Source organism: Melghirimyces thermohalophilus (assembly GCF_900102685.1).
Lineage (GTDB): Bacteria > Bacillota > Bacilli > Thermoactinomycetales > DSM-45169 > Melghirimyces > Melghirimyces thermohalophilus.
The window spans coordinates 1-57,671 of the sequence record NZ_FMZA01000007.1 but is presented as its reverse complement, the minus strand read 5'-3'; the positions used below and the strand labels follow the sequence as shown (position 1 = coordinate 57,671).

58 protein-coding genes and 2 pseudogenes (1 of these 60 running past the window's edge) are annotated in these 57,671 nt (G+C 53.7%); 21 read left to right on the top strand and 39 right to left on the bottom strand.

All coding sequences use genetic code 11. The annotated features are described in order from the left end of the window. The 3 genes from BLP91_RS06555 to BLP91_RS06545 all read right to left on the bottom strand — a co-directional run. Window positions 1–738, bottom strand: the 5' portion of a protein-coding gene (locus BLP91_RS06555) for an ABC transporter permease (protein WP_091567976.1). The gene continues 192 nt to the left of window position 1, outside the view; 738 of the gene's 930 nt are visible here — the first part of the coding sequence; it begins with the start codon at window positions 736–738; its stop codon lies off the left edge, out of view. A 127-nt stretch (window positions 739–865) separates the two neighbouring features. Then, complete coding sequence (locus BLP91_RS06550) at window positions 866–2,476, bottom strand: peptide ABC transporter substrate-binding protein (protein WP_091567973.1); 1,611 nt, start codon at window positions 2,474–2,476, stop codon at window positions 866–868. 370 nt (window positions 2,477–2,846) lie between these two features. Beyond that, on the bottom strand, window positions 2,847–4,487 hold the full coding sequence (locus BLP91_RS06545) for a peptide ABC transporter substrate-binding protein (RefSeq protein ID WP_245662162.1): 1,641 nt from the start codon (window positions 4,485–4,487) through the stop codon (window positions 2,847–2,849). A 198-nt stretch (window positions 4,488–4,685) separates the two neighbouring features. Here BLP91_RS06545 and BLP91_RS06540 point away from each other — a divergent pair, with 198 nt between their 5' ends. After that, on the top strand, window positions 4,686–5,048 hold the full coding sequence (locus tag BLP91_RS06540; RefSeq protein WP_091567971.1) for a DUF3899 domain-containing protein: 363 nt from the start codon (window positions 4,686–4,688) through the stop codon (window positions 5,046–5,048). A 47-nt stretch (window positions 5,049–5,095) separates the two neighbouring features. Here the strand turns inward: BLP91_RS06540 and BLP91_RS06535 are convergent, their stop codons facing one another. The 3 genes from BLP91_RS06535 to BLP91_RS06525 form a co-directional block, all read right to left on the bottom strand. Then, on the bottom strand, window positions 5,096–5,461 hold the full coding sequence (locus BLP91_RS06535) for a PqqD family protein (protein WP_245662161.1): 366 nt from the start codon (window positions 5,459–5,461) through the stop codon (window positions 5,096–5,098). Between the two features lie 235 nt (window positions 5,462–5,696). Then, entirely contained in the window at window positions 5,697–7,586 is a 1,890-nt protein-coding gene (locus tag BLP91_RS06530; RefSeq protein ID WP_091567968.1) for an OPT family oligopeptide transporter, read from the bottom strand. A 173-nt stretch (window positions 7,587–7,759) separates the two neighbouring features. Continuing rightward, on the bottom strand, window positions 7,760–8,179 hold the full coding sequence (locus BLP91_RS06525) for a hypothetical protein (protein ID WP_091567966.1): 420 nt from the start codon (window positions 8,177–8,179) through the stop codon (window positions 7,760–7,762). Between the two features lie 174 nt (window positions 8,180–8,353). Between BLP91_RS06525 and BLP91_RS06520 the strand changes: the two genes are divergently transcribed. Further along, complete coding sequence (locus tag BLP91_RS06520; RefSeq protein ID WP_091567964.1) at window positions 8,354–9,889, top strand: Na+/H+ antiporter NhaC family protein; 1,536 nt, start codon at window positions 8,354–8,356, stop codon at window positions 9,887–9,889. A 21-nt stretch (window positions 9,890–9,910) separates the two neighbouring features. Here the strand turns inward: BLP91_RS06520 and sfsA are convergent, their stop codons facing one another. Both sfsA and BLP91_RS06510 read right to left on the bottom strand, forming a co-directional pair. Continuing rightward, window positions 9,911–10,597 (bottom strand): DNA/RNA nuclease SfsA, encoded by a 687-nt coding sequence (sfsA, locus tag BLP91_RS06515; protein ID WP_091567962.1) that lies wholly within the window; start codon window positions 10,595–10,597, stop codon window positions 9,911–9,913. Between the two features lie 82 nt (window positions 10,598–10,679). Then, window positions 10,680–11,192, bottom strand: a complete 513-nt coding sequence (locus BLP91_RS06510) for a VOC family protein (RefSeq protein ID WP_091567960.1) — start codon at window positions 11,190–11,192, stop codon at window positions 10,680–10,682. Between the two features lie 159 nt (window positions 11,193–11,351). Here BLP91_RS06510 and fdhF point away from each other — a divergent pair, with 159 nt between their 5' ends. Genes fdhF through BLP91_RS06495 form a run of 3 tightly spaced genes read left to right on the top strand, consistent with a single transcriptional unit; the run spans window position 11,352 to window position 15,059 of the window. After that, the gene (fdhF, locus tag BLP91_RS06505) at window positions 11,352–14,342 is read left to right on the top strand and encodes a formate dehydrogenase subunit alpha (RefSeq protein WP_425412186.1); all 2,991 of its coding nucleotides are present in this window, start codon (window positions 11,352–11,354) and stop codon (window positions 14,340–14,342) included. Further along, complete coding sequence (locus BLP91_RS06500) at window positions 14,317–14,823, top strand: helical membrane plugin domain-containing protein (RefSeq protein WP_091567955.1); 507 nt, start codon at window positions 14,317–14,319, stop codon at window positions 14,821–14,823. Before fdhF ends, BLP91_RS06500 begins: the two co-directional genes overlap by 26 nt. Next, the gene (locus tag BLP91_RS06495; protein WP_091567952.1) at window positions 14,820–15,059 is read left to right on the top strand and encodes a heavy-metal-associated domain-containing protein; all 240 of its coding nucleotides are present in this window, start codon (window positions 14,820–14,822) and stop codon (window positions 15,057–15,059) included. The genes BLP91_RS06500 and BLP91_RS06495 overlap by 4 nt, the downstream gene beginning before the upstream one ends. A gap of 401 nt (window positions 15,060–15,460) precedes the next feature. Here BLP91_RS06495 and BLP91_RS06490 read toward each other — a convergent pair whose 3' ends face one another. The 6 genes from BLP91_RS06490 to BLP91_RS06475 form a co-directional block, all read right to left on the bottom strand. Continuing rightward, window positions 15,461–15,907: a hypothetical protein gene (locus BLP91_RS06490; protein ID WP_425412185.1), complete on the bottom strand. Its 447-nt coding sequence runs from the start codon at window positions 15,905–15,907 to the stop codon at window positions 15,461–15,463. Between the two features lie 4 nt (window positions 15,908–15,911). After that, the gene (locus tag BLP91_RS17510; protein WP_425412191.1) at window positions 15,912–15,995 is read right to left on the bottom strand and encodes a hypothetical protein; all 84 of its coding nucleotides are present in this window, start codon (window positions 15,993–15,995) and stop codon (window positions 15,912–15,914) included. A gap of 32 nt (window positions 15,996–16,027) precedes the next feature. Further along, complete coding sequence (locus BLP91_RS06485; protein WP_091567947.1) at window positions 16,028–16,219, bottom strand: hypothetical protein; 192 nt, start codon at window positions 16,217–16,219, stop codon at window positions 16,028–16,030. After that, on the bottom strand, window positions 16,197–16,559 hold the full coding sequence (locus BLP91_RS06480; RefSeq protein WP_091567944.1) for a hypothetical protein: 363 nt from the start codon (window positions 16,557–16,559) through the stop codon (window positions 16,197–16,199). Before BLP91_RS06480 ends, BLP91_RS06485 begins: the two co-directional genes overlap by 23 nt. Before the next feature lie 132 nt (window positions 16,560–16,691). Continuing rightward, window positions 16,692–17,147, bottom strand: coding sequence for a hypothetical protein (locus BLP91_RS17370; RefSeq protein WP_342670277.1), 456 nt, complete (start codon window positions 17,145–17,147; stop codon window positions 16,692–16,694). Beyond that, window positions 17,144–18,445 carry a Rieske (2Fe-2S) protein gene (locus BLP91_RS06475; protein WP_342670276.1) on the bottom strand — a complete coding sequence of 434 codons (1,302 nt, stop codon included), beginning with the start codon at window positions 18,443–18,445 and terminating at the stop codon, window positions 17,144–17,146. The genes BLP91_RS17370 and BLP91_RS06475 overlap by 4 nt, the downstream gene beginning before the upstream one ends. A 424-nt stretch (window positions 18,446–18,869) precedes the next feature. Here BLP91_RS06475 and recQ point away from each other — a divergent pair, with 424 nt between their 5' ends. Further along, a complete protein-coding gene (gene recQ, locus BLP91_RS06470) occupies window positions 18,870–20,999 on the top strand; it encodes a DNA helicase RecQ (RefSeq protein ID WP_091567942.1) in 2,130 nt (709 codons plus the stop codon). A 335-nt stretch (window positions 21,000–21,334) separates the two neighbouring features. On the opposite strand, the gene BLP91_RS06465 is transcribed toward recQ, so the two are convergent. Beyond that, entirely contained in the window at window positions 21,335–22,090 is a 756-nt protein-coding gene (locus tag BLP91_RS06465; protein WP_091567939.1) for a YheC/YheD family protein, read from the bottom strand. 141 nt (window positions 22,091–22,231) lie between these two features. Between BLP91_RS06465 and BLP91_RS17055 the strand changes: the two are divergent. Beyond that, a pseudogene (locus BLP91_RS17055) lies at window positions 22,232–23,557 on the top strand (YheC/YheD family endospore coat-associated protein); the annotation flags it as partial. A gap of 30 nt (window positions 23,558–23,587) precedes the next feature. Here the strand turns inward: BLP91_RS17055 and BLP91_RS06455 are convergent. The 4 genes and pseudogenes from BLP91_RS06455 to BLP91_RS06440 all read right to left on the bottom strand — a co-directional run bounded on the left by BLP91_RS06455 (window position 23,588) and on the right by BLP91_RS06440 (window position 27,147). Further along, complete coding sequence (locus tag BLP91_RS06455; protein ID WP_091567934.1) at window positions 23,588–24,919, bottom strand: purine/pyrimidine permease; 1,332 nt, start codon at window positions 24,917–24,919, stop codon at window positions 23,588–23,590. A gap of 13 nt (window positions 24,920–24,932) precedes the next feature. Next, window positions 24,933–25,049 (bottom strand): annotated as a pseudogene (locus BLP91_RS06450) (response regulator transcription factor); the annotation flags it as partial. A 174-nt stretch (window positions 25,050–25,223) separates the two neighbouring features. Beyond that, a complete protein-coding gene (locus BLP91_RS06445) occupies window positions 25,224–26,300 on the bottom strand; it encodes a phosphotransferase (protein ID WP_176757873.1) in 1,077 nt (358 codons plus the stop codon). A 79-nt stretch (window positions 26,301–26,379) separates the two neighbouring features. After that, on the bottom strand, window positions 26,380–27,147 hold the full coding sequence (locus BLP91_RS06440) for an SDR family oxidoreductase (protein WP_091567928.1): 768 nt from the start codon (window positions 27,145–27,147) through the stop codon (window positions 26,380–26,382). Between the two features lie 99 nt (window positions 27,148–27,246). On the opposite strand from BLP91_RS06440, the gene BLP91_RS06435 reads away from it, so the two are divergent. After that, window positions 27,247–27,774, top strand: a complete 528-nt coding sequence (locus tag BLP91_RS06435) for a phosphatidylglycerophosphatase A family protein (protein ID WP_091567925.1) — start codon at window positions 27,247–27,249, stop codon at window positions 27,772–27,774. A 32-nt stretch (window positions 27,775–27,806) separates the two neighbouring features. Here BLP91_RS06435 and BLP91_RS06430 read toward each other — a convergent pair whose 3' ends face one another. The 5 genes from BLP91_RS06430 to BLP91_RS06410 all read right to left on the bottom strand — a co-directional run bounded on the left by BLP91_RS06430 (window position 27,807) and on the right by BLP91_RS06410 (window position 31,439). After that, window positions 27,807–28,769 carry an MBL fold metallo-hydrolase gene (locus tag BLP91_RS06430; RefSeq protein ID WP_091567922.1) on the bottom strand — a complete coding sequence of 321 codons (963 nt, stop codon included), beginning with the start codon at window positions 28,767–28,769 and terminating at the stop codon, window positions 27,807–27,809. Window positions 28,770–28,780: 11 nt separating this feature from the next. Then, complete coding sequence (locus tag BLP91_RS06425) at window positions 28,781–29,548, bottom strand: TIGR01457 family HAD-type hydrolase (RefSeq protein WP_091567919.1); 768 nt, start codon at window positions 29,546–29,548, stop codon at window positions 28,781–28,783. Beyond that, complete coding sequence (locus tag BLP91_RS06420; RefSeq protein WP_091568263.1) at window positions 29,545–30,276, bottom strand: class I SAM-dependent methyltransferase; 732 nt, start codon at window positions 30,274–30,276, stop codon at window positions 29,545–29,547. The genes BLP91_RS06425 and BLP91_RS06420 overlap by 4 nt, the downstream gene beginning before the upstream one ends. 120 nt (window positions 30,277–30,396) lie before the next feature. Further along, window positions 30,397–30,984, bottom strand: a complete 588-nt coding sequence (locus BLP91_RS06415; protein ID WP_091567916.1) for a hypothetical protein — start codon at window positions 30,982–30,984, stop codon at window positions 30,397–30,399. Beyond that, window positions 30,981–31,439 (bottom strand): DUF86 domain-containing protein, encoded by a 459-nt coding sequence (locus BLP91_RS06410; protein WP_176757872.1) that lies wholly within the window; start codon window positions 31,437–31,439, stop codon window positions 30,981–30,983. The genes BLP91_RS06415 and BLP91_RS06410 overlap by 4 nt, the downstream gene beginning before the upstream one ends. 144 nt (window positions 31,440–31,583) lie before the next feature. Here BLP91_RS06410 and BLP91_RS06405 point away from each other — a divergent pair, with 144 nt between their 5' ends. From BLP91_RS06405 to BLP91_RS06375, 6 genes are all read left to right on the top strand, one after another. Beyond that, window positions 31,584–31,847, top strand: a complete 264-nt coding sequence (locus tag BLP91_RS06405) for a ferritin family protein (RefSeq protein ID WP_176757871.1) — start codon at window positions 31,584–31,586, stop codon at window positions 31,845–31,847. 15 nt (window positions 31,848–31,862) lie between these two features. Then, window positions 31,863–32,207, top strand: a complete 345-nt coding sequence (locus BLP91_RS06400; RefSeq protein ID WP_091567911.1) for a spore coat protein — start codon at window positions 31,863–31,865, stop codon at window positions 32,205–32,207. A gap of 210 nt (window positions 32,208–32,417) precedes the next feature. Then, complete coding sequence (locus BLP91_RS06390; protein ID WP_091567906.1) at window positions 32,418–33,488, top strand: acyltransferase family protein; 1,071 nt, start codon at window positions 32,418–32,420, stop codon at window positions 33,486–33,488. A gap of 326 nt (window positions 33,489–33,814) precedes the next feature. Next, on the top strand, window positions 33,815–34,471 hold the full coding sequence (locus BLP91_RS06385; RefSeq protein WP_091567903.1) for a MerR family transcriptional regulator: 657 nt from the start codon (window positions 33,815–33,817) through the stop codon (window positions 34,469–34,471). 75 nt (window positions 34,472–34,546) lie between these two features. Then, window positions 34,547–34,819 carry a DUF3055 domain-containing protein gene (locus tag BLP91_RS06380; RefSeq protein ID WP_091567900.1) on the top strand — a complete coding sequence of 91 codons (273 nt, stop codon included), beginning with the start codon at window positions 34,547–34,549 and terminating at the stop codon, window positions 34,817–34,819. Window positions 34,820–34,887: 68 nt separating this feature from the next. Next, window positions 34,888–35,151, top strand: a complete 264-nt coding sequence (locus tag BLP91_RS06375) for a hypothetical protein (RefSeq protein ID WP_176757870.1) — start codon at window positions 34,888–34,890, stop codon at window positions 35,149–35,151. 32 nt (window positions 35,152–35,183) lie between these two features. Here the strand turns inward: BLP91_RS06375 and BLP91_RS06370 are convergent, their stop codons facing one another. Then, complete coding sequence (locus BLP91_RS06370) at window positions 35,184–35,525, bottom strand: YutD family protein (protein WP_091567895.1); 342 nt, start codon at window positions 35,523–35,525, stop codon at window positions 35,184–35,186. A 154-nt stretch (window positions 35,526–35,679) separates the two neighbouring features. Between BLP91_RS06370 and BLP91_RS06365 the strand changes: the two genes are divergently transcribed. Continuing rightward, window positions 35,680–36,294 (top strand): YhcN/YlaJ family sporulation lipoprotein, encoded by a 615-nt coding sequence (locus tag BLP91_RS06365; protein WP_176757869.1) that lies wholly within the window; start codon window positions 35,680–35,682, stop codon window positions 36,292–36,294. A 50-nt stretch (window positions 36,295–36,344) separates the two neighbouring features. On the opposite strand, the gene lipA is transcribed toward BLP91_RS06365, so the two are convergent. After that, complete coding sequence (lipA, locus tag BLP91_RS06360; RefSeq protein WP_091567891.1) at window positions 36,345–37,241, bottom strand: lipoyl synthase; 897 nt, start codon at window positions 37,239–37,241, stop codon at window positions 36,345–36,347. Window positions 37,242–37,523: 282 nt separating this feature from the next. Between lipA and BLP91_RS06355 the strand changes: the two genes are divergently transcribed. Beyond that, window positions 37,524–38,537, top strand: a complete 1,014-nt coding sequence (locus BLP91_RS06355) for a M23 family metallopeptidase (protein ID WP_091568261.1) — start codon at window positions 37,524–37,526, stop codon at window positions 38,535–38,537. A 34-nt stretch (window positions 38,538–38,571) separates the two neighbouring features. Here BLP91_RS06355 and BLP91_RS16350 read toward each other — a convergent pair whose 3' ends face one another. From BLP91_RS16350 to BLP91_RS06335, 6 genes are all read right to left on the bottom strand, one after another. Then, the gene (locus BLP91_RS16350; RefSeq protein ID WP_143003485.1) at window positions 38,572–38,679 is read right to left on the bottom strand and encodes a MetS family NSS transporter small subunit; all 108 of its coding nucleotides are present in this window, start codon (window positions 38,677–38,679) and stop codon (window positions 38,572–38,574) included. Then, window positions 38,680–40,197 carry a sodium-dependent transporter gene (locus tag BLP91_RS06350; RefSeq protein WP_091567888.1) on the bottom strand — a complete coding sequence of 506 codons (1,518 nt, stop codon included), beginning with the start codon at window positions 40,195–40,197 and terminating at the stop codon, window positions 38,680–38,682. A 163-nt stretch (window positions 40,198–40,360) separates the two neighbouring features. Next, window positions 40,361–40,477: a MetS family NSS transporter small subunit gene (locus tag BLP91_RS16700; RefSeq protein ID WP_176757868.1), complete on the bottom strand. Its 117-nt coding sequence runs from the start codon at window positions 40,475–40,477 to the stop codon at window positions 40,361–40,363. After that, entirely contained in the window at window positions 40,477–41,976 is a 1,500-nt protein-coding gene (locus BLP91_RS06345) for a sodium-dependent transporter (protein WP_091567886.1), read from the bottom strand. Before BLP91_RS06345 ends, BLP91_RS16700 begins: the two co-directional genes overlap by 1 nt. A 373-nt stretch (window positions 41,977–42,349) precedes the next feature. Beyond that, entirely contained in the window at window positions 42,350–42,595 is a 246-nt protein-coding gene (locus BLP91_RS06340; protein ID WP_091567883.1) for a glutaredoxin family protein, read from the bottom strand. Between the two features lie 53 nt (window positions 42,596–42,648). Then, a complete protein-coding gene (locus BLP91_RS06335) occupies window positions 42,649–43,596 on the bottom strand; it encodes an MBL fold metallo-hydrolase (protein WP_091567881.1) in 948 nt (315 codons plus the stop codon). 198 nt (window positions 43,597–43,794) lie between these two features. Between BLP91_RS06335 and BLP91_RS06330 the strand changes: the two genes are divergently transcribed. Continuing rightward, window positions 43,795–44,325, top strand: a complete 531-nt coding sequence (locus BLP91_RS06330) for a copper resistance CopC family protein (RefSeq protein WP_091567878.1) — start codon at window positions 43,795–43,797, stop codon at window positions 44,323–44,325. Between the two features lie 2 nt (window positions 44,326–44,327). Further along, window positions 44,328–45,404, top strand: a complete 1,077-nt coding sequence (locus tag BLP91_RS06325; protein ID WP_091567874.1) for a copper resistance D family protein — start codon at window positions 44,328–44,330, stop codon at window positions 45,402–45,404. 60 nt (window positions 45,405–45,464) lie between these two features. Here BLP91_RS06325 and BLP91_RS06320 read toward each other — a convergent pair whose 3' ends face one another. Continuing rightward, a complete protein-coding gene (locus BLP91_RS06320) occupies window positions 45,465–47,570 on the bottom strand; it encodes a heavy metal translocating P-type ATPase (RefSeq protein ID WP_091567871.1) in 2,106 nt (701 codons plus the stop codon). Between the two features lie 360 nt (window positions 47,571–47,930). Between BLP91_RS06320 and BLP91_RS06315 the strand changes: the two genes are divergently transcribed. After that, the gene (locus BLP91_RS06315; protein WP_245662159.1) at window positions 47,931–49,571 is read left to right on the top strand and encodes an SLC13 family permease; all 1,641 of its coding nucleotides are present in this window, start codon (window positions 47,931–47,933) and stop codon (window positions 49,569–49,571) included. Between the two features lie 223 nt (window positions 49,572–49,794). Here BLP91_RS06315 and BLP91_RS06310 read toward each other — a convergent pair whose 3' ends face one another. The 6 genes from BLP91_RS06310 to BLP91_RS17255 all read right to left on the bottom strand — a co-directional run bounded on the left by BLP91_RS06310 (window position 49,795) and on the right by BLP91_RS17255 (window position 55,742). Continuing rightward, entirely contained in the window at window positions 49,795–50,637 is an 843-nt protein-coding gene (locus BLP91_RS06310; protein ID WP_281220466.1) for an ABC transporter permease, read from the bottom strand. A 68-nt stretch (window positions 50,638–50,705) separates the two neighbouring features. Then, window positions 50,706–51,716: an ABC transporter permease gene (locus BLP91_RS06305; protein WP_218119239.1), complete on the bottom strand. Its 1,011-nt coding sequence runs from the start codon at window positions 51,714–51,716 to the stop codon at window positions 50,706–50,708. Window positions 51,717–51,809: 93 nt separating this feature from the next. Further along, entirely contained in the window at window positions 51,810–53,411 is a 1,602-nt protein-coding gene (locus tag BLP91_RS06300; protein WP_425412190.1) for an ABC transporter substrate-binding protein, read from the bottom strand. Window positions 53,412–53,496: 85 nt separating this feature from the next. Then, window positions 53,497–54,480: an ABC transporter ATP-binding protein gene (locus BLP91_RS06295; protein WP_281220441.1), complete on the bottom strand. Its 984-nt coding sequence runs from the start codon at window positions 54,478–54,480 to the stop codon at window positions 53,497–53,499. After that, the gene (locus BLP91_RS06290; RefSeq protein WP_091567860.1) at window positions 54,455–55,465 is read right to left on the bottom strand and encodes an ABC transporter ATP-binding protein; all 1,011 of its coding nucleotides are present in this window, start codon (window positions 55,463–55,465) and stop codon (window positions 54,455–54,457) included. Before BLP91_RS06290 ends, BLP91_RS06295 begins: the two co-directional genes overlap by 26 nt. Before the next feature lie 145 nt (window positions 55,466–55,610). Further along, the gene (locus BLP91_RS17255) at window positions 55,611–55,742 is read right to left on the bottom strand and encodes a hypothetical protein (protein ID WP_281220439.1); all 132 of its coding nucleotides are present in this window, start codon (window positions 55,740–55,742) and stop codon (window positions 55,611–55,613) included. A gap of 65 nt (window positions 55,743–55,807) precedes the next feature. Here BLP91_RS17255 and BLP91_RS06285 point away from each other — a divergent pair, with 65 nt between their 5' ends. Beyond that, window positions 55,808–57,304, top strand: a complete 1,497-nt coding sequence (locus BLP91_RS06285; protein ID WP_091567858.1) for an FAD-dependent thymidylate synthase — start codon at window positions 55,808–55,810, stop codon at window positions 57,302–57,304. A 106-nt stretch (window positions 57,305–57,410) separates the two neighbouring features. Beyond that, window positions 57,411–57,671 (top strand): helix-turn-helix domain-containing protein (locus tag BLP91_RS06280; RefSeq protein ID WP_143003483.1); only part of this gene is annotated, 261 nt, incomplete at its 3' end.

Here is a 57,671-nt window from a genome sequence, read left to right as displayed (position 1 = left end):
CAGGGAACCGGTCAACAGCGCCACCGTCAGCGGACCCAAAATGGTGATCGCCGGAATCAAGGCGTTTCGTAGCCCGTGCCGGAAGATCACGGTCTTTCGGTTCAAACCTTTGGCCCGAGCCGTCTTCATATAATCCTGGCCGAGCACTTCCAGCATCTCCGTACGCACATAGCGGGTGATCTGAGCGATCACCAAAAAGGAGAGCGAGAGGGAGGGCAAAATACTGTGGGCGAAAGTTCCCCAGCCTGCTGTAGGCAAAACACCCCAAACAACACCGACATAATAGGAAAAGAGTGCGGCAAGGGTAAAGCTGGGAACGGCATAGCCCAACACGGACAAAACGGTAGACCCGTTATCCACCCAACTGCCCCGGCGGAGCGCCGACACCGTTCCAAGGGCGACACCGACCAAAACACCAAAAATCATCGCCTGCAATCCCAGCTGGGCCGAGGCGGGAAAGCCCTCCATGATCATGGCAGTAATGCTGCGCCCGTCATATTTAAAGGAATTTCCCAAGTCTCCTTGTACCAGATCTCCGAGAAACTTGACATATTGAACCGGCAGAGGGTCATTTAAGCCGTACTGCTCCAGGATCTGCTCCCTCAGCTCAGGAGGGATCCGATCTTCATTCTCCAAAGGGGAACCCGGCAGGCTGTGCATGAGAAAAAAAGTACCGGTAGCGATCACCCACAGTGTGATCACCATATAGATCAGCCGCTTGATCACAAAGCGCCCCATGGTTTCTCTCCCCTTTCCAAGCTAAATCAATCTTTTTTAAATTAGCGCACAGAAGGTATATGACCCGACCGGGCATATACCTTCTGTGCTCTTTTAAAGGCTGATGACACCTTGTTGCCTCTTCCCGTCACTCTTTTCCTTCGATGTACGCCTCTTTAAAGCTGTAATCCGCACCAAAGGGATGACGCCATACATTTTTGACATAGGGCTTTTGCAGCTGCAGGCGGGCACGGTGATATAAGGGCGCAACCCCCTGATCATCCATCAGAATTTTTTCCGCTTCGACCAGTTGCTCCGCCCGTTCTTTAAAGTCCGGGTTGCTCTGTGCTTTTTCGATCAGTTCATCATACTTTTTGTTGCTCCAGTCGCCGCGGTTAAAGCCGCCGCCGGTCATCCACATGTCCATAAAGGTCATCGGATCGTTGTAGTCAGCCCCCCAACCGGCGTAGGACAGCTGGAAGTCACCGTTGCTTTCCCGCTCTAACTTCTGTTTAAACGGCAGGATCTGGATCTGTACATCCACACCCAACACCTTTTTAAACTGCTCTTTCATGTACTCTTGCTCCGGTTTGGCCGTGTCGGTATCATAGCCGAGCAGTTCGATCTTCGGGGCTTTTTCGATCCCCTCTTCCTTCATTCCTTCCTGCAACAGCTCCTTCGCCTTTTCCGGATCATACTTCAGATGCTCACCGGAGAGATCGCGGAAACTCTTCCCATCCACTTCCACGTTGGGCGGAACAAGGCCCTTGGCCGGATCCCCGATCTTAGAGATCTTGTCGGTGATGATGCTGCGATCGATCGCCATGGAGAAGGCCTTGCGGATTTTCTCATTGGAGAAGAACTTCTCATTGGTGTTGAACTGGAGGTAGAAGGTGGTCGTTTCATGGAACGTCACGGTGTCTTCATGATCCTTGTACTTGTCCACAAAGCCGGCGCTCAGATTGACGAAATCGGACTTGCCGGTGTTGTAGTAGTTGACCCCGGTCGAGGTTTCCTTGGTGATTTTAAAGTTGATCGTATCCAGCTTGACGTTTTCCTTGTCCCAGTATTTGTCATTTTTCTTCAATTGGAAACTCTTGTTGTGTTTCCAATCGGACATGACAAAGGGACCGTTGTAAAGCATTTTGTCCGGATCTTGGGCATAATCGCCGCCGTACTTCTCCACGATATCTTCCCGCTGCGGGAGGTAGGTGGCGAAGCTGGTCATCATCAGGAAGTACGGAATCGGATCTTTCAATTCCACCTTGAGGGTTTTATCATCGACGGCCTTCACGCCGACATCCTCGGCATCACCTTTGTCCTCGTTGTACGCCTGAGCCCCTTTGATCGGATACAAGATGTAAGCATATTCCGACTTGGTTTTCGGATTGAGCGCCCGTTTCCAGGCGTATTCAAAATCGTGGGCCGTCACGGGTTTGCCGTCGGACCACTTGGCGTCGCGAAGTGTGAAGGTGTAAGTCTTCTTATCGTCGCTGATCTTCACATCTTTGGCCATAGCGGGTTCCGGTTGATTCTCTTTATTCAGACGATAAAGCCCTTCCCGCACGTTGTTAAGAATGTTGAAAGAGACCACATCAGTGGAGATGGAACTGTCCAGCCCCGGCGGTTCCTGACTCTCCAACCAATTGAGCACCTGCTTGTCCCCTGCTCCAGCCCCTTGCTTGACGCCACCACAGCCGGCTAACACTGTGCTGGCAGCCAGTAAGAAAGCTAGAGCCAATCTCCATCTCTTTCCCATTCAGGTTCCCCCCTTGAGGTATTCTCTTTATCTTTGTTATGGTCCAGAGGACCGATAACACGAAGCAACATATTATTTCGAGAGACCTCTCCAACTTCTGTCTATTCCGTGACCGGAAATTGAACCTTCTATGAATGTATCAGAAATCATCTGACTCTTGCCACCGTTCGTCTGGAATGGAAAAAGGGCTCAAGGTTCTCACAATTTCGTTTAGTGAAACCGATTATTTCTATAATAACCATAAACCTTACAGAAATCAAAGAAGAATATACCTGGAAAATAACGGATCCCAACTGTCTATCCAAGAAATACAAGCATTTTAAAAAGGCACCTGCAAGAATGCAGGTGCCTCACTTTTTTCCGGATCCTATTATTGATCTTCTTTCCCGTCCAAGTACGCCCATTTCAGACTGATCTCGGCGCCCACCGGATGACGGACAAGATCTTTTACATACTTTTTCTGGAGGAAAACCTTGCCGGCATAATACAGAGGGGCGATCGGCACTTCATCATGAAGGATTTTTTCCGCTTCTACCAGCTGTTTCGCTCGCTTTTTATAATCGCTGTTTTTCTTCGCCTTCTCGATCAGCTCATCGTAATCCTTGTTGCTCCAATCCCCACGGTTGAAGGGGTTGTCGCTCAGGAACATATCCAGATAGCTCATCGGGTCGTTATAATCGGCCATCCAACCGGCGAAGGTCATCTCAAACTCCCCGTTGCTCTCCCGATCCAATTTTTGTTCAAAGGGTTGCGGGTCAATTTTAATATCCAGACCGAGGTTGGTTTTCAACTGTTCCTTGATCACCACCGCCGCCTCTTTCCGGTGGTCTTCATAACTTAACAATGTCAGATCGGAGGGCGGTTCGCTAACACCAAGCTCTTTCATTCCTTTTTTAAACAGCCGTTTCGCCTCAGCGGGATTGTATTGATGGCCATCACCCACCTGTTTGCGGAAATTTTCGTTGTCGCTGTTCATGATCGTCGGCGGAACCAGTCCGTAAGCTGCTTTGGAACCGTTGCTCAGGGCTTTGATCAAGGGTTCCCGGTCGATGGCATAGCTGACCGCTTTACGAATGTTTTCATTAGAGAAAAATTCGCTGTCTGTATTAAACTGAATGTATTGCACAGCGGATCCGGTCACCGGGAGATATTCCGGAACCTTTCGAAAGGCTTGCGCCAAGGCGGAATTCAGCTCAGCCACATCCACTTTCTCTGTATTGTACAGGTTTACTCCGGTGGAGTTATCTTTCACGATATGGAGATGGACTGTCTCAAGCCGCACGCTGTTCCGGTCCCAGTAGGTGTCACTCTTCTGCAAGGTTAAACGCTGCTCGTGTTTCCACTCTTCCAGATTGAAAGGACCGTTGTAGACCATTTTGTCCGGATCACTGGCGTATTGTTTCCCATGCTTTTCCACGATATCTTTACGCTGGGGCATATACGTGGCAAAGGCGGTCATACTGAGAAAATAGGGGATCGGCCCGTTTAATTCCACCTTGAGCGTCTTGTCGTCAACCGCTTCCACACCTACTTCCTCAGCTGAAGCTTCTCCCTTGTTATAAGCCTCGGCGTTTTTAATCGGGAAAAGAATATGGGCATATTCTCCTTTGGTTTCGGGTTTGAGCGCTCGTTTCCAGGCATATTCAAAATCATGGGCAGTCACCGGCTTGCCGTCACTCCATTTGGCATCCCGCAGATGGAAAGTGTAGGTGGTTTTATCTTCGGATATATCCACACTACTGGCGATCGCCGGCTGGGGTCGGTTGTCCTGATCGAGACGGTACAAGCCTTCCATCACATTGTTCAGCACATTGAAAGATGTGACATCCGTGCTATCCGCGCTATCCAAGGTGGGAGGTTCCGCCCGGAAGGTCATATTCAAGACCTGCTTCTCATCGGCTGTAGGTCCGCCGGCAGCACCGCCAGGGTTGGTCAGCCCCCCGCAGGCAGTCATCAAGAGACTCACCACAGTCACCAGAGCTGTCAGCGTAACCAAACGCTTCCTCGCCAACGTCCTTACCTCCTTAAGATCAAATCGAAAAAACCCGCTCCCTTGAAATAAGTCCCCACATGACGAGCTAAACCTTGTCCAATTATAAATGAATTCTTCATTTTGGAAAAGAGTTGCGGAAAAATAGCAAAATTTGATTTTCGTTCTGTTCTGCTATACTTTGATCATCGACGGAATGATAGAAAGGAGACAGACGCCATGTGGGGAAACCGACTGGTGTGGACCGTGATTCTGACTCTGATCAGCGCGCTCGGCTGTTGGATCTACGCAGGGGGGCATTTGGTTCAGACCATCAATGGGCTGTTTATGACAGGATTGGTCCTGTTGATGGTTGCCGGCATTTTTTATGTGATCAACGCGGGATTCTTTGATGCTTTTCTTCGAGGTTTTCAATATTTGAAGAAAAAGTCGGATGTCGCCTTTGAAGATCCTTTGGACGGATCGGGGAGCGAGGGTGCTGAGCAACGGAGACATCAGATCCGCAGCTGGGTAGGCGTCCTCTGCCTCAGTGTCGGATTGATAGACACCGCTCTCTCCTTCCTCCTCCTCACCTTGATGTAAATCAAGCCCCCCTCCAAGCCATTACTCTTTGGAGGGGGGCTTCCTATCTACTTGGATTCCATCCGAATCCAGCCGTTGGCTTCCACGATTTGAAGGTATTTGACCAAACGCGGCAGCACGGGATCCGCCTCTTCGCCGAAGGTTTCGCTCAGCAAATCAGCCAGTTCCTCCACGGTTCGCTTCCCTTGGCAGCGACATAGAACAAAACTGCCTAACCGATCCAATTTCACCTTGAGTTCGGCTGGCTGTTTCAAATACCGGACCGACAGCCGCTCCAGCCAGCTGTCCCGGGGAACCAGGATTTGGTATAGAGGGATGCCGCCATCCTCCCTTCCCAAGGGTTCCAACCGGTAGCGTTCCTTCAACACCGGTTTCATCTGCAACAGATTTTCCCGTTTTTTATTCCGTAGCACAGTGAATCTCCCTTCGCTCACCCAAAGTACGGGGATTGGATGGCAAGTTCATTAGCGGGGGACCGTTTCCGAAAGAGGACTTTGCATCTCACCACAACACGGAATGCCTGGTTGAAGCCCAAAGCAGATGAAGCCAATCGAAGCAGCGGTGAAGCGAAATGCAAAGACAGCTTGACCCCTGCCTGACAGAACGTTCGCTTCTTCATCAACTAGCTAAAAATGCTCTTCGCTTTCATCAAAGATCCGCTTTGGCCCGACGGGAAACCATCCAGAGCGTTACGGTCACCACCGTGAAGACGGCCAATGAGACCCAACTGCTGTCCATTATCACCGGCGCATCTCCGTTCGTCACACCTATGAAAATCAGAGCTGCGATGATCACCCCGACGAGAGATTCACCGGCGATCAGACCAGAGGCAAACAGCGTCCCGGTACTTTGACGCGCCTTGCGCAAAGCATCTTCCTTGGTGAAGGTGTCGATCAACCAGCGGATCACTCCCCCGATCATCACTGGCGCAGTGATGTGTATGGGAAGATAAAGTCCCACCGCCACCACCAGGGAATTCAATCCGAGAAATTCAAACACGATAGCCGTCGCAGCCCCGAAGAAAATCAAATCCCAGGGCAAATTCCCTGCCATCAGTCCCTCGATGATAATTTTCATCAAGACCCCCTTCGGTGCAGGCAGTTCTCTGGAACCCATACCAAAGGAAGCATCCAGCACCACCAGGACAAATCCGATCAATAGTCCGGATGCGACAACACCGATCATCATCGCCACCTGCTGCTTCCACGGTGTTCCGCCAACGAGGTAACCGGTTTTCAGATCTTGAGAGATATCACCGGCCACAGCCAAGGCGGTACATACGATGGCACCTACAGTGAGAGCGGCGATCATCCCCGCCTCCCCGGTCATGCCGGTCCATTTGAAAAGAACAGTCACGATCAGGATCGTCGCGATGGTCATCCCCGACACCGGGGAAGAAGAACTGCCGACGATACCTACGATCCGGGAAGCAACGGCGACGAATAGGAAACCGAACACCGCGATGGCAACAGCACCGATCATGCCAACATTGGTCAAGGGAGCGAAGGCGATCAAAAGGACAATCGCCAGGGTCCCTAGCAACACCCATTTAAAGGGGATATCGCGATCGGTTCGCTCCAATCCTGCCGCCAACCGCCCGTTGCGCAGGCCATCGGCGGTATCCATGATGGATCTCACCAAGGTGGGTAACGTTTTAAGCAGCGTGATCAAGCCGGCCACGGCCACTGCACCGGCACCAATATAGGTAATGTAGCCATCCCAGATACCCCAGGCATCCAGCTGAGAGATGGGCTTTTCCGCTGGAAAGATGGACTGATCCGTCCCAGCACCAAAAAACCCAATCATGGGAATAAAGACGATCCAGGCCAGCAGGCCGCCGGCGATCATCTGGCCGGCGATACGAGGTCCGATGATATACCCAACCCCGAGCAGGGAGGGCAGAATATCCATGCCGACCACGGCATTTTTAAATTTGCCGATCCCGGTTTCCACTTCCGTTTTAAACAGCATCCAACCGTCTCCGAGGGCTTTCACCAGCCCGCCCATAAGAAATCCGGAAAAGACGAGGCGGGCATTGCGACCGCCAGTTTCACCGGATTTCAATACCTCGGCACAGGCTGTTCCCTCCGGATAGGGCAAGGTATGATGTTCCTTGACGACCAAGAGGCGTCGCAGGGGCACCATCATGAACACACCCAGAAAGCCACCGGTCAGCACAATAAAGGCGATCATCGCCTGACTCGGCTGAAGATCCCACAGGAACAGCGCCGGCAGGGTAAACACCGCACCGGCACCAATCGCCTCACCGGCGGTCGTCATCGTCTGTACGATGTTATTTTCCAGGATGGACTCCCTGCGGAAAATCCCCCGCAAGATCGCCATCGAAATCACCGCCGCCGGAATGGATGCGGTCACCGTCAGCCCCACCTTGAGGCCGAGGTACGCGTTGGCAGCTCCAAAGACCACAGCCAGTACAATCCCCAGCAATACGGCCAGCGCCGTCATCTCCGGCAAGGATTTCGATGCGGAAACATAGGGGACAAACCCTGTCGATGATCGATTCTCTTCCTTGCTCATTTTATACCCCTTCTTCTACAAAATTTTCCATAAAATATAAAACCATAACAACACTAATTATGATACCATGGTTGTCAAATAACGAAACATTACCAAGTTCTCGCGATGCTGCTTCAGTTGCGAACGGCATAAACGAAAAACGACGGCGATCCACTCTGGACCGCCGTCGTTTTTTACTTTAAACGAAGGACTGGAATGCGCAAGCGATCTGTTTTTTCCACCGGACGGAAACGGACCGCTATCCAAATGTCTGAGATGGAAACCCGCTCGACTGGACTCAAGCCGGCCTCTCTCATCACCTTCCAGTTTTTCTCTCCTTTGATATCTGTTGTAACCCCGGAGGTTTTTTTGGGATAGGTCACCCAAAAGAGCCCGTCATGTTTGAGCACCCGGATCGCCCGGGGAACCCACCGGTTGATATCGTCCAAGCTCTTGACAAAAACCTGGACAAAATCGGCCATTCCTTCGCCGGCGTCAGAGATATATTTCGCTCCCTCAGGCAGAGGCCTCAGCCGTTCGCGGTATGTTTCGGGTTCATTCATGATAAGGAGGCTTTGTCCTTCTTTGATGTTCAGTTTACTGGCCAGGTTCACGGGTCCCACCTCCGTATAGAAAGTCAGGGTATATTGTAGACCATTTTGCCGTGCAGAAACACCCGTTATTTTCATCATTCAGGGTTCCCATATCTTGCCCATTTTACAGACTGTATGTCTTCGGAGATGGCGTGAGAGATTATAGGTGAATTTTCCCGTGAAAGGATGCTGATCATGCAACCATCCTTCTGGTCCTTGGTACCTTTTTTGCTCGTGATCCCCATGGCGATGCTCACGCGTCAGGTTTTGCCTGGACTGGTCGTCGGCCTGATCGCGGGCGCATACATGATGATCCCCGATCCGCTGGGCGGATTGGAAGCGGCCATCGATTATCTTTTGCGGGAATTGGCCTCTCCGGACAATCTGCGACTGCTCGTCTTTTTATACGGATTCGGCTCCTTTGTCGGATTGGTTCGGGTGACCGGCGGGGTGTCCGGGTTTGCCCGCTGGATGAACCGAACGGTTCGCTCGGCGCGGGGAGCATTCGGCTTGACCTGGCTTTCCTCGGCCGGTACCTTTATGGCTCCGGACTTCCGCATCATCACCATCGGCCCAGTGATGAAAAAAGTGTTTCAACGCTTCAACGTTCCCACCTGGAAAGTGGCCTTTGTGATCGACGCCACTTCTACCCCTTTGATCGCCTTGATCCCTATCGGCACCGCATTTGTGGGTTATATGGTCGGCTTGATCAACGATTCCGCCGGCCACCAGGGCTTGCCGATGCCCGCCTATAAGCTGCTACTGGCCAGCCTTCCTTTTAACTTTTTTTCGATCCTGATGTTGATCTATGCCTTGTATCGCAGCTTTTTCACCGGAAAGGTGGAAGCGGATGACGCCGATAAAAACGATTGCCCTCCCGGTATCCGGACTCCCTTCCGCACCTCCCCCCAGGTGGCGTATCTGGAAGAGGCTTGCAAACCGGACCGGCAGAAGAGAAAGGCGAAGGAGAAGAGCTCCGGGGACGGGAGTGAACACGAAGCGGACAGTGATTTTCCCGATCCGGTGGAAAAAGTGTCCGAATCAGCCACCCCCCGTGCCATCCATCTGATCCTGCCGATTCTCGTGCTGGTGGGCCTCACCTTTCTCTTCACTTGGCTGGACGGGATCCAACATGCCTCCAGCCCGCTCGGGGCCTTGGCTGAAGCGGACGCCTCTAAGGCCATGCTTTGGGCCGTCTTGGTCACCTTGGTACTCTCCATCATTTGGTACCGCCTGCGGGGCCAGCCCTTGCAACGGCTGCTGTTCGGGTTTCTCCAGGGTGGAAACGAAATGATGGGGGTCAATGTCCTGCTCGCCCTGGTTTGGGCGTTAACCGCCGTGTCCGAGGACTTGGGGTTTATCCAATACACCAAACAATTGATCGGCGATTCCATCCCCCCACTGTGGGTGGCTCCCATCATTTTTTTGTTGGGCTGCCTCATTTCCTATGTGATCGGATCCTCCTTCGGCGCCTGGGCCATCCTGATGCCCTTGGGATTTTCCATCGCTTCCGGGACGGAGACTCCCCTCCCGCTGGTGGCAGGTGCCGTTTTTGCCAGCGGAAGTTTCGGTGGTTTTGCCTCGCCATTGAGTGACAACACTGTCGCGATGGCAACGATGATGAAGCTACCCTTGATGAAATATGCACACCGGAAACTGAAAGCCTCCGTCTTCGTCGTCATCGCCAGCGCCGTGCTTTACGCCGTGGCCGGCTGGCTTTTGGGAAGTTAAAAAGCTGCGAGTCGCGGCTTTTTACAAGAAGACGGGTAATTCCCGGTCGATTCGGATGTTATTCCAGTCCAGCCGACAGATATATGCTTTCATGTCTACCCCATGTAGCCGCGCCCTTCTCAGCTTCTCACCAAAAACTGGATCGATGCGGTCATGGGGCTGAAAGCGATGGACAAAATCCATAAAGACGACAAAGACAATCGTTGCCCGGTATCCTTCTTCTGTCGCGCGGATCAGTTCATCCACATGTTTTTGACCGCGCTGGGTGGGGGCGTCGGGAAACATGGCCACCCCTTTCTCTTCATAAGTGACACATTTCACTTCTACCAATGTCGACGGCCTCCCGTCGACCTGAAAATCGACCCGGCTGTCGCCGAACCGCACTTCGCGCCTCAACTCCCCATCGACCCAGTCGATCTCTCCCGACCGGGCCGCCTCTTCAAACACCCGGTTCGCCAGGGCGGAATGGATACAGATCCAGTGACCTTTTTTGTTGACGAACTTCAAGCTGTACCGATGCTTTCGATTCGGGTTATCGGACTTTTCCAGCCAAACCGGCGTACCGGGAAACAACATCTCATCCATCCGCCCTGTATTGGGGACGTGAACGAGCTCCTTTCGCCCCTCCACCTCAACGATCGCCTGGAACCGGTTGGGACGCTCTAAAAACCGCCCCTCAACCGGTGACCCCTGCATACGAATGGTCATTCATCTCACTTTCCTCTATTGACTGACAACAAATGTTCACAAATACTAACATACCACGGTCGACCCGCCGTCGTCCTCGCCTTTAGCCCTCTTCTGTCACCGAACGCCATTTTCGCCAACTCATTACCGGCTGACCGGGACGGGGAGAATCCGGGAGCAGGGACAAGAACTCCAACGCGTGCCCATCAGGGTCAAAAAAGTAAACGGAGACCACCGGGACCCAAGGATGAACCGATCCCTCTTCCGTCGGTTGACCGAAGAAATCAACCACCTCGACGCCCACTTCCTTGAGTTGCCTCACTTTTTCCGGCAACTGGTTTAGCGGGATTTGAAAGGCGAGATGCTGCCGGAGGATGTTCCCTGTATCCGGGGCAAAGGCGTTGTGAGAGCCTCCCTGTTGCCACAACCCCAACATGGAGCGGCGGTCCGCATCGACCCAATAAAAACGGACCTCCTTCGTGTCCAGCCCTAAGGTACAGCCCAACACCTGCTCATAAAATTGGGCGGAGCGGTTCAGATCCGAGACGACCAAGTGCTGTTCAAACAGACGCATCGCCATCTCTCCCTTTTTCCTTTCATCATAAAAGGAAGCCATCCGAACTGTCCTCCGACCTTGGGAGAAAAACCGCCTCCGTCATGAGGCTTACGTTCTTCCGCCCAAAGTCCGATTGCCTTCCCCAGTCGGATGTGAAGAAAAAGTGGTATAACCTTGGCCAGATAGGACACTCCAATAATAGGAGAGTACGGAAAAGGAGTGAAGGACGTGAGAGACGAACAGATTCGAATCGATGAGCAGACGATATCGATTCGACCGGGACAATCGATCCTGGAGGCGGCACAGTCCGGGGATCAGTATATACCCAGTATCTGTCACCACCCTCAACTGGGCGGATTGCAAACCTGTGACACCTGCATCATCGACGTCGACGGGCAGCTACGACGTGCTTGTGTCACTGAAGCCCAACCGGGGATGCAGGTGCAAACGCAGACCGACCGGGTGAAAGAAGCCCAGCTGGAAGCGATGTCACGTATTTTAAAAAACCACGAACTGTACTGCACGGTTTGCGACAATAACAACGGCAACTGCGAAGTACACAATACCGCCGTCTACCTGCAGTTGGACCACCAAAAATACGATTTTCAAGCCAAACCCGATCCGCCGGACAACTCCCATCCCTTTTACCGGTACGAGCCGGATCAGTGCATTCTCTGCGGCCGGTGTGTGGAGGCGTGTCAGGACCTACAGGTGAACGAAACCCTCACCATCGATTGGAACCGAGAAGTTCCCCGTGTGATCTGGGATGATGATGTCCCAATCGACCAGTCCTCCTGTGTCTCCTGCGGCCATTGCGTTACGGTCTGTCCCTGCAACGCACTAATGGAAAAATCGATGCTCGGGGAAGCCGGTTATCTGACGGGCATCCCACCTAAGGTGTTAAAACCGATGATCGATTTGACCAAGGAGGTGGAGCCGGGGTACCGAGAAATTTTTGCCGTATCGGAAATCGAGGAGTCGATGCGCAAAACCCGCATCCAACGGACCAAAACGGTCTGCACCTACTGCGGTGTGGGGTGCAGTTTTGAGATTTGGTCGAAAGGCCGGGACATCCTCAAGGTGGAACCGCAACCAGAAGCCCCGGTTAATGGAGTATCCACCTGTGTCAAAGGTAAGTGGGGATGGGACTTTGTCAACAGTGAGGAGCGGCTGACCCACCCCCTGATCCGTAGGGGAGATCGATTTGTGGAGGCCACCTGGGAAGAGGCCCTCGACCTTGTCGCCGAAAAACTACAGGGGATGAAGGAGACTTACGGTGCTGACGCCCTCGGCTATATCGCCTCCTCCAAATGCTCCAACGAAGAAAATTTCCTGTTTCAAAAGTTTGCCCGGGCCATCATGGGCACCAACAACGTCGATAACTGCTCCCGCTACTGCCAATCCCCAGCAACCGCCGGCTTGTTGCGGACTGTTGGAATTGGCGGGGATGCTGGAACCATCCATGATATCGCCGGCGCCGATCTGGTTCTGGTGGTGGGTGCCAACCCCGCGGAATCCCACCCGGTGCTGGCTACCCGGGTGAAGCGAGCCCACAAATTGCATGGTCAGAAGCTGATCGTCGCCGACCTACGAGAAAACGAGTTGGCACAACGGGCAGATCTGCACCTCCATCCCCGTCCAGGGACCGATCTGGTATGGCTGGCGGCGGTAACCAAATACATCTTGGACCAAGGCTGGGAGGATCGAGAATTTCTTCAACAGCGGGTTAACGGTGTCGATGAGTACATCGAATCTCTCCAAGAATACACTCTGGATTACGCTGAAAAGGTGACGGGGATCCCCAAAGAGGAACTGATCCGGACAGCCACGATGATCCACGAGGCGAAGAATGTCTGTATCCTGTGGGCCATGGGCGTCACCCAGCATCTAGGCGGCACTGATACCAGCACCAGCATCGCCAATCTGTTGCTCGTTACCGGCAACTTTGGCCGTCCCTACACAGGAGCTTACCCCCTCCGGGGACATAACAATGTCCAGGGCGCCAGTGACTTTGGAACGATGCCGGCCTGGTTCCCCGGTTATGAACCGGTGCAGGATGAAGAAGTACGAAGTCGCTACGAGAAGGCTTGGGGCGTCTCCCTCCCGAAAAAACCGGGCTTAAACAACCATCAGATCGTAGAGGCGATCCACGACGGAAAGATCAAGGGGATGTACTTATTCGGCGAAGAGATGGGCTTGGTCGATTCCAATATCAACTACGTTCAAGCCGCCTTTGAAAAACTGGATTTCTTTGTGGTACAAGATGTCTTTTTCTCCCGCACAGCCCAATTCGCCGATGTGGTTCTGCCGGCTGCGCCCAGTCTGGAAAAGGAAGGGACCTTCACCAATACCGAGCGCCGCATCCAGCGTTTTTATCCAGTGTTTGAGCCTCTTGGGCAATCAAAACCGGATTGGGAGATTTTTCAGGATCTGGCTAACCGGTTGGGGGCAGATTGGAACTACCACCATCCCGGCGACATCATGGAGGAGGCGGCCCGCCTGGCCCCGGTTTTCGCCGGAGTCAGCTACAAACGCCTGGAGGGATGGAACAGCCTCTTGTGGCCCGTCGACGCCAACGGCCAGGATACCCCTGTGCTGTACACCGAAGAGTTCGGTTTCCCGGACGGAAAAGCGCGCTTGACCCCCGTCGATTGGACACCACCCTATGAGCCCGGAGAGGAATACGACCTGCATCTGAACAACGGGCGCCTGCTGGAACACTTCCATGAGGGAAATTTGACCTACCGATCCGCCGGAATCACCCACAAGGTTCCCAATCCTTGGCTGGAGGTGTCGCCCGAGCTGGCCGACAAACGGGGGATTAAAGACGGGGCTCTCGTACGTCTCGTCTCCCCCTACGGAGCAGCCAAGGTGAGGGTGATGGTGACCAACCACGTCAAAGGGCGCGAACTTTATCTCCCGATGAATGCCCAGAACGATGAACATGCTGTCAACCGTTTAACCAGCAGCTACCATGACAAAGTGACCCACACCCCCAACTACAAGGAGATGCATGTCCGGATGGAGGTTCTCGAAGCAAAAGGAGAATCGCCGTTGCCCCGGGCTAACCACCGCTTTGGCAACCGGGTCCCGCAGGAGGGGGTCCAGGTGGAGAAAAAGTGGCAACGCCCCGACTACCGACCCATCGCCGAATCCATCGATCCGAAAAAAGGAGAGAGGCACCATGGCCAAAGCGATCACGCAGATTGAACCCCCTCGCCAGGATCCCGGCGAGGAACGGGCACTGTCCCTGGAGCAACTATTGCAGACCGTGGTGCAACACCAAGAGGCGCTGTCGGTCACCATGGATATATTGGGAGAATTGCACCGGGCGGGAATCTTGGAGATAGCGCAGGGATTGCTAAAAAACCGGGAGGAAGTGGGGGCCATCGCCATCAACCAGCTGAACCAGCCCGAGGCTCACCGGATGATCAAAAACGGGATGGCAGGGTTGCAATGGTTGGGCCGGATCGACCCCGACCAGCTTCACTCCGTCGCTCAGGCCGCTGAAAACGGTATGGAACAGGCCTTGGAAGCTCGGGACGGACACAAGCCGATCGGTCTCTGGGAGCTGGCCAGACAGGCCCGCGACCCCGAGGTCCGCACATCCCTGGGCATGCTGACCCGTTTCTTACAAGGGATGGGGAAAGCAGTTCGGTCCCAATCTGAAGATCGAGGTGAACGTAGATGATCACCAAAAAAATCCACGTTCAGGGCATGGCTAATCAGAACGACACAGAGATGGTCCACCATGCCCTGCATGAGGTCTGGGGTGTGCGGGAAGTAGATGTCAGCCTGAGTCGGGGGGAAGCCGTCGTTACCTACGATGAAAAGGCCGCAACCATGGCAGATTTTCAACAGGCGGTGATCGATCAGGGGTTTGAAATTTACACCGAAGACGGAACCACGGAAGAGAAAAAGGTGTGAGAAAGGAGGGAGGATCCGATGTCTCTCTTTATCTGTGAAGTTTGCGGAGAGCAGGATGTGTCTCCAGATCAGGAAGCTGCCGGGGACGCCCGGAGCCTGGAAATCCTTCATATCTGTGAAAGCTGCATGGAGGACCGCAGGCAGCCGTCTGTGAATACAACCTGAAAAAACCCTCCCGATTTTCGGGAGGGTTTTTGCTCGGCTCACTCTTTGAACCCGGCGGTAAAGGTGACGGAGCCATCTTGTTTTGGTTGATATCTTTGACAAAGATCCCGGTGTAGACGGGTGCATGGCCGTCACCATTATCAACATAGTAGGAGCCGGAGTTGGGAGTGGATGTCGGGGAGAAAAACATCTCCCGACTGGTAAAGGTCCCCTCAATCGCCACGGTTGGTTTTTCTCTAGATCCCATTGGTTGTCTGCTTGCAGGATGGAGATGCCGTAGTGGGTTTATTCGGGTCCGGTTTCGCCCCCTGTTTCCGGGACTGGTACCAGTATTGCGCCTCATTGGGCCGCCAGAAGTTGCGCTCCATCACAGTTTCATCCACGTGATAGATGGCCAGCCCTTTGACGTCACCATACCGGGTCAGCCCCATGTCAAAGGTGCCGGAGACCGGCTGCCGATTTTCGATCAGAAAGTATTCACTTCCCTTAGAACCGGGAACCATCAGCTTAACCACCCTGGATCGGTGGCGGAAGGTTGCAGGGTGAAGGTTTTGGATCCCTTCGTCAAGGTTCGCTTTTTCCAGACCGATAAAGATTTTGGACCAGGCATCGGGGTGAACCGGGGAGTTTCCGGAGTAAGGGGCCGCATTGGGATAGTGGGTCCAGGAGCCCCCGGACGTCAAGGAACTAGGTACCCACCCCTTCGGAATCGTAACCGTAATCGTGAAGGTGCGGGAGACCGAGGACATGGCCAAACTCATGGGCGAACACGCCGACCTGGGGCGGAAACCGGTCCTTCCTCCTCACCCATATACCCGGTGATATCGCCGCCCACTTCCGGGGTGATGGTGGTAAGCATTCACGTTGACCTCGTCGGCTTCCAGCTTGTTGTCGGGATCATAGACGGCCTCATCACTGTCTTGGGCCCATTCGTTGAAGTTGCTTCGCTGTACTCCCACTGGTGGGACCAGATCACCCGGGGATCCAGGTTCCATTCAATCCCCATCCCTTCATGGGTGAAGAAGACATTGGGCACATATTAGGAAAAGTCCACCTCGCCGTCAGAGCGACCACACATCCCCGTAATCGTTCTGAACGGTACCGTACCTTTTTCCCGATTTTGTAGTAGGAATAGGGATGCGCCATCTTTACATGGGCCACTTCCCCGGAGATGTTTACCTTTCCGTAGGAGATCTCGCGGTAAAAGTTTTTCATGGTCCGATCCGTCGGGGCGGTTTCTCCCTCGTACTCGTCGTATTGTTGGAATTGCTCCATTTCGTAGGGATTGTAGGAATCCCCGAACAACTGGTCCACTGGCATATGTTGATAATCCACTCTGGTGGGGGGATCATCCTGATCCGGAAGTCAAGTTCCTTTATTTCCGTGCTCGGTAAGCTGTCCTTGTACACACAAGAATCCCCGCGACCGCGGGAGTTCGATACAGGAGATCGGAAGGAATCGTCCGGATCAGCCCTCCGATATGGCGGCCGGTTCATAAAGTTTCTCCCCGCGGTGCAGCCGCCAGGCGATCCGGGCTGTGTGGGCTCGTTCCCGGTCCGTCGGGGCGTGGGCTGCCAGGTAGCGGGTCATGGCCAGGATCATCGACCGCTCTGCCCTTTGGGCCAGCTCGCTCGTCTCTTCTGCCCACCGGTCATGCTCCGCTAGACACGCCTCCACCACCTGGAAAGTGTGAAACTCCGCGTCCTCCCGCAACAAAGCTAGACCCAGGGCGTTGAACAGCGGCCCTTTCTCTCCACCCCGGTCCAGATAGGCAGCCACCCATTCCGCCGCTTCCGTCACTTGGTGTTGTTGATCCAGCAGAGCGAGCAACTCTACCGGATCACCGCGGAATCCCTCCGCCGACTCCTCCTTCGGCGGCTTGGCGGAGGGAATATTGAGGAAGCGATCGAGGTAGACGCTCATCCCCCGTGATAGATCCCCCTAACCAGCTCAGGTGTCAGGGAACGGCGCAAACTTTGGTGGACGGCGTGCGCATGGGTGAAGGTGTGAAGCACTCGGATCCAGTCCTCAAATTCGTTTTGCAGATGGAACCGCTCGATCCGTTCGGCGGCGGCGAGGGCGACCAACTGGGCCAGCCTTGCCGGTGCCATCCCTTTTTCCAGCGCCTCCGTCATCTCCGTCACCGTCCGCCGAGGGTTGTTCCCCAGTATCAGGTCCACCAACGCCCGTTCATCCACCCCATGGGCAACCATGCCAAAACGAATTTCCGACAGCCGGCTGAACGCTTCCTGCAGAGGGGTAACTAGATCCACTGGGGACTGCCAACTGATGAGCTCTTCACTCCGTTCCGCGTTTCGGAAGGCGGGGAGGAGAGAAGTGAGTACCTGAGCCCGTTGCTCCGACCCGATCTGATCCAACACTTCAAAGGCTTTATTGTGAAAGTCCAAGGCGTGACCCGTGTCCATATAAAAATGATCCATCACCGCCGCCATCATCATGTCAGCCAGCTGTTGTTCCGAAAAACCGGCCTTGATAGCCGTCAACAGTACACGCTCCGCTCCCTGTATATCCCGCACTTCCACCGATCGACGGTACCAGCGGGCCAACCGTTTCGGATCAGCCCCCTCGACCGGCAGTGGTTCCTGCAGAAACCGGGTTCCCATCCCCGCACTCTCCCGGGCCACATGGACCAATCCCTGATACAGGGCGAGTATCTGACCGCGGTGGTCCAGTTTAGGAAGGAGATGAACCATCGCCGTCAGGATGGTCAGGCCGGACCGCCACCCCGCTTGCCGGTGCCGGGTGCCAAATTCCACTCCGGTCCGGGCGATCGACTGGGGGGATTCCCCTGCTTCCATCAACCCGATCACCGCCTTGGCGATCACCAGACTCAAATTTTGTTCCATCCCCTCCCGGAGGCGACGTCGGTACTGTTCCATACTCCGCTGTCGGCAAGGTTCCGGCTCCACCCATACCTTTCCATCTTCCACGCGGGTTCGATAGATCGGCACATCATCAGCCCAAGGATCTAGCGTTCCCCCGCTCTGTAAGTCAAAGCGAGCATGGTGCCAATGACAGGTGAGGATTCCGTCGCAGAGGCTGCCCATATGAAGAGGAAACCCCATATGGGGACACCGGTTGTCGACGGCGTACACCTCCCCCTCGTGATAAAAGACCGCAATCCCCGACCGGCCGCCTTTCACCACCTTGGGATTCCGGCGCAATGCCTCCACAGAACCTGCGTACAACCAGCCGTTCATCGATACCGACTCCTTTCTCATTTCGTGGTTCCATTCCATCCTACCGACAATGGGCTTCTCGCTTCATCGGCAGCGAGACTCAATTGGTATACAAAAAAAGCCCTGCCCGCCGGCAAGGGCCGTCTTAAGACTTTAGTCCCAGATGCGGTCGCTTGTAGGCACCTGTACCCTCTCTCTACCCTTCGATATAATGGTTTCATATTAGGGAAAACGGATCTCTAGTGCCCTTTCAGGCAATCTTGTTCTACCTACGTTGTCTGGGGAGGTGGGTGTACCCCCACGTTCCGTTTGCATCCATAGGTCGCAAGTCTCGCCTGGTCACTTCGTTCCCAGGCTCGCTTTGGGGGTATACCGACTACACCCTTTCAATATAGGATGAATATTTCCGGAAGGGGTCCTAAGAAGAAGGGAAGGAGTTGCATCATTGAAACCGCTGGAGTTATTGGAACGGTACTTCGGTTATACCTCCTTTCGCCCGGGGCAGGAGGCGATCATCCAAAGCATCCTGGAGGGGCATAACACCTTCGCGGTGATGCCAACGGGGGGCGGAAAGTCGGTCTGTTACCAGATCCCGGCGCTGATGTTGGAAGGGCTCACTCTCGTGGTTTCGCCGCTCATCTCCCTGATGAAAGATCAGGTGGATCAGCTGAATCAACTGGGCATTCCCGCCACTTATATCAACAGCACCCTCACCGTTCATGAGATGGAACAGGAACTGAATAAGGCCGCCAGGGGAAGATACAAACTTTTGTACGTGGCTCCGGAACGCCTGGAATCCCCTCGTTTCCAGACGATGCTGCGGCAGGTGCCTCTCTCCCTGGTCACCGTCGATGAGGCCCACTGCATCTCCCAGTGGGGGCACGATTTCCGCCCCAGCTACCGGTCCCTCGCCCATTGGATTCATGATTGGCCCCACCGGCCGATCATCGCCGCCTTTACGGCGACGGCGACGGAGGAAGTACGCCAGGATATCGCCCGACTCCTCTCCTTCGACCCGGATCACATCTTTACCACCGGGGTAAAACGACCCAACCTCTCCTTCTCGGTGCTCCACGGAGAAAATGTGCGGGAGTATGCCGCGAACTACTTGAAGGAGAATCCCGGCCAACCCGGCATTTTTTACTGCGCCACCCGCAAAGAAACAGACCGGCTGGCGCAGTTTCTCAGCGAACAGGGGTTCTCTGTCGGACGTTATCACGCCGGTCTGACAGAAGCCGAACGGGAACAGGCCCAGGAAGCTTTCGCCTTTGACCGGGTTCAGGCCATCGTCGCCACCAACGCCTTTGGGATGGGAATCGATAAATCCAATGTCCGCTTCGTGATTCACTGCCAGATGCCAAAAAATCTGGAATCCTATTACCAGGAGGCGGGACGAGCCGGCCGGGACGGGGAAGAGAGCGAGTGCATTCTCCTCTTCTCCCCCTCCGACATCCGCACCCAAAAATATCTGATCGACCAGTCAGAACTCGCCCCGGACCTGAAGGGACGGGAACAGGCCAAACTGCAGGAGATGGTTCGATACGCCTATACGCAACAGTGTCTGCAACAAACCTTCGCCCACTATTTTGGGGAGAAGATGGCGGATCCCTGCGGGAAATGCAGCAATTGTACGGCGGAAGGAGAGCAAACCGATATCACAGTGGATGCCCAGAAAATTTTTTCCTGTATTCGACGCATGCGCGAACGCTTCGGCGTCTCCCTCACCGCCAAAGTGCTGAAAGGGTCCAAGAGCAAGCGGGTTCTCGAGCTGGGTTTTGACTCCCTCCCTACATACGGTTTACTAAAAGCGTACACGGAAAAGGAGATCACCCACCGCATCCACGTGTTAGCGGCGGAAGGATACCTCCGGCTGACCGACGACGAATACCCGGTGCTCACATTGACACCGGCCGCCGCCGATGTTTTAAAAGGGAAGAGACAAGTGCTGCTGCGGGTGAAAAAGCGGAAGCGGCGTTCCGCGCCGGTCCGGGAGGATCTGTTTGAAGAGCTTCGCAGCCTGCGGCGGGAGATTTCCGAGGTGGAACAGGTTCCTCCTTATATGATCTTCTCTGACAGCACCCTGACCGAGCTGACCCGGGTATTGCCTCGCGATCCCCAACAGATGCGATCCATCCGCGGGGTGGGCGACCGAAAATTGGAGCGCTATGGCGACCGTTTCTTGGAAGTGATCCAGTCCTACCTGGAACAAAAGGGCTTCGAACCCGGTCCCGCAGCGGAAGCGGCGGCGACAGCGGAGAGCTCCTCCCGGAATGACGAAGAGCCGAGCCATCTGATCACATGGAAACTGTGGCGGGAGGGGTTGGACCTGGAAACCATCCACAAGGAACGAGGCTTGGCCCTCACCACTCTGGAGAACCACCTGATCCGGGCCGCCACAGAAGGTTATCCTTTGGACTGGAACCGGCTGATCCCTCAGGAACAGGAACCGCTGATCCGCCAGGCGATTGAAAAGGTGGGCGGCACCCGCCTCAAACCGATCAAAGAAGCCCTGCCGGAGAATATCACCTACACGACGATCAAAGCGGTGCTGGCCAAGCAAGCGGAAGAAATGTAATCCATCCCCTCTGCCAGAGGGGATTTTTAGATCCTCCCGAAGCGATCTTCTTCTACTGCTTATTAAATATGTCATATGAGTAGGTAAAAATATGAATGATTATATAAGGAATCATCCGGTTTTTCGGGACAAGCGTTGCCCGAAAAGCTTGGCCTACAGGGATCGAGGAAAAGGATGTATAGTGGTAGATATTTAATAAAGGGGGAACCTTAGAACGTACATCCCAAACCCTATTGACTCCACAAAAAAAGACAGACATGAATGTTCCATTCATGTCTGTCAGGCCGAACCTTGGGCATCAGGTGGATAGAAGATTTGGAACACACGATAAGCCCTCAGGCGCTCCACCGTCCCCGATTCCGGTTGTATCGAATGATGCCCCTGATCCGCTGGTACATCCGGGGATCTTTCAATTTGCGGAACCCTTTCAGCCCTGGGGAGAGATTGGCCTCAATTAGATAGACGGTTCCATCCTTATCGATCCCCATATCCATCCCCCAGATCCGTTGGCCCTGAAAGCGGTCATCCAGAGCTTTAGCTGTAGCCAGAGCCAGCTGATCAACCTGCTGGATCAAGTGGCTCGGATCTTCTTCTTTCAAATCTGAGCGCTGAATCGCTTCCTTTACCGGCATCACTCCGGCGCCCAAAGCCAGGTTAGTTTTAAAACAGCCGTCGCTGGCCCGCTTCGCATATTTGCCGGTGACCCGCCACGGCCCGTTCCCCCGTCGCTGCACAATCACCCTCAAATCGAAGGGGCGTTCATCGATACAAGCCAGATCGATAAACTCCTGAATCAGGTAGTGTTGGTTTCGAACCCCCTTTTCCACATGCATACACAGAGCCTCCAGCGTGTTAAACGTACGCTTTTTCCGGTCGTAGTGAATTTCAAAGCTATGGTCCCCGATTTTCGCCACCTTCACCATGCCCAGCCCGCGGCAGCCAACCGCACGTTTTAGAACGAATTGCTGATGAGTTTCCAGAAAGGAGCTGAGCTCCTCTCGAGTGAAAGGTTCCGTCCGCGGGAGAGAGGGGGCGATCGTCTCATGGGCGCTCAACAATTGATAACGGGTCAGTTTCGTGTCTTGCTTCACTCTTACTCACCCTATCCCTGGCTGGTCCCTATATTCCTATGCGATGGCACCCCGTCGGTTGAGGGCGAATAAGAGATTGGGTGTTTTGGCTGTGCATTCGCATAATCGGTCCCACCCCTTTGGCCATAGTCTATCCTACCAATGAAAAAAGAAAGGGGATTCGGGATGACGGGACCCTATACCGTGATTCCCGATCGGGAGTCACAGGATCAGCTGACCCTATCTGCAGACTCGGCATCCCACATAAAAGCCGAAGTGCACCGGGCATATATCCTGCGGTTCGGTTCGGCATGCCGACATATTTCCCTCCAGGTGAATCAGGATGTACCGACAGACACCATTTGTCTGTCGGAAAATATCCTTCTCGATTGGGGCCTATCATCTCGTTCCCGTTACGAATTGACCGTAACGGACGGCCACATCCACATCGGCCCCTTTATCGGGCTGCTGATAGCGGATACCGAGGCCCATTTAAGACGAAGGTTGAGACATCTCTCCCGTTACACCCGACATGCGGCCGCCATTCACGGGATGCTGATGGCTTTCTCACTGTCGGGGGTCAACCGGCGAAAACAACGAATCAGCAGTTATTTCTATGATTCCAGGAATGATACATGGCGACGCGCACTACTTCCATATCCCGACGCCGTCTTCAACGTGATCACTCTCTCTTACAAGTGGCGTCAACATTTTTTCAAGGCGTTAGGCGGCCGTCTGTTCAATGATTACCGGTTTAATAAATGGGAAATGTATCAGTTACTCAGCCAACACCCCGGAATCCGGGAATTCCTACCTGAGACCCACTTAGTGACCCAACCGGAAAACCTCCTCCGCTATCTGGAGAAATGGGGCAGTCTCTACGTTAAACCGGTGTCCGGCAGTTTAGGGCGGAATATTTTCCATCTGAAAAAGAATCCGACAGATTATACACTTAAAACTCATCGAGGAAAGAGATTGCAGCGATATTGTTTCAACAGTGAAATGGCACTGGTCCGATTTTTGTTCCGCCAATTAAAACGCGAGCGCCGATATATTTTCCAACCCCTGCTTCGCATTCATTTCGACCAAAAAATCCATGACTTTCGCCTGATTGTCGTCAAGGACGATACGGGGCAATGGCAAGACATCGGCCTGATCGGCCGTTTGGGAAAAAAAGGAGCGGTGGTCAGCAGCAGTGTCACTGGAGCCCACCGGGAGCCGGGGGAGATGACGATACAGAAGATCGTAAACGACAAGAGCCAAAGCGAGAGGGCTCGGAAAACCATGTCCCGCGTCGCACTGAAAGCAGCCCGACTGCTGGATGACGGTGGCCACCATTACGGCAATTTCGGGGTGGACCTGGCCTTGGACCAGAACCATAAAGTGTGGCTGATCGAGGTCAACTGCAGGGACCCTCAACATTACAAAGCCGCCCGTGCTGGACGAAAGGATCTGGTAGAAAAAGCTTGTCGCTCCAACTTGCTTTATGCGAAAAGACTGGCTGGTTTTTTCAAAGAATCAATCCTCCCGCCACAACCGATCCAGCAAAACAGCGGTGAAGGTTCCAATCAAGAGGCCGTTTCCGACGATAAAACGGAGAATGGAAGGCAGTCCGGAAAAAGCATCGGCAGGGACAAACATCACTCCCACCCCGACAATCAGAGCGATGCCCGAGATGGTCATCCTCCGTTCAGTCATGGGATGACGGGTGAGATGGTCCAATCCGATCCCGAGAATGTGAACGAAGGAAGCCATCAGAACCGCATAAGCGACCGGTCCGGGGAGAGCGGCCAGGATACTGGCCAAACCGGGGAGAAAAGCAATACCGATCACCGCCGTTGACCCGATCAGAAAAGGAGCCTTGGAATGCAGCCCGGTCATTCGCATAAAACCGGCCGAACTGGACAACGGAATCGTTCCCACCGAAGAGAAAAAGGCGGCCAAACCATTGGCCACTCCATTCAACAGGCTACCCCGAGCCAAGGCGGAACGGTTGCCTCCCCGAGAAGGTCCGAGCACCTGGGAGGCCGCTGCCATCGTGGCTACCAGATTGGACAACAGGATCAGGGCGATCAACAGCGCGGAGAGCGCCATTCCTGGATCCAGTTCCGGGTTTCCCCAAGCGAACACCTCCGGAAACTGAAACCAGCCACCAGACGGAGAGGGAGGGGTTGCGCGGCCGAGAAGGACAAACAAGGCCCAACCGACCAGGATGCCGATCAGAACGGAGTAGTGCTTCACCCAACCGCTCCCCCGCACCGAGATACCGATCACCAAAGCCAAAATGCCAAATGAACAGAGGGCGGTCAAGGGATGGATCCGAGATGCTTCATCCACCCCTAACATGCCTTGTAGAAAGACGCCGCTCAGCTGAAATACCAATAAGATCAGATACACCCCGGTGACCAAGGGGGTAAACAGAGCGGCCACCCTTCGGACAGCGCCGGTCAGAGCCAGCAGAATCAGCAGCAACCCCGCCAGCAACATCCCCCCTTCCAAAAGACGCAGGATCTCTAACGGCTCTCCTCCCTGTCGGAGGGCCGTCTCGCCCATCAGGATAAAGACTCCCAACCAAACCCCGGCGGGGCCATCGGCGACAGGGTAGCGGTGGCCGAGCCAGCCTTGCAGAAAAGAGGCGGCTCCAATCACGAAAAAGGCCCGTTGCATCAACTCCGCTGTTTCGACTGCTGATAATTGAAAAACTTGGCCGATCACGATCGGCATTGCGACGGTGTTGGACAGAAAAAAGGAGAACCATTGGAGCGATCCGAAAAAGAGCTCCCCTCGGTTTTGTAGCGAATGCTTTTCACCTGCACGATCCGCTGTTTTTGTTGTTTCTTCCTCTGTCATTCAATCACTTCCTTCAAGAAAACCATCGTTGTTTGATCGTATAAATGGCCGCCTGGGCCCGATCCTTTAGCCCCAGTTTCCCTAAAATGTGACTGACGTGGGTTTTCACCGTCTTTTCCGCGATCACTAAATTGAATGGTTCAGCCGCTCGGCAATGGTGCGCAAGGTTTTCCATTGTCGTTGCCGAATCTCCTCCATCCTCCCCGCCCCTTCTCTTCCTTTCCTATATTTGAAATATGATCCCATGCCAATATACCACAGAAAAGACCCATCTTTTTGAATGATGGGTCCCGTTGGAAGATGCTTACTTTCGTAACCAGTCCACGCGAGGAATACTGACATTGAATTCCCGTTGGATCCATTCGGGAAACTCTCGCAGCAACCCTTCCTTTTTTTCCTCCTGATCCAAAATGGAAGAGAGATGCCCTCGAGCCAAACGGGAAGGGATTTTCTGCTCGCGGTAGATGCGGGACAGGCTGCGCAATAGGCGATGAGGAAACAGCAATTGTGCATATATCAGGCCATACTCCGCTTCTTCCAGGGGGGCCGTCTCCTGATATGCTTTCAGAATGGCCGTGATCGGCTCCAAGGAGCCGGTTCGACCGTAGGCATACAGGAGAAAGCGGGCCAATTCCCGACTCCGCACATCTAGGATCAACCGGTTCCAATCGATCAGATGCACCTCATCCCCGTTTCCCCAAATCAGATTGCGACGGTGCAAATTGCAGTGGCAAGCCTCCCCTCCGCCCCGGGTTGAGCGAACCACTTCATCCCCGCCCATCTTTTGCAAATAGCGCAGGGCCGTCTCCAACATCCCTTCGATATAGGAACACTGCCTCAACCATAGATGATCCACCGGCTCCGGTTCGGCACTGAGATCTGCGGCCAGCTTAAACATATGAACCTGCTGGGTTAAATCCTGCCAAATCGTCTCCCATTTGCCTGTATGGCTCAATCCCCGAGACCGGATCGAAGGGGAGAATCCTTTCGAAGCGGAATGAAACCGGGCCAATACCCGAGCCACCTGTGCCCAACGATTCCCTTTCCTGAGGTCCTTCACTTCCCCCTCGATCCAGGGAAGGAGCACATATTTACGACGGCGACCCGCCACTGTTATTCCCTGGTGCCGGGTCAGAACGGGTGAAGGAATCCGGATCCATTCTGTTTCTGATATGTGCTCGGCCAACTCCCGCAACAGTTTCCAACGGAGTTCTTCCCGTTCATGCACCCGTTTTAAACCGTAAGTCCCCTGATCCGTTTTCAAACGGAGGACTCCCCCCACCGGTCGGGCTTCCTTCAGCTTGATTCCGTAATGGTGATGAATCACCTCCGGAAGCCGCGGTTCCCCCGTCCATTGCTGCAAGGTTGCAGACTCGGACATCGCCTCTACCCCCGTTTCTCCTTCCATGCCATCTACACTATGTATAGATGGAACGAGGCTGCCCTATGCCCGGGATCGGTTACGCTTTGGAATCAGGGTGGATCACATCCAATCCCCCCGTCACTTGGATGATGTTTCCGGTCGTAAAATCAGAGTCCGGTTCACAGAGAAACTGAATCACCCGGGCCACATCTTCTCCGGAACCAGGGCGCCCCCTCGGGGTTTCCTTATCCCCTCTCCCCTGTACTTCGGCGATCCGTTTCTCCTTGTTTTCTCCGACAATATCCCCCGGGCAAACCATATTGACCGTCACCCCAAAGGGCGCTTCCTCCACCGCCAATGTTTTCGTCAGGGAAGCCAGGCCGGTCTTCGCGGCGGCATAGGCGGCCCGATCCGGCCAGGCAGGGGCCTCTCCCACCCGGCCAAATCCGAACAGTACCACCCGGCCCGATCCTGATCGCCGCAAATGAGGGAGCGCAGCGTGGGTGGTATACATGGCGCTTTTCAGATTGCCATCCACCAGATGGTCGATTTCATCAAGGGTATAATCGGCAAACCGCCGCCGCTCGCGAAAAAAAGGGCCGACGGCATGGATCAGAGCATCGAGGCGTCCGAAATGCTCCACCGTTTCTCTCACCAGCCCCTTGGCCTGCTCTCGGACACTGACATCAGCCTGAAAGGCTTTTGCTTCTGTCCATGCTTTTGCGAGCTGCTGGGCCCGATCCGCCCGCTGTCGGAACTGAACCGCCAACCGCCAGCCGGATTCCGCCAGGACCTGGGCCGCCATCCGCCCCAAACCGCGAGAACTGCCCGTCACCAAAGCGACTCGTCTCTGTTTGGTTTCCATCTCACACCTCCGTTCAGCTATCACATGAAAAGGATTCCCCGAAGACATAAATTTTCTCTCAACGCGCTATAATAACGCTATCTGTAAGGAGGAAGGGGTATGAACCATGAGACGAACAAGGCAACCGAAGGAGAGATCCATCGGGCAACCTTGACCCGATTGAAAAAACGGGGGGTCCACCTGGATCAGGTTGCTGAACTGGTCTATTTCCTGCAAAAAGATTTTCATGAAGGACTTACCACAGAAGAGTGTAAGGAGCATGTGGAACATGTGTTGACCAAACGGGAGGTTCAAAACGCCTTACTCACAGGGATCGAATTGGATGTGTTGGCGGAGCAAGGCGAACTGAACGAACCCCTTCTCGACATGGTCACAAGGGATGAAAGCTTGTACGGGATCGATGAAGTCCTAGCCACATCGATTCTGAATGTCTATGGCAGCATCGGTATGACGAACTACGGTTATATCGATCGGGTAAAACCAGGTATCCTCAGCCAACTGGACAACAAACAAAAGGGGCGGATTCACACCTTTCTGGACGACCTGGTCGGTGCCCTGGCGGCTTCTGCCGCTGCCCGTCTCTCCCATAACCGGAAGAAACAAAAGGAAGAAACAACCGATCGTTGACAAAAGACCCGAGCATCCCCGGGTCTTTTTGCTTAGGCTAACCGATACGTCCAATGATTTCCCCGCTTTTCCTTGACCAATTCGCCACGCCGGTGAAGATACTCCAGATGGGCCAATGTTTCCGCAAGGGCAAACCGCAAGTTATGAATCGACAGATCGTTGCCGAAAACCCGGTTACAAACTTCCATCGCCGTGATCCCTTCTCCTCGAGTCCACTCCTTCATCCGGTCGAGACGTTCCCGGTGGTGGCGTTTCAGTTCATCGATCCGCTCATGGTACGTTTCAAAAGCGGATCCGTGGGAAGGAAACACCTTGGCTACCGCGAGCTTGTCCATCTCTTCCAGGGTATGAAGATAGGTTCCCAGCGGATCCGGATCACAGCCTGGCCACAGGGAGATATTAGGAGTGATCCTAGGGAGCAGGAAATCTCCCCCGATCAACCATTTCCGATCTTCATCATAAAAGCTGAGGTGACCGTCGGCATGGCCAGGGGTATGCAGGATGCGGTAGGATCTGTCACCGAGACGAATCTGTTGACCGGCGGCAATATACTCCGGTTCAGGGTGCGGTTCCACCCATTTGACAAAGGATCGCAAGTGTTCCGGAATCTTGGCCGCCGTTTCGGCATCGAGGCCGTGTTCGGCGAAATAACGGCCCATGATCTCCGGTTGCTCCGAATCGTTGTTCCAAAAAAGTGACGCCTGTTTAAAGTCTGTCCGCGACAATTTGACCGGGGCCCCGGTCTGTTGCTGCAACCATCCGGCAAGCCCGTAGTGATCGGGATGGTAGTGGGTGAGAACGATCTGCTCCACATCCGGCCAAGCAAACCCGACAGAGCGTCTCGCATCTTCCCAAGCTTCCAGATCTCCCCGATAGTGGAGGCCGGCATCGACGATAGTGTAACCACCGCTCCCTTTGATCAGATAGGATTTGATGATTTTTAGAGGAAAAGGCAAGGGCAACGGAACTTCCACGATGTCATCCCAGCGGTTCATAAAACGCCTCCTTAGATAAACTCCCACTCCTTCAGATCCCCTACCGTGTAGGTGGCCCTGACGGTTCCGTTTCGATACTCCTCCGGTGATGTGACACCGCCGAACACCAATAGCGTATCGATCCCGTTATCGACACCGGCACGGATATCCGTCATCATGTTATCGCCCACGATCAAGGTTTCTTCCGGTGTGGTTCCCAGACGACGCATCCCATACTCCACAATCGGCCGCTCCGGCTTTCCGATAAACCGGGGCTGGACTCCGGTAGCGGCGGCCACTCCCGCGCACAAGGAACCGCTTCCAGGCAGGAGTCCTTCATCGGTGGGCAGCATCAGATCGCCATTGGTTCCGTAAAAGTCAGCCCCGGCCCGAATCGCCAGGCACGCCGTCTTCATCTTATCATAAGTGAAAGCCGGATCGAGCCCCATCACCACCGCTTGCGGCGACTGGTCCGTCAGCCTGCAGCCCGCCTCCGAAAGGGCTGCTTTCAATCCTTCCCCGCCGATAGCATAGACCGACGGGGAACCTAAGGTTTCCGTTAAAAAAGCGGCGGTCGCCTGGGCGGAAGTTACCACTTGTTCCGGCTTAGCCGGATAACCGAAACCCCGGAGCTTTTCCGCCACCTGTTCCGGGCGCCGTAAGGAATTGTTGGTGAAGTAAAGGTAAGAGAGTCCTCGCTCCTCCAGAGATTCCACAAAACCCAAACCGGAAGGAACCACCCTTTCCCCTTTGTACAACGTGCCATCTAAATCGATCAGATATCCGCGGTATCGAGTCATGCTGAAACGCTCCCAACAAAAATCATGCGGGGACTGTTTTCTGCATTATAAGGATGCCCCTCAAAATCCCCGTACACATCTTCCACCATGAGACCCGCTTGTTCCATCATGGTCACCATCTGCTCCCGGGTGTACATCTTTACCCGCTCCTGATAATGGCGACGGCCATCCGCATCGGTCAGGGTGATCTCCTTGCGGACATAGTCGCCGTCGATCCAGCGCTTCTCAAGGATCCGTGTCCCGGATTCCTCCCGTTCGCTTTTGGGAACGAGGTTTTTTTCCACCGCCGTCCGGTTCAAATAGTCGATAATGAACCGTCCATCGGGACGCAAGACCCGCCGGATCTCCCGCAACACCTGTTGATTTTCCGCATCCTCGATAAAATAGCCGAAGGATGTAAACAGGTTGAAGACAGCATCGAAGCAATCTTCCTCGAAGGGAAGCCGGCGCATATCTCCCCGGATGTACCGGATGTTGCGGCCCTGGGAGGACGCTTTCGCATGTTTCAACAAAACCGGGGACAGATCGATCCCGGTCACGTTGAATCCCAGTTCATCCAGGGCGATCGAATGGCGCCCTGTGCCGCAGCAAAGATCGAGCACCTGGTCCTCTTGGTTTAGGTGGAGCCGCTCGGCCGCCCATTGAACTTCCCGATCAGCGGCAGCCCGGTTGCGGTGCCGATAGACCAACAGATAATCTTCCCCAAAGCTCTCTTCGTACCATGGCATGACCCATTTCTCCTTTTCCAGCAAAAGTAGTGCCCCTTGTATCTGGTCTCAAGGTATCGCCTATCCCCTATCCGCTCGACGAGATACCCCTTTCGTTCCCGTTATGACGACGCTCCGGTTTTAGGACAGATGGTTGCGCTTAGCCCTTGCCTCCACCGAGCGAAGGCTCTTTTGGATCTGATGATCCGTCTGTTGCAGCTGCTTTTCCCATTCAGGGGTGAAAAGCGGTTCCCATCCAAAAGTGGCGGCATTAAAACAGGCGATATGGTAGGTTCCCAGGTAGACCGTGCGCAATTGAAGGAAGGCGACCAACGTGTCACTGGTCTTGTTACCAGAGACAGCCAAATAGTCGGGAGCCAGCTCCAAAAGCTCACCAGCCAGCTCATGGAGCCGCCGGATGGGTCCGAGAAGATGACTGGCCTCCGCCGATTCGCTGCCGCGGATCATCGCTTCCACCGCTTCAATATCTGCATCCACCAGGGACTCCGCCTCCTGTCTGCAATGGCGCAGCCGGTTGAGATCGCGGTGAGGATTCCGCCCGCTGCTTGGGCTGTTTTTCTCCACCTGTTCTGAGACGGTCAATTCCAGCAGGGAACAAGCCATCATCAGGGTAGCGGCTAGACTGCTCCCCGCAGCCGGACTGGGGATTTTACGCTCAGCCATCCCTTCCGCAAACCGGGTGAGGGAAAGGGAGGCGTAACGGGTCACGCTCTTCCCTCCCCGTCTGGGATGGCCTCCGGCCCCAATTCCCGACGCAGATACTCCTGCACCCAGCTGGTAAAGGAACGGAACACGTCGACATCTTCCGCTTCGTTCCGGAGATCTTCCGGAGTCACCTCCACATAATGCCGCATCAGACGGTCTCGAAAGCGGATCAGTTTCTTCAGCCGGTCCACTTCCTCCGTGGGAATCACCTGTTCATCTTCCAAAATATCGATGATATCGGAATAACCGCCGGGATCCCGCATGATAAACCCATCGATCATGGTGCTCCCCACATCGATCACGCATTCCACTCCGATATGTAAAGCCCGGGCGGCGGCAAAACAAGCGAGCGGTTCCCCTTTGTCCAACATCCCTCGGGACTCGTCCACCACCGACAAACACTGCCCCAAATAATGAAGTTGACGATTAATCCGTTCCGTATCCACGTTGTACAACATGATGATAACCCCTTTCTTTCTCACTGCTTTTATTATATCCCGCATCCTTCACCGGAGAAAACCATTCCCCCTCTTATGCATAATCTCTAGCCGCAATTTAAAAATAGTAAGGAACCAACACCGAGGGGAAAGGACGAATAAAGGATGCAATTGAGTACCAAAGATCTCAACTATATCAAGGATGAAATGTCTTGGGAGCTTCTGGCCTTCAAAAAATGCCACCATTACGCTCAAGAGTGCCAGGATCCACAGATCAAACAACTGATCGACGATATCGGTCGCAAGCACCAGCGCCATTACGAGCAGCTGCTGCAATTTATGAACACCGCAAACACCAAAACCGCCCCGATGAACCAGCCGGGAACCCAAATGGATCCCACCATGGGCGGTCCCAATATGAGTCAATAAGGAGGCAAAGGATCCATGCAAAACCAATCACAAAACCAATCGGTCGCAAGCCAAAGCCAAACATCTCAAATACCCCAGATCAAGGGACCGGAGATGAATGACCGGGATCGGATCAACGATGTATTGGCCATGGAAAAGTATATGCTCCTGGCCTACAATATCGCTGCAAACGAAGCCAGTTTTGACACCTTGTACCGGACCCAAATGGATATCTTGTCCGACATCCACCAATGTCAGCGGGACCTTTTCAACATGATGCATGCTAAAGGGTGGTATAAGTTTGATAACGCCGATCCGCAAAATGTGGACAAAGCGGCACAAAAATTTACCAACTACCAAACCCAGTTTCCGTACCAATAAAGAGACCCAGGATAACGGCCGGCATTCCGGCCGTTTTTTCTATTCCCTTTTGATTCTATCATGTCCGCCCCGGCAGCAGGTTTCCGCAACCGAAAAAAGGGTGAAACCCCAAAAGGATGGAGCCCGTTTTTTAAGTAGGGGTTTCTTTTGTCTTTCAGATATAATTTTAACCGCCGACTATGCGGTTTATAGGGGGTTCGCTGAAACATTATGACGGCACAAACTGATTCTCTTCAGCAGAAAACTCCCCGAAAACGGGATTACTATTTCGACAATGTCAAATTCTTTTTGATTATGCTGGTTGTTCTCGGGCATACCTACCGCCCTTTAATCGATGAAAGTCCGATTATTAAAGGGGTTTATCTGTCTATCTACACCTTACACATGCCCCTGTTCATCCTAGTTTCGGGGTATTTCGCCAAAAACTTTAATAAAGAAGGGCAAAACAAAAAACTGATCACGACCGTGTTGGTTCCCTATTTCATCTTTGAGATCTTGTACTCATTCTACGATCACCTCATTTACCGAACCGACTCCCTGGAGTTCACAATTCTGGAACCGTATTGGATCATGTGGTTTCTGTTCAGTCTATTTTTCTGGCGCTTGATGCTTCCTTTTTTCGTCAACCTTAAATACCCTTTGCTGATTGCCTTGGCGCTGTCCATCGCCATCGGCTATATCGACGATGCAGACAGCTTTTTGAGCCTCTCCCGCACCATCGCCTTTTTCCCCTTTTTCCTGTTGGGGTTCTATCTGAAACGGGAACATTTTGAGCGATTGTTCTCGCCCACCAAACGGGTGATAGGCATCATCGGGGGCGTATTGCTGTTCCTCATGATGTACGGTCTGGAATTTCATTCCTCAATCGACCTGGATTTTCGTCGCTGGCTCTATTTTGTTTTCCCCTACGAGGATCTGAACCATCCCGAATGGTACGCGGGAATGATCCGACTCGGCTTTATCGGGCTGGCGCTGGTAGCTTCCGCACTCTTTCTGGCCGTGATTCCCCGGGGAAAAACCTTTGTGAGCGAATTGGGCAGCCGCTCCTTGTATGTGTACCTATTACACGGGTTTTTCATCAAGTTTTATGATGCTCTCGATGTGGATGACAAGTTTGCCGGACCTACCCTGTATATCGTAGCGACGATCGCAGCCATCGGATTAACCTTCTTCCTTTCCTCCCGCTGGGTGCAAAACCTGTTCCGGCCCTTGGTTCAACCGAAAATGGACTGGATCTTCCACAAACAGGAACAACGAAAGCTGAATAAAGCCGCCTATTGAGCGCCAATCGACAGTCCCCTTCGGGGGACTGTTTTGTTCCTGGAAGAACCCCACACCTGTCACAAAAAAAGCGTCTGAGAAGAGATCCGAAGCGTTAGGAGAACATCACTAGCACTCCCCTGCCTGAATGGTTCAAGCGGACCACATCGGCACCTAACCGGGGGGATTTTGGTAACCGACTTCGCTCCCTTTTCCATCCCTTCCGGAAAACCTTGTCAACTCCCCGCTTTGTTTGTCACAGGTTGGCATCCTTTGTCGCCAGGGAAGGATTCCGCCCCACTTCCCCGAATCCATGTGGTGAATCCGAAAATCGGGGAGGTTATCGTATGTCCGAAGAGGCGCGCATTTCCACCAAGGAGGCCGCCGATCGCCTCCACGTTCATGCACGTACGGTAAGAAAATGGATTGACGCTTTTGAAGAATACATCTGCCCCGAAGTGAATGACCGTGGACATTATCTATTGTCACCGGAAGGCTTTCAGCGGCTGAACGACATCCAACAACGACTGCAGGAATCGAACAAGTCCATGCGGCAGATCCGGCAGGACTTGATCAAAGAAGGAAAATGGGAAATGGAGCGGCCCGTCCCCGCCCAGGATCAGGCAAACCCCGAACCGCAACCGGAAGCTCCGAAGATGCCCTTTGGAAGCGAGTATCCGGTCCATCGACTGGTCGGCAGTATAGACGAGATCGGGGAAATGATGGAGACGGTGTTTAGTCGCCTCGATCAACTGGAAGACCATGTCTTCACCATGTTTGACATGATGGAGGAAATGGAGACCAAAGTGTTGTCTAGTCAGCAAAACATGTTGCCGGTGGCTACGGTGCAGCACATGATGGATGAAATCGGTAAGAAACAGGAACAGTTGAAGGTGGAACTGAGAAACGCCACCTTCTCCCATCGGTTGGCGTCTGCCACTTCGGAACCACAACAACTCACCCCCCGACGACAAAGGCGAACCCGTTTTCTGGGGATCTTTTAGTCGGGAAAGTGGGTGGAGGAACCATCAGTTTTCGGTATAATGAAGGGAAGATCCGAGAAAAAAGGAGACCTTCCCATGTCTAACGGCGATTTCTTCTTTCTGTACGACGAAAACGAAGAGACACAAACCCGATTTGTCAGCTTTATGGGCGAAACCAACCGCTTCGACCTGGGGATCACGATGACTGATCGTTTCTATGGAAAAATGATCGTTTTCAATATTCAATCCAATCGATTTGCCATCATCGGCCCTGACGACCTGGAAGAACCGGGCTACCTGGAACGCGTTTACGATATCGGCGAAGACGAAGCAGAAGAACTGAAACAGTACCTCTCCACCTTTTTCTAAAAGGGGGACCCTTATCCCCCACATAATCAACCCCCTCCACGCACAGGGTAATGTTGAGGTGGTTGATGATGTTTCGTCGCAAAAAAAGATCCCATCACGATGTAAAAACGGTGCAATCCCAGCGGAATCAGTTGTTCTTTGAGGAGTTTCCCGAAGGGCCTTACGGAGCCTCCACGAACGAAGATGTCTTGGGCAAGGAGTCTCCCTGGCGGCCCAGCCAACATGCTGCTCCCCAGTATACCTATGAAATGCGGGATTTTCATGAAGGGATTCCCCGGCAAGTGCCCGGCAGCCATCCCACTCACGATGATCCCAACCAGAATGAAGAATAAAAAAACCGACGCCATGATGATGGCGTCGGTTTTTATTTCATCCGGGAGGAACGACGTGCCCGGTGTTTTCCGTTGCGGGAGGAGTGAGGTTTGACCGGATTGAGACGGCGCAAAACAAAGTAGGCGCAGCCAAAATTGCAAAATTCATGGATGTACTCATCCACGTGTGCAAACCGCGTTTCTCGGCTGACCTTGGGATGCGAGTCGGAGAAAAATCCCTTTAAACGCAGTTGGCCATAGCCCCAATCCCCGACGATGTAATCGTATTTATCCAGTATTTCGCTGTACCGCTTGGAAAATGCCTCCGGATTCCATCCATCTTTGCGGTTGATCATCACCTCAAAGAGCTTTCCTTTCAATTCAAACCTTTCCATGAACGACCCCTCAACATGTTCTTTTTCTATCGTTTTATGTTACCACAATGCCTTCTATCGGGGGAATTTCGTTAAAAGCGGCAGAAAATCCTTCTTTTCCCAAGAAAAAATGGCCGTTGTCAGGGAGAGGCTAACACCAGGAGGTGATTGTGCGGTGAAACGGTGGTTGATTCCCTTGATGGTCCTCTCTCTGGCTTTATCCGCTTGTAGTACACCAGGGGAAACCGATGACAATAAAGAGGAATCATTAAACCCAAATGCCAGGCGTGAAGGATACGACTTTGTAAACAATCAAGGGCATATACCTCGGACGGATCGCTACGATGAGATCGGATTTAGCCGCCAACAAGGAAACAAGGGCTCCAACTCAGGCCAAAACGATGTCTATTTCAGCCGGAGCGCGCTGGCGAAACAAATTTCCAACCTGTCAACCCGGCTTCCGCAAGTGGATGATGCCACAGTGGTGGTGACAGATGACAAAGTATTGATCGGCGTGAAAAGCGGAAAAGGCAAAGTGAGTGACAAGATTTTGCATGAGGTTCGCCGGACAGCCTGGAGTTTAACGCCCCGGTACTACCGGGTTTATGTAACCGGGGATCCGGAAGTTCGGAATCAGCTGAACCGGATCGGCAAGGGATCCCAACAGCATATCCGCATGACTGATGATCGGATGGAAGGGTTGGTCGAGCGAATGAAACGAGGGAACCCCATGAATAAACATATTCCTGACCACCCGTCTCCAGGAACCGTAGACAATCGGAATGACTGACTGATAAAAAAACAGCCTCCCCGTATGGGAAAAGGCTGTTTTTTCTTCACTCATTGCGCTTTAGCCTGCTGGATACGTCCCTGTGCCGCTTCCACCTGCTCCCGAGCATGGTAGGAGCTGCGAACCAAAGGACCGGATTCAACGTGATCGAATCCGCGCCGCATTCCCTCTTCTTTCAGTTGGGCAAATTCCTGCGGGGTGTAATATTTCACCAGATTTAAGTGCTTTTTAGTCGGCTGCAGATATTGTCCGATGGTCATGATGTTGCAATCCACTTCCCGAAGATCATCCATGGTTTCCAGGATTTCATCCCACTCTTCCCCTACACCGATCATCAGGCTGGATTTCGTAGGGATGTCCGGTTGAAATTCCTTCGCCTTTCTCAACAGCTCCAAAGAGCGATCATAGGTCGCTTTAGAACGAACCTTCTTGGTGCGCCGGCGGACCGTCTCCACATTGTGGTTCAACACGTCCGGACGGGCATCCATCACTGTTTTTAGCGCCTCCCAGTTTCCTTTAAAATCCGGGATCAGCACTTCGACACTGGTCAAGGGGTTTCGCTTGCGGACCGCTTGGATCGTTGCCGCAAAAATGGCGGCGCCTCCATCCTGCAAATCATCACGGGCCACTGAGGTGATCACCGTATGCTTCAGCCCCATCTGCTCTACTGCCTCGGCCACGCGTTCCGGCTCTTGCCAATCCAGCTCTGTCGGCAAGCCGGTCTTGACTGCACAGAAGCGGCATGCCCGGGTGCAGATATCTCCCAGGATCATGAAGGTGGCAGTCCGGTGTACCGCCCAGCATTCATGGATATTGGGGCACTTCGCTTCCTCACAAACGGTGTGGAGGGTTTTCCCTCGCATCATTTTTTTGATTTCCCGGTAATTTTTGTTTACCGTTAATTTCGTTTTCAACCATTCCGGCTTTCGCTTAAACTGGTATTCCACAGACCTGACCTCCTGTTATGTAGGTACTTCCGACGGGGCAGCTGGCTGTTTTGATCCGGCCCATGTCACCCACAGTGTAACATATCTTTTGTTGAATCGGCCGGAAGAGTGCCCTTTGCTCTGAATCGAAGTGGATTCTTTAAGAACCTTCCCCCGATCGCCTCCTCTTAATCCTGTTTTCCACACCGAAATCCGCACACATCCCACCCACCAAATACCAAAATCAAAACCTTATTTTTAAGCACAATAACGGATAATCAGGTTAAAAGCGGTGTGACGATGATGTTAAGAAAACTTCTTTCCTCCATCTTAATAATCGCCTTATCCCTTACCGCCTGGCCGGGTTCCACAGTGAAAGCGTCTGCGGAAAACTCTTTTGAAGTGGACCGACAGGCACTCTTCGAAAAAATGGATTTGCTGACCGGCGTCCCTTGGTACTACCTGGCGGCCATGGATCAATACGAACGGAATATCCAACGAGCCCGACCCGGTTTGAAAGAGCGGAAAGGTTTGGTTTCTATTATCATTCCACCCAAACGCTGGAGTGGAATGACCAATCCGGATCCCTTTGACACGGTCCCGGAATCGATCCGTTTCTTTGGGGGGATCGGCAGAGACGGCAACGGCGACGGAAAAGCGGATGCAACCAATGCCGCCGATGTCTTGTATACGGTGACGCAATATCTGTCCCGCCACGGTGCTACCGAGGACGATATCCGCATCGCATTGTGGGAGTACTACCAACACCCGGTCTCTGTCGATCTGATCACCCACATCGCCAAAATTTACCGCCATTTCGGAACCACTGAGCTCAATAAAAAGAGCTTTATCATGCCTCTCCGTTATAACTACACCTACCACAACACCTGGGGGGACCGACGGGGATGGGGCGGACTTCGCATACATGAAGGAACGGACATATTTGCCGATTATGGAACCCCGGTAAAAAGCACCAGCTACGGATATGTGGAATTGAAAGGGTGGAACCGCTACGGCGGTTGGCGTATCGGCATCCGGGATATCCGAAACAATTATCATTATTATGCCCACCTCTCGAGATACAGCAAAGGACTCAAAAAAGGGGATGTGGTTCAGCCGGGGCAAGTGATCGGATTTGTCGGATCCACCGGATACGGTCCGCCGGGAACATCAGGGAAATTCCCCCCTCACCTTCATTACGGGATGTACAAGTTTAACGGACGAAATACCTTTTCCTTCGACCCTTATCCCTTTTTAAAGGCCTGGGAACGGTCTGAATACAAACAGCTGCGACAGAAAAAGAAGATACGAAAGTAAAAGCGTCCCCCGATAATGGGGGACCTTTTTTGGCTCAAACTTTTTCTTTGTTGGTTTTGTACGCGATCCAGAGGAAATAAGCAAAACCTCCCCAGAGGCCGACCGCTCCGATGAAAAACATCACCCAGGCACTGGCGTTCACTTACGCACCCTCCTTTTCATGGCTGGTCAGTGCATCATCCGTTTTCCACGCTAAACGTTGGAAAATGACGGCAGCGATCACCGTGATAATCAAGGAACCCCAACCGATGACAAGCAAGCCCGAAATTTCGTATCCCCCATAGGGAACCTTCCACTCGTCCACGATATTCAATCCGGTCATCACGATTAACACAAGGGGGGTGATCACGCTGACACACAGGACCCACCAGTTTCCGATATGAATGTCGGACACCTGATTGATGTGAGCCTGCAAATCACGGATTTTTCGCGTCGTCCATGCTGTGGCCACCGCCATCAAGATCGCCCCGATCAACAACCCGTACGAGTTGAGATAGTGGTCGACAACGTCCAGATAGATAAGCCCGCCGTTGGTGGCGTAAAGGAGGCTTACCAATGCCGCTAGTCCGCATATCCAGTTGACTGCCGTCGTGCGGGCGACACCCAATTTGTCACGGATGGCGGAGACGGAAGGTTCCACCAGGGAGACGACGGAGGTTAGCCCGGCAAAGACGAGGGAACCGAAGAAGAGGACGCCAAACAGAGAATTGAGCCAGGGCAGTTCGCTGATAATCCGCGGAAAGATCACGAAGGCCAAGCCGATGGTTTGCCCCACCACATGTTCGACCTCCGTGCCTGATTGAGTCGCCAGAAAACCGAGGGCTCCGAAGATCCCGATAGCGGCCATAAATTCAAAGCCGCTGTTGGCAAACGCTGCGATTAAGCCGCTGTTGGCCAAATCTTCATCTTTCTTCAAATAGCTGGCGTAGGTGATCATCGTGGCAAACCCGACACTGAGAGAGAAGAAGACCTGACCGTAAGCTGCCACCCAGACATTAGGATCGGTCAGGGCAGAGAAATCCGGGGTCAAAAGGGCGTTCAGCCCGGCAGTGGCACCCTCTAAGGTGATGCCCCGGATGGTGAAGACCACCATCATCCCGATCAAAATCGGCATCATGATCCGTGCCATCCGCTCAATGCCCCGATGCGCCTGTCTACGCATCACAAAATAGACGAAGGCCCACAGGAGCACCACCGGAATCACGACACTCCACTGCAAACCGCCGATATCCCAAAATCCTTCCGCTTGGTTGGAGCCGAGATATTGCCCGAAAAAGAAGCTTTCCGTATCCTCCCCCCACTGCGTTCCGAAGGAAAACCACGTGTAGGACAACGCCCATGCCAAAATGATCATGTAATAGGTGGAGATCACAAAGGCGAGTAACGCCTGCCACCAACCCAACCATTCCCACTTTTGCGACAACCTTCGATAGGATATCGGGCTGGAACCTCTGCTCCGATGTCCCAACACATACTCCAACAGCAAAATCGGAATGCCAGCGGTCAACAGAGCGAAAAAGTAAGGAATCAAAAATGCCCCGCCGCCATTTTCATAGGCAACATAAGGATAACGCCATATGTTGCCCAATCCGATCGCCGAACCGACCGCGGCCAAGATAAAACCGGCCCGGGTAGTCCATTGGTCACGCACCTGTGCCATATCCGTTTCCCCCTTGAGTAAGGAACATGTGACAGCCTGATCGGCCATCATTTAACCTATATTCTACATTTTCGCAATTAATCCTTTCATCTGATTTTTCTGTATTTATAAGCGAGAATAACCCCCCGCGCTTTAAGCGGGGAGTTTTTTAAAACTACTTATATTATGAAGAAACTTTCTTCTTCCGGCTTGACCGATAGGCGTGGAAAAGAAAATAGGCCAAACCGCCCCACAACCCCACGGCCCCGATCAACAACATCGCAATCGCTTGCGGGTGCATTATGACGCCTCCTTTTGTCCGATGGCGGATTGACGCCAACCGATTTTCTGAAACACAAAGCCCAACACCAGCGCTACCAGAACCACGCTCCATCCGACAGCGATCAGACCGCTTAAGGGGTAATTTTCATAAGGCTTGGCCCATTCCCCCATCAAATTGAAGACGGTCATCAGTGTGACCATCACCGGCGTTACCACGGCCAAACAGAAGCGCCACCAGTTGCCAATCCGGATGTCGGATACGGCATTGATATGCTCTTGAATCATGCCCAACTTGCGTACTGCCCAGGCAATCATGATCACTTCTACCAGTCCGGCCAACGCCACGCCGTATTGGTTGATAAAGTGGTCCACCGTGTCCAGATAGCGGATCCCACCGCGAGTGGTGTACATCAAACTGACCAAGAAAGCCAATCCGCACACCCAGTTGACGGCTTGACGGCGGCTCAGGTCGAACTTCTCCTTCACGCCGGCGATAGCAGGCTCCAGAATCGACACAGCGGAAGTAAATCCGGCAAAGAGGAGGGAACCGAAGAACAACACCCCGTAAAGAGAGTTCGGTCCGGGAAACTGATTGATAATCTGCGGGAAAATCACAAAAGCCAACGCGACCCCTGCATTCACCACTTCGTTGACGGAACTACCCTGACTGACTGCCAGAAAACCGAGCGCCCCGAAGACTCCCAATGCGGCCAAAAATTCAAAGCCGCTGTTCGCCAGGGCGGCAATCATTCCGCTGTTGGCCAAATCCGATTTTTCAGGTAAATAACTGGAGTAGGTAATCATGATTCCAAAACCGATGCTAAGTGAAAAGAATACTTGACCATAAGCGGCAATCCAGACATTGGGATCGACGAGAGACGAGAAATCTGGAGTCAGCAGGACATTCAACCCTTCAACAGCCCCCGGCAGTGTGACACCCCGAATGGTAATCGCCACCATCATCAAAATCAAAACAGGCATCAGAATCTTGGAGGCCCGTTCGATCCCCTTGCGAACCCCTTTTTGCATCACAAAGAGGATGACTGCCCAAATGAGCAGCACGGGGAGCAGCACCTTCCACTGCAACCCTCCCGCCTCCCAAAAGGCTCCGGTATCTCCCAAGTATTGATTAAAGAAGAAGGCTTCTGTGTTTTGGCCCCATTGGGTTCCAAATGAAAAATAGGTAAAACTGAGTGCCCAACCGATGATCACCACATAATAAGTCACAATAAAGAAAGCGACAACAATTTGCCACCAACCGAGCCACTCCCACTTTTTAGAAAGTTTCTTAAAAACATAAGGAGTTCCGCCCTGGTACCGATGCCCCAACGCATATTCCATGATCAAAATCGGAATTCCCGCCGTCAACAGCGCGATAAAGTATGGAATTAAAAAGGCACCGCCACCGTTTTCATAGGCGATATAGGGATATCGCCAAATATTGCCCAGCCCGATTGCCGAGCCGATGGCAGCCAACAGAAATCCCGTTCTGCTGCCCCACTGTTCCCGTGTAGCCATATGACCATTCCTCCTGAAGATACTTGAAAAAATGAAGGTGTGGAATATTCAAAAATATAAATAGATAGTCCACCCTTGGTTGTTTTATGAAATTCTATCGCAAATTTAGCCAAATGTCCACAGATTCCGACACAATATTCGGCATAAGGGGAACCATTATATGGTTTTGAACGTGTGGGAAGGACACTTTTGTTTTAATTTTTATGTATTTTTAATCAGTAACTGTGTTGATATTCTGTTAGCCCTCCCTCTCCTCTTCCTGAACGGAAGGAGGCGAGGAAGAAAACCGGTAAAAGTTTCACCGCTTCGACCTTGATTTCATTTTCCTCCAAAGCGATCGGTCAAAAAAAAAACCGCCGAAGGCGGGAGAGGATTATTCTCCACTTTCGGCAGCAGATGCCAACTCCTTTTTGATCCGGTCCGGTTGAAGTCCCTGAATCGGCGTCCCGTTGACCACCGTGACAGGAACCCCTAAAAAGCCCATCTCTTTCACTTCTTCCAGGTACTCCGGATGGGTCGAACAGTCCTTCACCTCGTAGTCCACCCCATGATCCCGCAAAAAACGTTTGACGATATTGCACTCGATACAATGGGGACGGCAATAAATCACCACGCTCATCTTAAAAACCTCCTTGTACCCTACACGATATCACAGCCGGATCGGCGATCGTGTTACTTTTTTTGGTGGGTAAGGGTCTCTTCCAATCCCATGGCACAAACTGTTAAATCCAGTTTGAGAATCCGAAACAGCGCGTGATCTTCGGGGACGCCATGATTGCGCAGCATCGGATGGTACCGGTTCATCAGTCGACGCTCGATCCCGGCGGCTCCCTCGCCAGCAGTTATCGCCTGCTCTCCCGCTTCCACAAAAGCGTCTAACTCTTCCGATACCTGATCGAAGGCGGTACCCGGCTGATCCGTCATACCGAAGTGCCCGAAGAAAAGCCGTTCCACATCCAACTGGCGAAAGCGTTGAATCGAGGCTTTCATCGCTGCGGGGTCAAACTGATTGGGAGAAGTGGTCGGAAGATAAAAAGGAAAGCCAAACTCTTTGCTCTGCATGTATTGGACCCCTGCGGTATCCCCGGTAAACAACCCCTGGCTGACGGGATCATAAATACTGAAATGGTGTTTGGCATGGCCCGGGGAGTCCAAAAAGGTCAAGGTCCGGTCGGGCCCGATGGAAAGCGTCTCCTGATCCTGCCGGACCAGTATCCGCTCTTCCGGGATCGGCACGATCGGGTCGAACAGAGAGTCAAACTGATCCCCGTAAACCATTCGGGCTCCTTGAATCAACCGGGACGGATCGGCCAGATGGCGCGCCCCCCGAGGATGAACCACCACCCGAGCTTCCGGGCAACTCTGTAAGAGAAGACCCGCCCCTCCCGCATGGTCCAAATGGATGTGAGTAACGATCACATTGCGCACCTCTTCCGGCCGGTAGCCCAGCTCCTCCAACCCTTTCAGTATATATGGCACCGATGGACTGGGACCCGTTTCCACCAGAGTGAGTTCCTCCTCCTCCAACACATAGATTCCCGTCCGGCCCGGCAACCCGAGATCGTAACCGTCGATCATCCGAATTCCCTTTCCCCAATCATATATGCGGCTCGATTCCATGCTCTTCCTCCTCTAAATCACATAATGTAGACTTTCTCCTCAATTTAATGATAACGGATTCATCCCCCGACGCAAAGCGTGATCCTCCATGAACGTCCCTGCTCGGTTTGAACAAATTGGAACCTTTTTGTGAACCTCCCTTTTTGATGAAAGGAGCTTGCTATAATGAGGCCATGAAGCAAATTGAGGTGATACTAGATGAAGCGATGGGCGCTTTTGATCGCGATCCTTTTGGTGTGGCTGCCGGCTGCTGTCCATGCACACAGCAGTCTCGAAGAAGCGTCACCAAAGGAAGGGGAGACGATCAAGGAAACGGTCAAAAATTTTCAGTTGACTTTTGATACAAAAGTAGAATCGGGCAGCTCATTTATTGTTAAAGGAAAGGACGGGCAGGTGATCGAACCCCAGGACCTCCAGGTAACAGGGGATACGGTCTCGGGCGCGTTGCCTGAAAAGCTGGAACCAGGCCCTTATCAGGTGGAATGGAAAGTGATAGGAGCCGACGGTCACCCGGTGTCGGGAAGCTACTCCTTTGAGGTAAAAACCGACACTGACTCGACCTCAACGGAAGCGGAGGAAGAGAAACCGGATGAATCCCCGCGGACCTCTAAAGAGAATAGCGGTAACACCGGTACCGATCAACCCGCTCCGCTGTTGATCGGGCTGATTGCCGTCCTGGGAGTAGCTGCTGTGGCGATGTTGATCCTGTTGATGAGGAAGAAACGATAACGATGGTCATTTTGACCGAAGCCCTTCTTTACCCTAGCTTAGCTCTTCTTCTCGGCGGGCTGATCCTGTATGGGATCCCGGCCCAACGACGGCCTGCGATCCACCTTCCCAAGCCCTTGCTCGCCGGGTCTGCTCTGATGGTCGGCCTGCTCTCCTTCAGTCCAGTTTATACCATTGTCCGTTTTTTGGCGGAAGCCTCCGGTTTTTGGGCAACAATGAAGGAAGTGTTGTTCGGCTTTCAGGTGGGACAAGCCTGGTGGTTCACTCTGGCGATCTCCATGGTTCTCTTTTTGATGATCTCTTTCAACGACTTGAGCCAAAATCCCCGCTTGGCTCGGATTGGAGTCGGGTGGGCCGGCGTCTTACTCCTGTTGATGGGATGGGCTTCCCACGCCGCCTCCCAGGCGCCGGCGGCGGGATTTGTGGCTCATAGCCTCCATGTGGCTGCAGTCTGTACCTGGTCCGGGATCTTGTTAGTGGTCGGTTGGTTCTCCTCCCGGGCCACCGACTGGGGGAAGTTTTTAGAGTGGTTCACCCCGGTGGCCATCAGTTGCGTGCTGGTTCTGATCGTAGCAGGACTAGGCTTGATGCAGATCATCGTTCCCCAGTACGTCAACAGTTGGCTGCTACCCTATGGGCAAGCCTTGTTGCTCAAGCATTTGTTGATGGTGCCCCTGTTGTGGTTTGCCTTTATCAACGGTTTTCGACGGCGGGCCCGTTGGCAACAAGATCCCAACTGGAACCCTCTCACCGGTGTGCGGGCGGAAGGCATGTATATTCTGCTCATTTTTATCGCGACTGCCATTATGGGACAGCAAACGCCCCCACATGAGGTGGCTGAAACGATGCGAACAGAGCCCCCTTCTCCCTTGTTTGCCTGGCTGACCGGAACGGTTCCCGACCTGCCGGCACAGTGGGCCTTCACACCGATCAACGGATTAACCGCAGTGTTGGCTCTCTTGTTCCTCGGGAGCTTGCTGATGGCGGAACGTCGACGGATCTCCGCCTCCGGCATGTGGGGAATGGGAATCGGATTTGTCATCGCCGGATTTTTAACGGTGTTGACGGCGTTAACTTAATACAAAGAGAAGCCGCAAGGGATTCATCCCCTTGCGGCTTTTGTATCTGTTACCGCCTGATCAAGGACGGATACGGATCAAGCGCAAGCTGTTCAAGGTGACCAACACCGCAGCTCCCATATCGGCAAAGATGGCCAGCCACAGGGTTAGCCAGCCGGGAAACACCAAATAGACCGCGGCAAATTTTGTAAGCAGAGAAAAACCGATATTTTGCTTGATCACCCGCAGTGCGGCCCGGCTCAGCCGAACCGTGAAGGGCAGCTTGGATAAGTCATCGGCCATCAAGACGACGTCGGCTGTTTCCAGTGCTGTATCGGTCCCCGCACCGCCCATGGCGATCCCCGTGGTGGCTACCGCCATGGCTGGGGCGTCATTGATCCCGTCGCCCACCATCCCGATCCGGTGGTCGCTCTCGCGCAGTTCTTTCACCGCTTCCACCTTGTCTTCCGGCAACAGATCCGCCCGGTATTCTTGAATACCAGCTTGTGTCGCGATCGCCTGGGCGGTTGCCCGATGGTCTCCTGTCAGCATCACAGATCGCTTCACACCGGCACGCCGCAGTTCCGCGATCGCCTGTGGACTGATATCACGCAAGGTATCCGCCAGAGCAAAAATCGCGGTTATCTGTTTCCCATCTCCCAGGAGAACCGCCGTCTCTCCCTGGCTTTGCAGCTCCTCCAAAAGGGGCTGCACCGCTTGTAAGGGGGTGTGGTTCTCTTCAAAAAGACGGGGGCTTCCGATCCAGCATTCCCGACCGTCGACGACTCCCCGCGCTCCCCGTCCCGGTATCGCCTCAAAATCATGGGCTTCGCCGATGGGGATCGCTTTCTCCTTGGCTTTTTGCAAGATCGCCCGGGCCAGGGGATGTTCGGAACGGGCCTCCAGGGTAGCGGCAAGAGCCAAAGCTTCCGCCTTCTCGACACCATGGACCGGGATCACCCGGGTGACGCGGGGTTCACCCCGGGTCAAGGTACCGGTTTTGTCGAAGGCCATCACTCTGAGAGCGCCCATGTTTTCCAGGTGCAACCCCCCCTTGATCAGTACGCCGTTTTGGGCGGCGTTTCCGATGGCGGATACAATCGCCACCGGTGTAGACACCACCAGCGCACAGGGACAAGCGACGATCAACAAAGCCAAGGCATCATAGATGGAAGAGATCCAGGGAGAGCCGAAGAAAAGCGGCGGTACCCATGCTAACCCGGCAGCCAGAATCATGATCGCCGGTGTATAGTATTTGGCAAACCGGTCCACAAAAGCTTGGGACGGGGCCCGTTGCTCCTGTGCTTCTTCCACCAGGTCGATAATCCGGGCCAAGGTGGTATCTTCCACCCGTTTCGTTACCCGGACATCCAACGCCCCTTCTTCGTTGATGGAGCCGGCATACACCTCATCCTGGGGCCCTACCGGCACCGGAACCGATTCTCCCGTAATCGCCGCCTGATTGACCGCCGAGCGGCCGGCTGTCACCACTCCATCCATGGCCAATTTTTCCCCAGGCTTCACTAACATCATATCTCCGATAGCAATCTCTTCCACAGGCAACACTTTGAGCTGCCCCTCTCGCCGCACCGTCGCTTCCCTCGGCGCCCATTCCACCAGCGACTTTAAGGAACGACGGGCTTTGGAAGTGGTATATGCCTGCAGGGATTCACTCACCCCAAACAAAAAAGCAACCACAGCCGCCTCTTCCCAGTACCCGATAGCCAGTGCTCCGCTGACCGCGACACTCATCAGGCTGTTCATGTCAAACTGGAGTTGGATCAAGCTGGGGAATCCTTTACGGGCCGTCTCCCATCCGCCGATCACCGTGGCCAGGAGAAAGAGTCCGATCACCGGAGGCTTTGAGACCTGCAGCCATTGAAGGAGAAAAGCCAACAGAAGGAAAACCAGGGATAGGGCGGTCATTCGCACCTGTCGGTTACGGGTCCAAAAAGAGGCTCCTTCATCGGGTTCCCCCTCTGCCACCTGTATATCATCGAAAGCGCCCAGCCGATTGATTTTCTCCGTGGACAGCTTCTTCCCGACGATGGTCACTTTGGAAGCGCCGAAATTAAGTCGGGCGTCGGCCACACCAGGCTCTTTTTTCAACTTCCGCTCAAACTGAGCGGCACAATCCGCTCAGGTGAGGCCGGTTAATCGATAGGTATATTCCTGATGTTTAGCCAACCGGGTCCACCTGCCTTTTCCGAATGATGGGGTAAAACATGCTCATCCTTTATAAAATTGATCAAAAAGTTCCTTTTAAATATAAATTATCACTGCCGTCCCCGGACTTCAATTTTCAAACACCTGATCACCGATCATCACGATCCCAAAGCGGGTATCGCTGGGGTGGATCGAACCACAAGATCTTACATGAACCCTCTGATGTAGAGAATTTTAGGTGAGGATCAGGTAGCAAAGTAGCCTACGGGAGACACAATCGCCTTTCAAATGGCAATGATCTCTCTTGACAGTCTACCCGTTCCACCCGCTATGATAGATTTAGCGATTTGCAAACGTTTTCCTCAAAAAGGGGGTAATGCCGTGGGTACCTTCCAACTTTGGTGGAACCGACTCTGCCAATGGAGTGAAGATGTCAAACGATTGCTTTTATTCGCTCAATACAACCCGAAAACGGCGGCCACGGAGTCTCAGGCTCCGCCGGGAAAGACAGGGCCTTCCACCCCGCCGCCGACTCCGTCAACCTCTTCCCGACAAAAAGTGGGGCTTGTTCTGGGACCGCTTCTGTTTTTGATCGTCTTGCTCGGCCCATCTCCGGAAGGGATGTCAAGCCAGGCACAGGGGGTGCTGGCCTGTACCCTTTGGGTGTCCACCTGGTGGATCACCGAAGCGATTCCGATTCCGGCCACATCCCTGCTGCCGATCGTTTTGTTCCCGTTGACTGGCTCCCTGGAATTGGGGGAGACGACTGCCTCCTACGGCGATCCCACCATCTTTCTGTTTATGGGCGGTTTTATGATCGCACTCACCATGGAACGATGGAATCTGCATAAGCGGATCGCTCTCAACATCATCTCCTGGATCGGTACACATCCCCAGCGTCTCATCCTGGGGTCGATGGTAGCGACGGGATTTCTGTCTATGTGGATCTCCAACACGGCTACAGCTATGATGATGGTTCCGATTGGGATGGCGGTGATCTCCCATGTGGCTGAATCTTTCAAGAAAAACGGCGATGCCGAAGTGGACACCACCCCGGGCCGGTTTCCCTTTGGCACGGCGATGATGCTGGGGATCGCCTACTCCGCATCCATCGGCGGCCTGGGTACACTGATCGGCACCCCGCCCAACGCCATCTTCGCCGCCCAGGTCAATCAAATATTCGGTGTGCAGATCTCCTTTGCCACCTGGATGCTGTTCGGGGTTCCGGTCGTGATCGTGTTGTTGGGCCTCACCTGGTGGTATCTGGTGAAGGTCGCTTATCCGATGAACTTTGACAATGTCCCCGGCGGTCGCGAGATCATCGACAAAGAGAAGGAAAGCCTCGGAACAGCGACGTACGAGGAGAAAATGGTCTTTATCGTCTTTACGCTGACCGCACTGGCCTGGATCACCCGGGAGTTTATCCTAAAGCCGTTGATCCCCGGGATCGACGACACCGTCATCGCTATTGCAGCTGCCGTCATCCTATTTTTAATCCCCTCCCGGAACCATCCCGGCACCTTCCTGCTGGATTGGGACACCGCCAAAAATATCCCCTGGGGGATTCTGCTTCTCTTTGGCGGCGGGTTGGCGATCGCTGCCGGCATCACCGGATCCGGTCTCGACAGATGGATCGGGGAACAGCTGACGCTCTTGGAAGGTCTCAACTTCCTGCTGGTGCTGATCGTGGTGACGACGCTGGTGATCTTCCTGACGGAAATCACCTCCAACACAGCTACAGCCACCATGATGTACCCCATCATGGCCGCCTTCGCCGGGGCAATGCAGGTTCACCCCTACGGCTTGATGGTGGCGGCCGGCGTGGCGGCATCCTGCGCCTTCATGCTCCCGGTGGCGACGCCGCCTAACGCCGTCGTCTTCGGTTCCGGTTCTGTCCGGATCCAGGACATGGCCAAAGCTGGCTTCTGGCTCAATCTGTTAGGTGTCATCGTCGTCTCTTTGGCCGTCTATTTCCTCCTTCCCGCCGTCTGGGGTATCGATTTGCTGACGCCGATGAAATAAGGATTTTAAAGAAAAAGGCTGCTGACACGATCGTCAGCAGCCTTTTTCTCAATAAAGTCCCTATCACAGCATGATGATTCATGGTCGGTTCGATACGAGAGAAGCGTTTACCCGAACGAGTCACTTACCGGGAAGGTCCGGCTTTTTCTGCAGGATCGCACAGCGAGACCTGGTGCAGTTGTAGCCTTCGGGTAACTGCCACCGCCCGTTTTCATTAGCACGACTATTGTTTCATCCGCGGATCGAAGACATCCCGCAGGCCGTCACCCAACAGGTTGAATCCCAGCACGGTTAACATGATCGCCAAACCGGGGAACACCATCGTCCAGGGAGCGGACTGGATAAACGCCCGGGAGTCGGACAACATCTTACCCCACTCCGGCTCCGGCGGCTGCGCACCCATCCCGATAAACCCGAGAGCAGCCGCTTCCAAAACCGCTGTGGCAAAGCCCAACGTCCCCTGCACCATGATCGGGGTCCAGGAATTGGGCAGGATGTGACTAAACAAAATCCGCCGATCCTTCATCCCGATAGCCCGTGCCGCCAACACATAATCTTCCTGTTTGACCGCCAGCACCCGGGAACGCATCAAGCGACCGAAGGTCGGCACATTGATGATCGCGATGGCGTACATGGCATTCTCCAGACTGGGGCCCAACATGGCCACGATGGCAATGGCCAACAGGATCGCCGGAAACGCCAGCAGGATATCAAAGAGACGGGAGATCAGGGTATCGCGCCATCCCCCGTAAAAACCGGCAATCAGTCCCAGCGCGGAGCCGACTACGATCGACCCCGAAATGGCAAAAAAGCCGACCCACAAAGAGATTCGGGCCCCGTAAATGACCCGGGCGAAGATGTCTCGGCCGAAGTCATCGGTGCCAAACCAATGCTCGCCGGAGGGAGCCTGCAGGCGGGCATCGGGGTCAATCTGATTGTACCCGTAAGGGAGCAATAACGGAGCGATCAGGGCGATGAGAATAAAGAAGAGGATGATTCCCCCGCCGATCATCGCCGATCGGTGGCGCAACAAGGCACGCAGGTTGTCCCGGAGAGGGGAATCCACCGGTTCCGTTCCCGGGCCGGTCCCCTGTTCCTCCTTTTGTATCGTAGGGGTGTTTGTGGACACCGTATTCACTCCTTCCCATATTGGATTCGCGGGTCAATCCAGGCGTATAAAAGGTCGACAATCAAGTTAATGATCACGAAAATAGTGGCTACAATCAAGATTCCGGACTGAACCACGGCATAATCCCGTGCATGGATCGCGTCGTAGAGATAGCGTCCGACCCCTGGCCAACTGAAGATGGTCTCCGTCAGAATGGCTCCTCCTAGCAGGAGTCCCATCTGAAGGCCGAATACCGTGATGATCGGGATAAAAGCGTTCTTCAACGCATGCTTGTAGATGATCAAGCCTTCCCGGACCCCTTTGGCCCGAGCGGTCCGGATATAATCGGATCGCAGGACCTCCAACATGCTGGAGCGGGTCATCCGGGCGATGATCGCCATGGGAATGGTTCCCAGAGCAATCGCCGGAAGCAGCATATGCCTGAATGCATCCTGTAAGGCGTATAGATTTCCCTGGATCAACGCGTCCAGGAGATAAAAATTGGTGATCGGTTCAAAGAACATCCTGGGATCCATACGCCCGTTGGAGGGAAGCCAGTCTAATTCCTGGGCGAAGATCCACTGTTCCATCAAACCTAGCCAGAAAACCGGCATCGACACCCCGATCAAAGCGATCACCATGGATAAATAATCAACGGAAGTGTTCTGCCGCCACGCTGATAAAATTCCCAGGTTAACCCCGAAGAAGATGGCGATCAACATAGCACACAAAGCCAGTTCGAAGGTCGCTGTCAGATAAGGGAGGATCTCCTCCGCCACCGGTCGTCCCGTTTGGACAGATGTCCCTAGATCCCCCTGCAGGAGGTTGCCGACATAACGGAAATATTGGATATATAAGGGATCGTTCAAGCCCATGTTTTCTTCCAGGCGTTCCATCGCTTCCGGGGTGGCCCGTTCCCCGAGAATCGCTTTGGCAGGACTTCCCGGAATGGCATGAACAATGGAGAAGGTGATAATCGACATTCCGATTAACACCGGGATTAACATGAGGATTCTCCGGATCGTATAGGCAATCACGGTTTCACCAGCCTTTCAGTCCAAGCTGAATCAGTCTCCGCAGGCAGTTGCTTAAAAAAGGGCGGCATTGCACTTGCAACGCCGCCCTAACCATCACTTTTCAATATCGACTTCCGCCAGGCTGTCGGAACCCTTGGGATGGGGCTGATAGCCTTTGACATAGGATTGGGCGGCCAGGGACGGAGTCGAGTAGACCAATGGAACCCAGGGAGCGTCTTCATGGATGATGTGCTGGGCTTTTTTGTAGAGTTCGGCACGTTTGGACTGTTCCGTTTCCCGTTGGGCTTTAATCAGGATGTCGTGCAGTTGTTCGTTTTTGTAGAATGCGATGTTTTGCGCGGGAACTCGGGCATTATCCTGGTCCAGGAGGACATACAGGAAGTTATCCGGATCGCCGTTGTCACCGGTCCAACCCAAAAGCGCCATTTCATGCTTCCCTTGCTCTGTGTCCTCAAGATACGTCTGCCACTCGGGGCTGACGATCTCCACCTCAATCCCGATCTTCTTCAGGTCCGCCTGAATGTACTCCGCGATCTTCTTGCCATCAGGCATATAAGGACGGGGCTCCGGCATGGCATAGAAGGTGGCTTTAAATCCGTCCTCGTAACCCGCTTCCTTCAGCAATTGTTTGGCTTTATCCAGATCGTACTCGTAAGGCTCGACCTTCTCGTTGTAACCCCACATGGAGGGCGGGATCGGGTTTTTAGCCGGTTCAGCCAGCCCCGCGTAAAAGCTTTTGATCAGCCCTTTTTTGTTGACGGCGTGGTTGATCGCCTGCCGCACTTTCTTGTTGTCAAAGGGTTCCTTTTCCGTATTGAAAGCCAGATAGCCGACGTTGTTGGGAGGGCGCTTCAAAAGTTGGAGATTTTCATTCTTTTCTACCCGTTTGGCATCGTCGGGGTTGAGTCCATCCATCACATCGATATCCCCGGACTGAAGCGCAGTGAAGCGGGCGGAGTTATCGGGAATCGACTCAAAGATGACCCGGTCCAGCTTGGGCAGGCCTTCTTGCCAGTAATCCTCATTCTTCACGATGGTGATGGAGTCCCCTTTTTTCCAGCTTTTAAACTTGAAGGGTCCCGTTCCCACCGGGTGTTGGGCAAATTCGGCAGGATCCGCTTTGACCGCCTTCGGTGAAGCGATAGCGAAGGGAGACATGGCCAAGTTTTGCAGGAAAGGGCCCTGGGACTCTTTCAATTGAAACTGGACCGTGTATTCATCCACCGCTTTGACACTCTCGATGATATGCCCCTCGTCTCCTTTAAAGCCGCCGAACATGGAGGCGTAGTAGGTGAAGTCATCCTTCTTAGACGGTTTCATCTCCTGGTTCATCCAGCGCTCAAAGTTGAACACGACCGCCTCGGCATTAAAGGGCGTTCCATCATGAAATTGAATACCCTCGCGCAGATGAAAAGTCCAGGTCTTTCCGTCATCTGATTGTTCCCAGTCTTTCGCGAGACCCGGTTTTACTTCCATGCTCTTCTTTTTGTACTCGACCAGCGTTTCCATCACATTTTCCGTCACCCGGAAGGATTCCCCGTCGGTGACCAGCGCCGGATCCAGTTGCGGCGAATCGGCACCCCGGCCGTAAATCAGCGTTTTCCCTTGGCCGCCGGCACTCTTGCCGCCGCAGCCAGCCAGAACTGTGGATAAGATCAGCACAAATCCGACAGCGATCAATAGAGACTTCTTCATGTTCATTTGTCAATAACCCCCTTGAGATAAGATGATCCTTTCGCTACTTCACCACCAGACGGTACAACACCTCCTTCACAAGATGTCACGGATCCAGCAGATGACAGGCGGCAAAATGACCGTCTCCATGGTCCTTAAACTCCGGTCGCACGTCCCGGCAGATATCCATCACATGGGGACAACGGGTGTGAAAGGCACACCCCTTCGGTGGGTGACTGGGACTGGGAACATCTCCACTCAGAATGATCCGCTCCCGTCTCACCTCCGGTTCCGGATCTGGTACCGGCACCGCCGACAACAGCGCCTGGGTATAGGGATGAAGCGGGTTTTCGTACAAACGGTCCCGATCGGTCAGCTCCACCATCCGGCCCAGATACATCACCCCGACCCGGTCGCTGATGTGACGAACTACGCTGAGGTCGTGGGCGATAAAGAGATAGGTCAGATCGAACCGTTCCTGTAGATCCTCCATCAGATTCAACACCTGAGACTGGATAGAAACATCCAGCGCCGAGACCGGCTCGTCAGCCACGATCAGCTTCGGCCGTACCGCCAGCGCCCGTGCGATCCCGATCCGTTGTCGCTGTCCCCCGCTGAATTGATGGGGATAACGGCCGGCGTGGAAGGAATCGAGACCGACTACTTGCAGCAGTTCCTTCATTTGCTCCTTCCGTTTCCGGGCGTCGCCGATCCCGTGAACCTTTAGAGGCTCTGCAATAATCTCTCCTGCGGTTTTGCGGGGATTGAGGGAGGCGAAAGGGTCCTGAAACACCATCTGCATCTCCCGCCGCATCTTCCGCATCTCTTCTCCTTTAAGAGCGGTCAGTTCCCGGCCCTCAAACCTCACCTTGCCTGAGGTGGGCTCTTCCAGACGGAGGATGGCTCGGCCGGTGGTGGATTTCCCGCAGCCGCTCTCCCCGACGATCCCCAGGGTCTCCCCTTTCCGGATGGAGAAGGTGACATCGTCCACCGCCTTCACTTCCCCCATCTTTTTTCCGAACACGCCGCCGCGGATCGGGAAAAACTTTTTCAGATGCTCGACTTCAAGAAGTGGTTGTGGTTGGGTCACGATCCGCTTCCTCCTTCTTATCCACATGGAGCCAACACCGGCTGTTTTGTCCATCTCCTATCGCAAACAGACCAGGCTCTTCCGTCCGGCAGATATTCATCGCGTACTCACAGCGGGGTGCAAACCGGCATCCCGTCGGCATCTGCTTCGGGTTGGGAACGTTGCCCGGGATCGAGTACAGCCGTTCGGCGCGCTGGCCCAATCGAGGGATCGATTGGAGCAAACCTTGGGTATAGGGATGACGGGGTTGGTTGAACAGCGTATTCACATCCGCCTCCTCTACCACTTGGCCGGCGTACATGACCACGACCCGATCGCACATTTCCGCCACCACACCCAGATCGTGGGTGATCATCAGGATAGCAGTCCCCGTCTCTCGGTTGAGCCGCCGCATCAGGTCGAGAATCTGTGCCTGGATGGTCACATCCAAGGCCGTGGTCGGCTCATCGGCGATCAAGAGCTTGGGGCGACATACCATCGCCATGGCGATCATCACCCGCTGCCGCATCCCGCCGGATAATTGGTGGGGATATTCCTCCAGGATTCCTTTCCGGCTGATGCCCACCTCCTGCAAACTGTCCGCTGCCAGACGCCGCGCCGCTTTCTTGTCCAGCTTTCGGTGCTGACGAATCGCTTCCACGATCTGATCTCCGATGGTAAATACCGGGTTGAGGGAAGTCATCGGCTCCTGAAAGATCATGGAGACAACGTTGCCGCGGATTTTCCGCCATTCCCGCCCTTTGAGATGGGTCAGCTCTCTGTCTGCCAGGCGGATGCTGCCTCCCTCCACTCGCCCAGGAGGACGGGGCACTAAGCCCATCACCGACAGTGAGGTGACGCTTTTTCCGCAGCCCGACTCCCCGACCAGGCCAACCACCTCCCCTTCGTTTACGGTGAGATCCACATCATCTACAGCCTTGACCACCCCTTTGTCGGTATGGAAATACATTTTAAATCGAGAAATCTCCAGTAGAGGCCGAACCATAAAGACACCTCAATCATTTGTGAAATATCGGAAAAAGAATTCCGTGAATCAAGGGAAAAGAATGAATCCTTTCAGAATGGATATATTCGATTTAACTGAACAAATTCCTGTTCGTCAATAGTTATTCTTTAAGAAATAACCCCTTTCACCAACGGTTATGACCGGTAAATCCGGCGATCCCCTGATCGGACCGATCGTTCGGTGTCCGTGCACAACGGACGATAAAAATATGAAAATTCCACAAGTGACCCATCTGGAAGGCAGAATAAACCGGCATTTTCCATACCACCCCTTGGTTGATAGAATAGGAACGATGAAGTCTATCGAAACGGGGGAGAGGAAATGAACCACGCCGAGGAGCAATCGATCGATCTGACCCGGTATGTATCCAACCTGGACCAAAACGTATATGCCATCTATAATTTGCCTGAAGAAGTGATCGCAGTCATCTTCGCCTATGTCAGCCGAAGCCCAGCCGGTTTTCGGGACAATCTGGCCAGACTGTTGAAGGACGATGAACTGGCCGTCAATGATGCTGCCAGCGGAATGGCCACGGCTTATTCGGAAAAAGCCTCCCGTTTTCACGAAAAATGGGTGGTCGGCTACGGCCACAGCAGTGTCGCCGAACATGCAGTCGCCCACCTCGGAATCGAAAAGATCAGCCGGCTCGCCTCAGCAGAGCTGGAGCTGGCCAACACCTTCAACAGCTTTACCGAATACAGCCAGCGTTATCAGCGGCCCGCCCGCGGTTCCTACCACATCCCGGCAGAGCTGGACGACCATCCGTCGGCTAAAACCGCCTTTATCCGCCTCCAGGAACAGGCCTACGACACCTATGAACAACTGCTAGCCGGTTTAACCGCCCACCTGGAAAACACCCTCCCTCGCCGGGAAGGGGAGAGCGACAAGCGGTTTTCCTCCCGAGTGGAAAAGGTAGCCTTTGAGGACGCCCGCTATGTGCTCACCCTGGCGACACAGACCAGCCTTGGACTGACAGGGAACGGACGGGCGCTCCGGGACACTTTGGTGCAATTGTTGTCCAGCCGACACACTGAATCCCGGGAACTGGCCCGACAGATGGAGCGGGAGATCAGCCAAGTAATCCCAACGCTGCTGCGACATGTGCAGCCTAGCGAGTATCTCTTGGAAACCCGGAAAGAGTTGGCCCAAGAACCGATTTCTCGGAAAACCAGCTCCGACCGGGGAACCGCTCATCAGGGTCCCTCTGCCCGTTTCCTCCATCTCCCGGAATATCGGCAAGCCCTTCGCGACCTTTCGATCCACCTGTTGGTCGGCGAATACGGCCTTTCCGCTGCACAGGCGGCGGAAACGGCTGACCAGATGACCGTATCCCAACAGGAAGAGCGGTTGGAGAAAGCACTGAAGCATCTACACTTTTTCGACAATCCGACGGGACTCTTTCGCCACCTTTTTTACACCATGGAGTTCAGCCTGTCGGAAGCCAACTGGCACCAACTGCTCCGACACAACCGGGGCACCCACTTCACCTTCGGCGAACCCACGGTGGATTGGGGGTACACCATTCCCCCCCATATCCGTGAAGCCGGCTTAACCGAGACCTTCTCCCGGCTGATGGCGATAGCGGAAAAAACCTATGACCACATGCTGGAGATCTGCCCGGCAGCCGCCCCTTACTGCGTCACCAACGCCCACCACCGCCAGGTGACCGCCACTGCCAACCTGTGGGAGTTGTACCACCTGATCAATCTCCGGACCACACCGGAAGCCCAGTGGGACATCCGCGCCGCCTTTGAACAGCTGTACAACGATCTGGAAACCCACCATCCCGTTCTGGCCCGTTATGCCAAACGCCGCTGATCCCGCATCACAAAAACCACCCCGCGTGCTGATTGTGATGTGCACCCCTTAAAGTAGACACAGGAAAAACCCCCTGTGAACGGAACTACTTTTAAGGGGTGTTTTCATGGCGAAAAAAGGACAGAAGTTCAGGCATTATCCCTTTTCACTGAAGATGCAAGCCGTTCAAATGAGACTGCAGGGTGTAACCAAACGGGAGGTAGCCGAAAGGTTGGGGATCCATGACGTGAGCCGCTTGAAGGTCTGGTTGCGTCAATATAAGTTAAAAGGATCCGAAGGGCTACAAGACCGCCGGGGAGGGCGAAAGAGGCCACTGCAAAAGGATGAATATGTCCGTCAGCTGGAATTGGAGAACGATGTCTTAAAA

Coding starts and splice junctions, on each gene's coding strand:
- BLP91_RS06340 (WP_091567883.1), bottom strand. CDS start 42,595: ATGAGCGTGGTGATTTATTGCCGTCCCCATTGTATCGAGTGCAATATC.
- BLP91_RS06370 (WP_091567895.1), bottom strand. CDS start 35,525: ATGGAAAGGTTTGAATTGAAAGGAAAGCTCTTTGAGGTGATGATCAAC.
- BLP91_RS06350 (WP_091567888.1), bottom strand. CDS start 40,197: ATGGCACAGGTGCGTGACCAATGGACTACCCGGGCCGGTTTTATCTTG.
- BLP91_RS06405 (WP_176757871.1), top strand. CDS start 31,584: ATGCAATTGAGTACCAAAGATCTCAACTATATCAAGGATGAAATGTCT.
- BLP91_RS06300 (WP_425412190.1), bottom strand. CDS start 53,411: ATGAAGAAGTCTCTATTGATCGCTGTCGGATTTGTGCTGATCTTATCC.
- BLP91_RS06335 (WP_091567881.1), bottom strand. CDS start 43,596: ATGGAATCGAGCCGCATATATGATTGGGGAAAGGGAATTCGGATGATC.
- BLP91_RS06445 (WP_176757873.1), bottom strand. CDS start 26,300: ATGTCCGAGTCTGCAACCTTGCAGCAATGGACGGGGGAACCGCGGCTT.
- BLP91_RS06520 (WP_091567964.1), top strand. CDS start 8,354: ATGCAACCATCCTTCTGGTCCTTGGTACCTTTTTTGCTCGTGATCCCC.
- BLP91_RS06325 (WP_091567874.1), top strand. CDS start 44,328: ATGGTCATTTTGACCGAAGCCCTTCTTTACCCTAGCTTAGCTCTTCTT.
- BLP91_RS06345 (WP_091567886.1), bottom strand. CDS start 41,976: ATGGCTACACGGGAACAGTGGGGCAGCAGAACGGGATTTCTGTTGGCT.
- BLP91_RS06375 (WP_176757870.1), top strand. CDS start 34,888: ATGTTTCGTCGCAAAAAAAGATCCCATCACGATGTAAAAACGGTGCAA.
- BLP91_RS06530 (WP_091567968.1), bottom strand. CDS start 7,586: ATGAGCAAGGAAGAGAATCGATCATCGACAGGGTTTGTCCCCTATGTT.
- BLP91_RS06435 (WP_091567925.1), top strand. CDS start 27,247: ATGAACCATGAGACGAACAAGGCAACCGAAGGAGAGATCCATCGGGCA.
- BLP91_RS17255 (WP_281220439.1), bottom strand. CDS start 55,742: ATGCCGGTTTATTCTGCCTTCCAGATGGGTCACTTGTGGAATTTTCAT.
- BLP91_RS06455 (WP_091567934.1), bottom strand. CDS start 24,919: ATGACAGAGGAAGAAACAACAAAAACAGCGGATCGTGCAGGTGAAAAG.
- BLP91_RS06285 (WP_091567858.1), top strand. CDS start 55,808: ATGAACCACGCCGAGGAGCAATCGATCGATCTGACCCGGTATGTATCC.
- BLP91_RS06385 (WP_091567903.1), top strand. CDS start 33,815: ATGTCCGAAGAGGCGCGCATTTCCACCAAGGAGGCCGCCGATCGCCTC.
- BLP91_RS06485 (WP_091567947.1), bottom strand. CDS start 16,219: ATGGAACCTGGATCCCCGGGTGATCTGGTCCCACCAGTGGGAGTACAG.
- sfsA (WP_091567962.1), bottom strand. CDS start 10,597: ATGACCATTCGTATGCAGGGGTCACCGGTTGAGGGGCGGTTTTTAGAG.
- BLP91_RS06440 (WP_091567928.1), bottom strand. CDS start 27,147: ATGGAAACCAAACAGAGACGAGTCGCTTTGGTGACGGGCAGTTCTCGC.
- BLP91_RS06430 (WP_091567922.1), bottom strand. CDS start 28,769: ATGAACCGCTGGGATGACATCGTGGAAGTTCCGTTGCCCTTGCCTTTT.
- BLP91_RS06400 (WP_091567911.1), top strand. CDS start 31,863: ATGCAAAACCAATCACAAAACCAATCGGTCGCAAGCCAAAGCCAAACA.
- BLP91_RS06495 (WP_091567952.1), top strand. CDS start 14,820: ATGATCACCAAAAAAATCCACGTTCAGGGCATGGCTAATCAGAACGAC.
- BLP91_RS06540 (WP_091567971.1), top strand. CDS start 4,686: ATGTGGGGAAACCGACTGGTGTGGACCGTGATTCTGACTCTGATCAGC.
- BLP91_RS06410 (WP_176757872.1), bottom strand. CDS start 31,439: ATGTTGTACAACGTGGATACGGAACGGATTAATCGTCAACTTCATTAT.
- BLP91_RS17370 (WP_342670277.1), bottom strand. CDS start 17,147: ATGAGCGTCTACCTCGATCGCTTCCTCAATATTCCCTCCGCCAAGCCG.
- BLP91_RS06390 (WP_091567906.1), top strand. CDS start 32,418: ATGACGGCACAAACTGATTCTCTTCAGCAGAAAACTCCCCGAAAACGG.
- BLP91_RS06380 (WP_091567900.1), top strand. CDS start 34,547: ATGTCTAACGGCGATTTCTTCTTTCTGTACGACGAAAACGAAGAGACA.
- BLP91_RS16700 (WP_176757868.1), bottom strand. CDS start 40,477: ATGCACCCGCAAGCGATTGCGATGTTGTTGATCGGGGCCGTGGGGTTG.
- BLP91_RS06510 (WP_091567960.1), bottom strand. CDS start 11,192: ATGGCTTCCTTTTATGATGAAAGGAAAAAGGGAGAGATGGCGATGCGT.
- BLP91_RS06330 (WP_091567878.1), top strand. CDS start 43,795: ATGAAGCGATGGGCGCTTTTGATCGCGATCCTTTTGGTGTGGCTGCCG.
- BLP91_RS06500 (WP_091567955.1), top strand. CDS start 14,317: ATGGCCAAAGCGATCACGCAGATTGAACCCCCTCGCCAGGATCCCGGC.
- BLP91_RS06425 (WP_091567919.1), bottom strand. CDS start 29,548: ATGACTCGATACCGCGGATATCTGATCGATTTAGATGGCACGTTGTAC.
- BLP91_RS06355 (WP_091568261.1), top strand. CDS start 37,524: ATGTTAAGAAAACTTCTTTCCTCCATCTTAATAATCGCCTTATCCCTT.
- BLP91_RS06550 (WP_091567973.1), bottom strand. CDS start 2,476: ATGGGAAAGAGATGGAGATTGGCTCTAGCTTTCTTACTGGCTGCCAGC.
- BLP91_RS06420 (WP_091568263.1), bottom strand. CDS start 30,276: ATGCCATGGTACGAAGAGAGCTTTGGGGAAGATTATCTGTTGGTCTAT.
- BLP91_RS06290 (WP_091567860.1), bottom strand. CDS start 55,465: ATGGTTCGGCCTCTACTGGAGATTTCTCGATTTAAAATGTATTTCCAT.
- BLP91_RS06475 (WP_342670276.1), bottom strand. CDS start 18,445: ATGAACGGCTGGTTGTACGCAGGTTCTGTGGAGGCATTGCGCCGGAAT.